This is a genomic window from Olsenella uli, from assembly GCF_016900775.1.
In the GTDB taxonomy this organism is placed as follows: Bacteria; Actinomycetota; Coriobacteriia; order Coriobacteriales; family Atopobiaceae; genus Thermophilibacter; species Thermophilibacter uli_A.
Window position 1 is genome coordinate 1 of record NZ_JACJKN010000005.1, and the last position, 56,134, is coordinate 56,134.

The window sequence follows — 56,134 nt, forward strand, 5'->3', positions numbered from 1 at the left end:
CCTTGATGCCCCCGCCCGCCCGAGACGACTCTTTCCGCTCAGATTAAAGCAAGGCTTGTTCTTCTCGCCAGATATGGGCACCAGTTGGGTGGCATGCTTGATAAAGACGAAGGTTGATATCAGACATGCCACCCAATCGCGGGGAGGCCCGGGCGGGAGGGGACTCTCGGCGGCGCGAGAGGGGCGCGGCACCCAATCGCCCCGGGTTCGTGGCGCGACGCGCACGGCCGCCCCGCGCGCCCAAAACCCACCGGGCAGCTAGGAATATAAGCCCAGCTCAGGGCCGTCCGAGCGTCATTTTGGGCTATACGCGGGTAACGGTTGCGCGAGCGGCGCGAAACGTGTAAAAACAGAATGAACCTGGGCGAGGGGCCCAGGCCCAGGCTAGAGAGAGGAAACAACATGAAGGCTACGGTCAACGAGGATTGCATCGGCTGCGGGCTCTGCGAGGGCACCTGCCCCGACGTCTTCTCCATCTCTGACGACGGCGTCGCCGTCGCCATCGAGGAGGACGTCCCCGAGGACGCCGAGGACGCCGCCCAGGAGGCCGCTGACAACTGCCCCGTCTCCGCCATCGTCGTGGAGTAGGCGTCAGGACATCCCGAGTCGTGCGGGGGCCGCGTGCGGCCCCCGTTTTTTTGTTTGCCGCCCCCGCGTCTGCCCGTGCGAGCGCAGGGGCGATCCTACAATGGGACGCGCAACGTGACACGGACAGGAGGCCGCGCGTGATACTCGCCTCGCAATCCCCCCGCCGCCGCGAGCTGCTGGCGGACGCGGGCTTTGGGCTCACCATCATCCCCGCCCAGATCGACGAGTCCCGACTGCCGGGAGAGACCCCCGTCGAGCTGGTGAACCGGCTCGCCGCCGAGAAGGCGGAGGCGGTCCGGGCGAGCCTGGGCGCGGGGGTCCGCGATGACCTGCTCGTCGCGGCGGACACCATCGTGTGGATGGGCGACGAGGCCCTGGGGAAGCCCTCGGACGCCTCCGACGCGACGGCGATGCTGCGCGAGCTCTCAGGCCGCACGCACCACGTCTCCACGGGCGTTTGCGCGATGAGGCTCTCCCCGGACGGAGGGCGCATGGCCGAGACGCGCTTCGTCGAGACCACGGACGTCACGTTCTGGGAGCTCACCGAGGCAGAGGTCGCGGCCTACGTCGCCACCGGCGAGCCGCTCGACAAGGCGGGCGCCTACGGCATCCAGGGGGCGGGGCGCATGCTCGTGAGAAAGATCGACGGCGACTACCCCAATGTCGTCGGCCTGCCCGTCGCCCGCCTGGTGCGCGAGCTCGGCCGGCTCATGGACGGCGGGACAGACCCCGTCGCGGAATCCATCAGGATGGGAGGGCCCCATGCCTAGCGAGAAGAACATCCAGAGCGTCACGCAGATCCCGGGCGTCTTTGCCGCCCACGCAACCAACGAGGCGGCGGGAACCGGGTGCACCGTCATCGTCTGCCCGGGGGGCGCCACGGGGGGCGTCGACGTTCGGGGCGGCGCCCCCGCCACGCGCGAGACGGACCTCCTCCGCCCCGAGGAGACCGTCGAGGCGCTTCACGCCGTCGTGCTCTCCGGGGGAAGCGCGTTCGGGCTCGCGGCGGCATGCGGCGTGGCCGAGGAGCTCGAGCGCCGCGGCGTCGGCCTCGACGTGGGCGTGGCGCGTGTGCCCATCGTGTCCGGGGCATGCCTGTTCGACCTCGCCTGCGGGGACCCGGGCGTGCGGCCCACGGCCGATGACGGGCGTGTCGCATGCGCCCGCGCCCTCGACGACCCCGGCGCCCCGCTCACGCGCGGCAACGTCGGGGCGGGGACGGGATGCACCGTCGGAAAGCTCGCCGGGCCCGAGCGCGCCATGAAGGGCGGCCTCGGCGAGGACGTCGAGCGCGCCGGCGAGCTCGTCTGCGGCGCGGTCTCCGCCGTTAACGCATGCGGCGACGTGCGAGACCCCGACACGGGGGAGCCGATCGCCGGGATGCGCGGGGAGACGGGCGGGCTCGCGTGCACCCTCGACGTCCTTCTCGGCGGCTCGGCGAGCATGCCGCTCGGGCGGACCAACACCACGATCTCCTGCGTCGTCACCAACGCCCGGCTCACCAAGGCGCAGGCAACCAAGGTAGCCCAGATGGCGGCCGACGCCTACGCCCACGCCATCTCCCCCACCCACACCACCAACGACGGCGACACCGTCTTCGTCATGGCCACGGGCGCGGTGGAGGCGCCCGTCGACGTGGTGGGCTCGCTCGCCACGCGCGCGCTCGGGCGCGCCATCGCCGACGGCGCGCGCCAGGCCGAGACGGCCTACGGCTATCCCGCCGCGCGCGACCTCTAGGCGCATCCTCGCATCTCGCCTGCGCGGCCCGGCACTCAGTTCCGCATCTGAGTGCCGGGCCGCGCTCATTTCCGGATTTGAGTACGGTCTCGCGCTCAGTACGGCATCTGAGCGCCGAGCCAGCAGCACGGCCACACTCATTTCCGGATTTGAGCATCAGCCCACGCTCAGTTCAGGATTTGAGTACGAGCCCGTGCGCAATTCCGCATCTGAGTGCCGCAGAGGGGCCGCAGTGCGCTCGGCTTCGCATCGGGACGCGGGGTCAGAGCCGCCATCGTGCTCAGTTCCGCATCTGCGTGCGGACGAGACACCGTCGACGCGCTCACTTCCGGATTTGAGCATCGGCCCGCACTCAGTTCCGCATCTGAGTGCCACCCCGCGGGGCAGCGCATTCGCGGCTGACCCACCGGCATGCCGCGGCGGTGTGAGGCGGCATCGGCCGACGGCCAAGCGCCCGCCCTTCTCGCCCGGCGACTCCTGCGAAGCAGTGGGCTGGGGAGAAGGGCGGGCGCTTGGCCGAAAAGCGGCGGAGAGGCTAGTTGAACTTCACGAGCTTCTGCGCGGCCTTGTAGCCGGCGAGCGTGAGCGAGCGGCCCACCGTGCCGGGGAGGTTGGTGGCCATGCCCACGATGCCGTGGCGCGCGCGGCGGTACATGCGCTTGTCGTACGCCCTGAGCTCGTCCCAGAGGGCCTGGAGCTCGTCCATGGCGTCCGGGCGGTCGCTCTTCTTGGAGAAGACCGAGCAGATGGCCATGATGATCGTGAAGTAGTTCATCATGTAGCTGCGCAGCTTCGCCGAGGAGATGTCGTCGTAGACGTGGTAGGCGTGCATCATGATGCGGGCGACGCGCCAGTAGTGGTCCACGCGGCTCGTGAGCACCTTGTCGTTCACGGACTGGTCCTCGCGGCCGATGAAGTAGCGGTAGACGTCCGCATCGAGGTAGTAGATGCTGCGGCACTTGGGGAACGGCACGTAGGCGTAGATGTTGTCCACGTAGAAGGTGTGGGGCGGCATCTGGAGGTTGGCCTCGCGCAGGGTGTCCACGCGGTAGGTGAGCGCGTGCATGAGTAGGTACTGCCACATCATGAAGTGGCCCATGTCGTTCCAGGTGAAGACCTTGCCCCGCGGCAGCACGTGGTGGTAGTCCACGACGTTTTGCGTGTCGTCCTCGACGTGCTCGTAGACGTAGTTGGTGATCACGAGGTCGACGTGGTCGCCCAGGCTGATGAAGCGGCGCAGCTGAGCGAGCAGGGCCATCACGGCCTCGCCGTCCACCCAGTCGTCCGAGTCGATGTTCTTGAAGTAGACGCCGTCGGCGTTGGCGACGGCCGTCATGACGGCCTTTCCGTGGCCGCCGTTCTCCTGGTGGACCGCCTTGATGAGCGAGGGGTGGCGCGCGGCCCACTCGTCCGACTTCGCGGGGGTCTCGTCCTTGGTGGAGCCGTCGTCCACGATGACGATCTGGACGTCCTCGGCATACCCCGTGCCCTCGAGGATAGACTCGATGCAGTGGTCCATGTACGCGGCCGAGTTGTAGCAGGGGATGCCAAAGGTGATGGTCTTGTTCATCGGGGCCCTTCGGGTCAAGGGAGGCGGGCCCTCGCGGCCCGCCCCGGAAAACATCACGTGAGCGGGCCCCGAGGGGCCCGCCGTCCGCGCTAGCTGTGCTGGGACACCAGCTCGTCTGAGAGCTCGAGCGCCGAGGCCACGACCCCGTCCATGTCGTAGTAGCGGTACTCGGCGAGCCTGCCCACGCAGTGGAAGTTCACCACGCCCGCGACGCGCTCGCGGTAGCGGCGGTAGAGCTCGCGGTTGGCGTCCTCGAGGATGGCGTAGTAGGGCGTCTCCCCGGAGCCGGGGGTGTAGGCCTTGGAGTACTCCTTCATGATGGTGGTCTTGCCGGGAACCACCTGGCCGGTCATGTTCTTGAACTCGGTGATGCGGGTGAAGTCCTCGCTCGTGGTGTAGTTGACGGTGCCCACGGGCTGGAACTGGTCCTGGTCGAGCGTCTCGAAGACCATGTCGAGCGTGCGGTACGGCAGCGCCCCCAGGTCGAGGTCGAAGAGCTCGTCGAGCGGGCCGGTGTAGATGACCTCGCCGCCGTAGGGCCTGCCGCACACCGAGACGCTCATGTCGGACACCTTGAGGATGTCGCGCGCGTCCACGTCGAGGAAGACCGAGATGAGGTCGTGTTCGAGCATGTGCTCGAAGAGCGCGGTGTAGCCCTCGGCCGGCATGCCCTGGAAGGGGGCGCCAGGGAAGTAGCGGTCGTCGTCGCCCACGAAGACGGGGACGCGCCCGGTGATGGAGGGGTCTATCTGGTCGGGCGTCTGGCCCCATTGCTTCATCGTGTAGTGCAGGAAGACGTTCTCGAAGACGTAGTCGGCGACCTCCACGAGCTCCGGGTCGTTCTTCTCGCGAAGCTCCATGATGGGGACCTTCTTGTTCTCGCCGAAGGTGGCCACGAGCTTCTGGTAGAGGCGCTCGCCCTTCTCCTCGCCGAAGGCGAGCTTGAGGGAGCGGTGGTTGAAGGGCACCGGCATGAGCGTGCCGTGGATGTTGGCGAGCACCTTGTGCTGGTAGTCGGTCCACTCCGTGAAGCGCGAGAGGAACTGGTTCACGCGCTCGCTCATGGTGTGGTAGATGTGCGGGCCGTACTTGTGCACGAGGATGCCCGCCTCGTCGTAGTAGTCGTACGCGTTGCCCGCGATGTGGTCGCGCCGCTCGAGGATGGCGACCTTGAACCCGCAGGACTCCGCAAGGCGGCGTGCGCACACGGCGCCGGCATACCCCGCGCCGACGACGATGGCGTCATAGCTGTCCGGATTGAACCCGGCGGGCAGACCGTTTTCGATACCCATACACGTCCTCTCAGCCGTCAGTTACTCGCGTGCCGCCGCTGCGGCGGGACGAGCAGGGTCCGCTCGCCCAATCGTGCGATAGATTCTAGCACCTCGTCCCTATAATGGTCTCGTGCCCGCCCCTCCCTGCCGATTCGCACACAATCCGGGAAGGCGGGCGCGCGAGGACGTGAGCGTATCGAGACAATTGGAAGGAAGAGCATGAGCGACTTTCTCACGCGCATGAAGACCGCCGCCAAGGCGGACAAGAAGACCATCGTCCTGCCCGAGGGCGAGGACCCGCGCACCCTCGAGGCGGCCCGCAAGATCGTCGAGGAGGGCCTCGCCAACCTCGTCATCCTGGGCGACCCGGCCACGATCGACGTCGAGGGCGTGACCGTCATCGACCCGAAGAGCCCCACCGCCCCCAAGCACGAGGCCTATGCCCAGAAGTTCGCCGAGCTGCGCGCCAAGAAGGGCGTGACCATCGAGCAGGCCCGCGCCCAGATGATGGACGCCACCTACTACGGCACCATGATGGTCAAGATGGGCGACGCCGACGGCCTGGTCTCCGGCGCGTGCCACTCCACGGCCAACACGCTGCGCCCGGCCCTGCAGATCCTCAAGACCGCCCCGGGCACCAAGCTCGTCTCCGCCTTCATGGTCATGTGTACCAAGACCCCCGAGTTCGGCGCCGACGGCACGCTCGTCTTCGCCGACTGCGGCCTCAACATCGATCCCACGTCCGACGAGCTCTCCGAGATCGCCATCGCCTCGGCCAACTCCTTCAGGACCTTCATGGGCGACGTCGAGCCCAAGGTTGCCATGCTCTCCTACTCCACGATGGGATCGGCCGGCGGCGACACCGCCAAGAAGGTCCAGGAGGCCACCAAGTTCGCCAAGGAGAAGGCCCCCGAGCTCGCCGTTGACGGCGACCTGCAGCTCGACGCCGCCATCGTGCCCTCCGTGGCCCAGCTCAAGGCGCCCGAGAGCACCGTGGCCGGCCACGCCAACGTGCTCGTCTTCCCCAACCTCGAGACCGGCAACATCGGCTACAAGCTCGTGCAGCGCTTCGGCCAGGCGGACGCCTACGGCCCCATCCTGCAGGGCATCGCCAAGCCGGTGAACGACCTGTCCCGCGGCTGCTCCGCAGACGACATCGTGGGCGTCGTCGCCATCACCGCCGTCCAGGCGCAGATGGCCGAGTAGCGCTCGGGGCGCGCGGCGAGAAGAACCGGCGAGAAGAACGTGGGGCCCGGCGGCAGCCGCCGGGCCCCTTTCCATGCCGGCGCCCGCCTCGGCCCTGCCCCAGCAGCTCCTCGCGCACTATGCATCAGCCACACGAAAAATGGCGCCGCCCACCCCGGACGGGACGGGCGGCGCCATCTCGGTCCCAGGCGGGACCGTCGCGCATCGGAAGAGGGCTACTTCCCCATGATGGGCTTGGGGCCGGCGGCGCGGACCTCGGGCGCCATCGTGGTGAGGCGCTTCTCGGCGTTGTCGACGAACATCTGAGCGAGCTTCTCGGCCATCTCGTCGTAGGCCGCGCGGTCCTCCCAGGTGTTGCGGGCGTTGAGCAGCTCCGAGGGCACGCCCGGGCAGGTGGTGGGAACGTCGAGGTTGAAGCGCTCGTCGTGGACGAACTCGCAGTCGTCGATGATGCCGGACTGGGCGGCCTCGACCATCTTGCGGGTATAGGCGAGCTTCATGCGCTTGCCGGTGCCGTAGGGGCCGCCGGTCCAGCCGGTGTTGATGAGGTAGACGCGCACGCCGCCGTGATCGATCTTCTCGCCGAGCATCTGGGCGTAGACGTTGGGGTCGAGCGGCATGAACGGCTCGCCAAAGAGCGAGGAGAAGGTGGGCTGGGGCTCCTTGATGCCACGCTCGGTGCCGGCGACCTTGGAGGTGAAGCCGGTCATGAAGTGATACATGGCAGCATTGCGGTCGAGCTTGGCGATCGGCGGCAGCACGCCGAAGGCGTCGGCCGTGAGGAAGATCACGACGTCGGGGGTGCGCTTGGCGCGGCCCTTGCGCACGGCGCCGGGGACGAACTCCACCGGGTAGGCCACGCGGCCGTTCTCGGTGAGCGAGGTGTCGAAGTAGTCCGCCTCGCGGGTGTCGGGGTCGATGACCACGTTCTCGCACATGGAGCCGAAGCGGATGGCGTTCCAGATCTGCGGCTCGGTCTCCGGGGTGATGTCGATGGTCTTGGCGTAGCAGCCGCCCTCGATGTTGAAGACCTTGTCCTCAGCCCAGCCGTGCTCGTCGTCGCCGATGAGCAGACGGTCCTCGGCGGCCGAGAGGGTGGTCTTGCCGGTGCCGGAGAGGCCGAAGAAGACCGTGGTGCCGTGGGAGCGCGGGTTCATGTTGCAGGAGCAGTGCATGGTGAGCACGTTGTCCTCGACGGGCAGCAGGTAGTTCATCACCGAGAAGACGGACTTCTTGATCTCGCCGGAGTACTGGGTGCCCACCACGAGAATCATGCGCTCCTGGAAGTTGATGAGGACGGCGGCCTCGGAGTGGGTGCCGTGGACCGCCGGGTCGAGCTTGAGGGTGGGCGCGGCCATCACGACGAAGTCAGCCTCGCCAAAGTCGCGCAGCTCGCTCTGCGTGGGGCGCACGAGCATCTGGTGCACGAAGAGCGCCTGGCTCGCGAGCTCGCAGACGGCGCAGATCTTGCGGGAGTAGCGGCGGTCGGCGCCGGCGAGGCCGTGGACCACGAAGAGGCGCCGCTCGGAGAGGTGCCCAATGACCTCGGCCTTGATCTTGTTGTAGTTCTCGACGGAGAACGGCACGTTGACGCTGCCCCACGCGATCTTGTCGTGCACGTCGGGGGTGTCCACGATGAAGCGGTCCTTGGGCGAGCGGCCCGTGTACTGCCCGGTGATGACGGAGAGCGAGCCGGTGTCGGTGAGCTCTCCCTCTCCGCGCTCGACGGCGGTCTCGATGAGGACGGCCGGAGACGCGTCGATGACGGTCTTCTCCTCAGTGTGAGCGATGCCGTAGCGCAGAAGCTCCTCGATAATCATGCGTACCTCCTTGGAAAAAAGCGGTCCCCGACCGCCCCTTTTGACGCGACGATTGAGGCGACGACGCAGCCGTCCGCCCCGGAGGCGGACGTGTTTTGCACGTGCTATTATGCCACATCGGCCCGCTAGCGGCGCCAACGCCTCCATTCGGCAAGATTCACGCAACAATGCGTCCTGAGATAGATAAAGTTTTGAGAGATAGGGAACGAAGGGAGAAGAACATGGGCGCCATCACCACCATCTCCGACGGCAGGGTCCAGGCGAGCGTCGACGCGACCGGGGCGCAGCTCATGAGCCTGCGCACGGACGCGGGCGAGTACCTCTGGCAGGGCGACAAGCGGTTCTGGCCGCGCCGCGCCCCCGTGCTCTTCCCCATCGTCGGGTGCCTGCGCAACGACCGCGCGACGAGCGCCCAGGGCGAGGTCCGCCTCAAGCGCCACGGCATCGCGCGCCTCTACGACCACGCCGTCGTGTCCCAGACCCCGTCGAGCGTGACCTACGAGCTCTCCTCCACGGACGAGACGCGCGCGGCCTACCCCTTCGACTTCCGCCTCAACATGACCTACGCCGTCGAGGGCGGCGCGCTCTCCCAGACCTTCGCGGTCACCAACACCGGCGGGGTGCCCCTGCCCTTCACGCTGGGCGGCCACCCCGCCTTTAACGTCCCCGCCCCCGGCGGCGAGGGCGAGTCCTTCTCGGACTACGAGCTCGTCTTCCCCGAGCCCTGGACCGCCGAGGTCCCCACGATCGATGCCGCTGGCCTGCACGACTTCTCCAAGACGCACGAGCTCTTCCGCGGCTCCGACCGCCTGCGGCTCTCCCACGAGCTCATCTCGGAGCTCCTCACGCTGGTCTTCGTCGACGTGCCCGGACGCGCCGTAAGGCTCGTCGGCCCCTCCGGCCACGGCGTCGAGGTCTCCTTCGAGGGCTTCGACTACCTCGGGGTGTGGACCGCGTCGCCCGAGGCGCCGTTCGTCGCCATCGAGCCCTGGGTCGGCTGCGCGACGGCCTACGACGAGTCCGACGTCTTCGAGGAGAAGCGCGGCACCATCACGCTCATGCCCGGCGAGTCCTGCGAGAAGACCTTCTCCATGAGGCCGCTCTAGTGGCGGGCGTCATCCGGCGGGCGACCGAGGCCGACCTCGACGCGGTCATGGCCGCCTACGACGCCGCCCGCGCCTTCATGCGCGCGACGGGCAACCTCACGCAGTGGGTGGGCGGCTACCCCTCCCGCGCGGGCGCCGAGCGCGACCTCGCGGGAGGCTGGCTCTGGGTGCTCGACGAGGGCGCGGGGCCCGTGGCCTGCATGAGCGTCATGCCCGGGCCCGACCGCACCTACGCCGCCATCGAGGGCGAGCCCTGGCTGAACGACCGGCCGTACTGGGTCATGCACCGGCTCGCCTGCGCCGAGCAGGGCCGCGGCCTCGGCTCCCAGATGCTCTCCTGGCTCTGCGCGCGCCACGACAACGTGCGGGCGGACACCCACGAGGACAACGCCCCCATGCGCCGCGCCCTCGAGCGCGCGGGGTTCGTCAGGCGCGGCACCATCATCTGTGACGACGGAACCCCGAGGATCGCCTACCACTTCGTCCGGTAGCGCCGACGCGCGTCCGAGCAACCGACTCTGCCGCCCGGCGATCCGTGCGCAACGGCATCCCGGGCGGCACGTTCTTCTCGTCCCGGGCCCCGCGGGGACGCCGCGGGCATGCGCATGCGCACGGTGCCGCCGAGCATGCCCCGGCGCACGAAACAAGCCCCCTCCGGCGGAAAACCGTGCATGGGGGCATGCTCGACGAATCCGTGCATGGGAGCATGCTCGATGCGGCGAGCGAGAAGGGCTAGCGGCAGGCGTCCACGAACGAGCGCCAGAGCGCGCGGTCCGTCGGCAGGGTCCGCCAGGTGTACTCGGGGTGCCACTGCACGCCCACGCAGAAGCGCCGGCCGGGCACCTCGATGGCCTCGGGCACGCCGTCGGTGGCGCGCGCGACGAGGCGCACGCCCTCGCCCAGGCGGTCGACGCAGCAGTGGTGCGCGGAGTTGACCTGTGCGGACGTCACGCCGCCGAGGGCCCGCGAGAGGAGCGACTCGGGCTCCACCTCGACCGGGTGCGCGGGGTCGTTCAGGATGCCCTCGTGCCTCCACTGCGCCATGCCCTCGGGCGCGCCGAGGCTCGGCACGTCCATGCAGAGCGTGCCGCCGAGCGCCACGTTCAGGAGCTGCGTCCCGCGGCAGGTGGTGAGCAGCGGCAGGTCCGCCGCGAGGGCGCGCACCACGAGCGGGAACTCGAAGGCGTCGCGCTGCTCGCAGAGGAGCGCGGGGTCGTAGTCCATGTCGCTCCCCCACCGGCGCGGGTTGACGTCGGGCCCGCCGGGGACGGCGATGCCGTCCGCAAGCTCGAGGTAGGAGTCGATGACGCCCTCGTCCTCAGTGAGCGACATGACGAGCGGCAGGCCGCCCGCCGCGAGGATGGCGTCCACGAAGCAGTCCGCGATGGCCTCCTGCGGGGCCATCCGCTCCAAGCCCGCGCGGGACTCCGGCACCCAGCGGGGCGCCATGAGCACGACCGGTCTTCTCGCCATGCTAGTGCCCCCTGATGGAGTCGAGGAAGTCGCGCGCCCGCTGGCTCTGGGGGCGCTCGAAGAACTCGTCGGGGGCGCCCTCCTCCACGATCTGTCCGTCGGCCATGAAGACCACGCGGTCGGCCACGCGCCGGGCGAAGCCCATCTCGTGCGTGACCACGACCATCGTCATGCCCCTGCGCGCAAGCTCCACCATGACGTCGAGGACCTCGTTGATCATCTCGGGGTCGAGCGCGCTCGTGGGCTCGTCGAACATCATGGCCTTGGGGCGCATCGCGAGCGAGCGCGCGATGGCGGCGCGCTGCTGCTGGCCGCCGGAGAGCTGGGCGGGCACCTTGTGCGCCTGCTCGCCCACGCCGACGCGCTCGAGGAGCTCCATCGCGCGCGCCTCGGCCTCCTCCCTGCCCATGCCGAGGACCTCGCGCGGCCCGAGTGTGACGTTGTCGAGGATCGTCATGTGCGCGAAGAGGTTGAACTGCTGGAAGACCATACCGAGCTCCGCGCGCATGCGGGCGAGGTCGCGCCCCTCCTGCGGGAGCGGCTCGCCCTCGATGAGGATCTCGCCGGAGTCGATGGTCTCGAGCCGGTTGATGGTGCGGCACATCGTGGACTTCCCGGAGCCGGAGGGGCCGATCACCACGACGACCTCGCCGCGCCCCACGCTGAGGCTGACGTCGCGCAGGACGTGGAGGTCCCCGTAGCGCTTGTCCACGTGGCGCAGCTCGATCACCGGCACGTTCTTCTCGGTTGCGCTGTCTTGGCTCATGGCACTCCCGTTCCTAGCGAATGATCTTGACGCCCGTGCGGCGGGCGACGTAGACCGAGGCCTTGTTGATGGCAAAGTTGATCAGGATGTAGATGACGGCGACGACGAGGTACATGGAGAGCAGCGCGTCGTAGTTGGTGATGAGCACGCGCGCGTTCTGCATGAGGTCCGGGTAGCTCACCACGTAGGCGACCGTCGTGTCCTTGACCACGACGACGAGCTGGGCGATGAGCGAGGGGATGACGTAGCGCACCGCCTGGGGCAGCACGATCTTTCGCATGGTCTGCGCCGGGCTGAGGCCGATAGAGAGCGCGGCCTCCACCTGTCCCTTGGGCACGGCGTTCACGCCCGCGCGGAAGACCTCGGCGAGCACGCCCGAGGCCGCGAGCGCCACCGGCAGGGTGAGCATCCAGAAGGCGGGCATCTGGATGCCGTACTGCGGGATAACGAGGAAGAAGAAGTAGATGAGCAGCAGGCTCGGCACGCCGCGGAAGAAGTCCGTGACCGCGCGGCACGCAGCCGCGAGCGGGGCGATGCCGCTCGTGCGCCCCAGCATGAGCGCGAGGCCGAGCACGAGCGCGATGGCGCCCGCCGTGAGGGCCACCTCGACGGTGCCGACGAAGCCCTGCAGCAGGAAGCGCCACGTGGGCCACTCGAGCAGGAACGACCAGTAGCGCGGCGCGAGCTGGCCCGTCACGGAGAACTGGCGGACGACGAGCGCCGCAAGCAGGGCGAGAAGGACGGCGGAGATCGCGGTGCCCACCGCGATGCGGCGCCGGGCGCGCGGGCCGGGGGCCTCGTAGAGGGCGTCGCGCACGCTCGGCGCGGTGTTGGCGTGTGCGCTCATCGGAGAATCCTCACCCTCCTGTCAATCCTGTTGCCGATAAACGAGATGACAAACGCCGTGGCCACGTAGCCGAGCGCCGAAATCAGGAAGGCGAGGATGCCGCCCGTGGCGCGCGTGTTGACGTAGGAGACCACGCCCGTAAGCTCCTGGGGCGAGAGCGGCACCTGGGAGCCGAGCGCCGTCGTGAGCATGACGGCGATGAGCAGGTTGGTCATGGGCAGGACCGTCGTGCGCAGCGCCTGCGGGATCACGACGTGGCGCAGGATCTGCGTGAACGTGAGCCCCACGGAGCGCGCCGCCTCGATCTGCCCGACGCCGATCGTGTTGATGCCGCTCATGAAGTTCTCCGAGCCGAAGGCCGAGCCGAGCAGCACCACGGTCACGATGACGCAGGTGCGCCAGTCGAGGACCACGCGCAGCTGCGGCAGGGCGTAGGCGATGATGATGAGCAGCGCCACGCCGGGGATATTGCGGAAGACCTGGACGTAGAGCTCGCCGAGGCCGCGCAGGGGCGCGACCGGGCTCACCCGCGCGACCGTCACGAGCACGGCGAGCACCATGACGAAGACGAACGACACCGCCGTCATCGACCACGTGGCGAGAAGTCCGTCCAGGTAGTTCTGTCCGTAAGTTGAGAGAAGCTCCGAGAGCCCCATGGAACCTCCCGTTGACGCAGGGGGACGCAAGATCATGAGGGGCGCCCGACGGAAGGCCCGCCGGGCGCCCGACGGAAGGCCCGCCGGGCGCCCGACGGCGGCTAGGCGCCGATCGCGGGAGGCTCCGGCGCCTCCTCGATGCCGGCGCGGTCACCGATGCAGAGCTGCCAGAGCTGCTCCCAGATGCCCTCGTCCTCGATCTGCTGGAGCCAGGCGTTGACGAACGCGACGCCGTCGGAGTCGTGCGGCAGGCCGATGCCGTAGGGGTCGACGGGGCCGAAGGGGTCGCCCGCGAGGCGGTAGCGGCCGGGGTTGCGCGTCATCGAGCCCATCTGCATCGCCGTGTCAATCACGTAGGCGTCGACGCGACCCTGGGAGAGCGCCGTGCGGGCCTCCTCGTCGGTCTTGAACTCCTGGACATTGGCCTCCGGTGCGTACTCCTCGAGGATAGAGGGGCCGGTGGAGCCGGACTGCGCGGCGACGTTCCTGCCGGCGAGGTCCTCGACGGAGTTGATGTCGGAGTTGTCGGCCATCACGAGGATGGACTGCTGGGTGCTGTAGTAGGGGCCGGCGAAGGAGATGATCTCCTTGCGGGCGTCCGTGATCGAGTAGGTGGCAAAGACGACGTCGACCTGGTCGTTCTGGAGCACGGACTCGCGGGTGTCGGAGGTGACCTGGGTGATCTCCTGCTTGGTCTCGTCCCCCAGGATGTAGCGCGTGAGCAGCTGGGAGAGGCCGGCGTCAAAGCCGCGGGTCACGCCGTCCTGCTCGTTGAGCGACGAGAAGAGCAGCGACGTCTGGACGCCGCCGACGCGCAGGGTGCCCGCCTCCTTGACCGCGCTCGCCCACGCCGAGGCGGCGACGACGTCGTCGGCGGCGACGGCGCCCGCGGCGATGAGCTCGTCGTAGGCGGCGGCGTCGAGCTGGGTCTCCTCGGTCGCCTCCTCATTGGCCGAGGGGGCGGGGGCCTCCGCGTCGCCGCAGGCGGCGAGTCCGAGGCTGGCAAGGGCGGCGGCGCCGAGGCCGAGGGCCTGTCGGCGGCTGAGCATGAGGTCGTTGAGGGCCATGATGGAATCCTTTCGGGACGTTGGCCGTTGACACTCACAAATTGTACCCAACTCACTAGGATTTCAGACAGCGCACCCGGCCGCGCGAAATCCTGCGCTAACGTAGACGCGCCTTGCCGCAGGGCGAGAGCCGCACCCCGCGGCATGCTCGACGGGCGGCGACCGTCGCCTCACGAGCTCGCGTGCGGCGCCCGAGCATGCGCTCGCGCACGGTTTGGCCGAGCATGCCCCCGCGCACGGAAACGCGCCTCAGTGCCGTCGGACTGTGCGCGGGGGCATGCTCGGCCGGCGGGCCTCAGCCTGGCCGTCCACGCAAAGCGGGGCCCGCCCCCAGAGGCAGGCCCCGCGCGCAGGCTCACGATGTCGCCGACGGCGCTACCCCAGCAGCTCCGCGACGTCGAGGGCGATCATGTACTCCTCGTTGGTGGGGACCACCATGACGGTGATCGAGGAGTCCGGCGTGGAGATCACGCGCGGCTCGTCGGAGCGGACGGCGTTCTTCTCGTCGTCGATCTTGACGCCCATCCAGGCGAGGCGGTTGGCCACGCCGGCGCGCATCTCGGGCGAGTTCTCGCCGATGCCGGCGGTGAAGGCCATCGTGTCGAAGCCCTCCATCGAGGCCGCCATCTCGGCGATGAGCTGGGAGGTGCGGTAGTAGAACATGTCGAGGGCCATCTGGCACTTCTCGTCGCCGTTGGCGGCGCCGGCCTCGATGTCGCGGGAGTCCGAGGACACCTCGGAGACGGCGAGCAGGCCGGACTTCTTGTTCATCATCGTGTCGATGTCATCGATGGAGTAGCCGCCCACGCGGTTGAGGTAGAAGACCGTGGCCGGGTCGAGCGTGCCGCAGCGGGTGCCCATGATGAGGCCGTCGAGCGGGGTGAGGCCCATCGTGGTGTCCATGCACGTGCCGTCCTCGATGGCGCACAGGGACGCGCCGGAGCCGAGGTGGCAGCTCACGAGCTTGTGGGTCTTATCGCCCATCACCTCGTGCACGGTGCGCCAGATGAAGCGGTGGCTCGTGCCGTGGGCGCCGTACTTGCGGACGTGATACTTGTCAACGACGTCGCGCGGGAGGGCGTAGCGCCAGGCGCGCTCGGGCATGTGGTAGTGGAACGCCGTGTCCGGCACGATGACGTTGCCGAGCTCGGGGAACATGTCGCGGCAGATCTCGATGACGTCGGCCTCGGCGTAGTTGTGCAGCGGCGCAAGCGGGGCGACCTCGCGGACCTGGGCGAGCGTCTCGTCGGTCACGACGGCGGACTCGGGGAAGTACCAGCCGCCCTGGACCACGCGGTGGCCGATGCCGCCGATGGGCTTGTCCACGGTCTTGAGGATGTCGAAGACGTACTTGATGGCCGTCTTGTGGTCGGGGAGCGCGACCTCGAGCTTCTGCTTCTCGCCGCCCATCTCCTCGTGGCCGACGAACGAGCCGTCGATGCCGATGCGCTCGCAGTTGCCCTTCGCGTAGACCTCGCGCGTGTCGACGTCAAGAAGCTGGTACTTGAGCGACGAGCTGCCGGCGTTGATGACAAGGACGTTCATGACTCTCCTCTCGCGGGGTCTCCCCCACCCTCCGTGTTTGGGACATCCACCCTATGATACGCCCCGTCGCGGGCTTCCGGAGGGGCGCTACGACAAAATCAGGCGGGGATCAGCCCCTCGCCGAGGGGCCGGCCGCCGAGGACGTGCATGTGCAGGTGCATGACGGTCTGGCCGGCCGCCGCGCCCGTGTTCATGATGCAGCGAAAGCCCGACTCGGCGATCCCGGTCTTCTCGGCCACGGCCGCCACGGCGCGCTCCATGGAGGCGAGCGTCTCGGCGGGGACGTCGTCGACGAAGTTCTCGTGGTGTGCCTTGGGGACCACGAGCACGTGGACGGGCGCCTGCGGGTTGAGGTCGTTGAAGGCGACGACGTTCTCGTCCTCGTAGAGGAACTCGGAGGGGATCTCCCCGTTGGCGATCTTGCAGAAGATGCAGTCTGACATGGTGCCTCCCATCGGTTTGCGCGGGCTACTCGTTAATATACGCCGTGCTCGGGGCCGAGGACGTGTCGGTCACCGGGGCGTTCTCGTCGGTGGCGTCGAGAAGGACGCGCACCTTCTGCTCCGCGCCGGAGAGGCGCTCGCGCAGGCTCTTCAGGAGCTCGACGCCGCGGGCGTAGCGCTCGAGCGACTCCTCGAGCTCGAGCTCCCCGGACTCGAGCGCGCGCACGATCTGCTCAAGCTCGACGGAGGCCTCCTTGAACGTCATCTCGTCGATGGGGCGGTAGGTTGCATCAGCCATGGTCTCACACCTTTCCGGGCGCATGCCCAGCTAGTCGTTGACGGACGTGACGGTGGCATCGATCGAGCCCGTGCCCAGAAGGACGCGCACGGCGTCCCCGCGGGAGAGCGCGGAGGCCTCCTTCACCACGTGGCCCTCGGCGTCGCGCGCGATGGCGTAGCCGCGCGCGAGCACGGAGAGCGGCGAGAGCGCGTCGAGCGAGGCGGCGAGGCGCGCGAGCGTGGACTCGGCGGGGCGCAGCAGGCGCGCGGCCAGCTCGCCGAGGCGCTCGGCGGAGCGCTCGGTCGCCTCGCGGTCGCGCGCGAGGGCGCGCGGAATCGCGTCATGCAGGCGCTGCTCGGTCTGCATGAGGTCCGCCTCGCGGTCGCGCACCGGGGAGAGCGGGTCCGTGAGGCAGCGCCTAGCGCCGAGCGCCTCGACTGCCACCCGGCGCCTGGAGAGCGCGGCGGACATGGACGTCGCCATGAGGCGCGCGAGCGAGCCCGCCCGCTGGGAGCGGACCTCGAGCGCGGCGGACATGGCCCGCCCCAGGCGCACCTGGCGCTGGAGCATCTGCCGCTCGACGTCGTCGATCGCCGGCGCCACGGACTCCGCCGCCGCGGTGGGCGTGGAGGCGCGCCGGTCGGCCACCATGTCGGCGATCGTGGTGTCGGGCTCGTGCCCGATGCCCGTCACCACCGGGACGGGGCAGGCCGCCACGGCGCGCGCGACCGACTCGTCGTTGAAGCACATGAGGTCCTCGAAGGAGCCGCCGCCGCGCACGAGCAGGATCGCGTCCGGGCGGGCGGCCGCGGCCGTGGCGAGCGCGCGGACGATGGTGGCGGGGGCGGAGGCGCCCTGCACCGAGCAGCCCACGACATCGATCTCGACGAGAGGGTTGCGCCGCGCGAGCGTGCGCTTGACGTCCTCGATGACGCTTCCGGAAAGCGAGGTCACCACGCAGACGCGCGAGCAGAACACGGGGACGTGCCGCTTGCGCTCCTGCGCCATGAGGCCCTCGCGCTCGAGCCGGCGCGCGAGCTCGGCCACCTGCTGGCGGAGCAGCCCCTCGCCCGCCGCCTCAACCCTGCTCGCGACGAAGGAGAGCTTGCCCGAGGCCTGGTAGACGTCGAACTTGCCCGTGAGCTGCACGGTGAGGCCGTCGCGCAGCTGGAAGCCCATCTTGGCCGCTGTGCCGCGCCAGACGATGACGCTCATGGCGGCGCCCTCGTCCTTCACCTCGAAGTAGCAGTGGCCCGAGCGGGCGTTGGGCCCGCGGAAGCCCGAGACCTCGCCCGAGACGACGAGCGTCGGCCAGGCGGAGACGGCGCCCTTGGCGAGCGCCACGGCGTCGGATACCGAGATGGGCGCCGAGGACGCGCGGGACTCGCCCGACATCACTCCTCCCCCCTGCCGCCGTAGCGGCCGAGGAGGTAGAGGAGCTGCATGATGGAAGTGAGCGCGGCCGCCACGTACGTGAGCGCCGCGGCGGTGAGGACCTTGCGGGCGCCCTGCTCGTCGAGCCCGGCGCCGTTCTGGGAGAGGTAGGCGACGGCGCGGCGCGAGGCGTCGATCTCCACGGGCAGCGTGACGAGCTGGAACACCACGGAGAGGGCGAAGAGCAGGATGGCGAGCTGGACAAGGTTGAGGGCGTTGAGCATCACGCCGAGCACGAGCACGAGCACCCAGCCCTGCTGCGCGATGTTGACCGCCGGGACGAGCGCCGAGCGCAGGCGGTAGAGCCCGAAGCCCTGGGCGGCCTGGATGGCGTGGCCCGCCTCGTGGCACGCGACGGCGACCGAGGCCACCGACGCCCCGCGGTAGTTGTCGTCTGAGAGGTGCAGGCGGTTGTCGCGCGGGTCGTAGTGGTCGGTCAGCGAGCCCGCGACGCGCGTGATGCCCACCTCGCCGGCGCCGCCCTCGGCGAGCATGCGCCGCGCGACGTCCGCGCCCGTGCCGCCGACGTTGGCGGGCACCTTGGACCACTTGCGGTAGGTGCTCCTGATGTAGGCCTGCGCCACGCCGCCGATGGCGAGGGCCACGAGCGCGATGAGGTAGTAGCCCATGTCAATGCCGTAGAAGCCGTAGTAGAGGGGCATGTCCTGTCTCCAATCGGTTGACTGAGGACCATTCTACCCGCGCGCCGGACAATAATTCCCCGGGCGCGCGCCCTTCTCGCCCCGCGGCTAGAGCAGCTCGATGCGCCCCTCCTTGACGGTGAGGCCGACCTCCCCCGCGAGCAGCCGCTCGAGCGTGCGCCCGGCGAGCTCCCAGCGCCAGGAGCGCGAGAGGCGCGAGCCCTCGCGGTCCGAGACGAAGTCGAGCAGGTCGTCTCTCGTGGCGATGAGCTGCGTGGCCACGCCGCTGCGCTCGGAGACGAGCCGCAGGACCGCGTACATGAGGTCTATCACGCTCTCCGTCTCGGCGGAGGGCCGGGCGTGGCGCGTGACCTTGGGGCACTCCTCGGCCGGGCACGCGAGGCCCCGCGCGACGGCCGCGACGAGCCGCGCCCCCTCGCGCTCGCCGAGCTGGTCGGTCCCGCGGATGCGCCTCAGTCGCTCGAGGGTGGTCGGCGCGCGCTTGCAGACCTCGACGGCCACCTCGTCGGAGACGACCCACTTGCGCGGGACGTCGCGCCGGGCGGCCACCTCCTCGCGCCAGGCGCACACCTCGCGCGCGACGGCAAGCTGCCGGCGCGTCAGCGAGCCCGAGCGCCGGAGCCTGAGGTAGGCCTCCCGGGGGTCGCGCCGCACGCGCGCCGGGTCGGCGAGCTCGGCCATCTCGGGCTCGACCCACGAGAGCCGGTCGAGCTCGACCAGGCGCGCCATCATCGTCTCGTAGATCCCCGGCAGGTAGCGGACGTCGTCCTCGGCGTAGGCGAGCTGCTCGGGGTCGAGGGGGCGCCTCGACCAGTCAGTGAGCGACTCGGCCTTGGGCAGGTGGACGCCGCAGTAGGCGTCCACGAGCGCGCCGTAGCTCGCCTGCTGGCGCATGCCGAGGAAGGCCGCGGCGACCTGCGTGTCGAACACGGGCGCGCACGCGCAGCCGAGCCCGTCGAGCAGGACCTCGATGTCCTGGCTGCAGGCGTGCAGGACCTTCGTGACCGTGGGGTCCTCGAGAAGCGCCCGGAGGGGCGCGAGGTCATCTATGAGGATGGGGTCGATGGCGGCAATCTCGTCTCCCGCGGCGACCTGGACGAGGCAGAGCCGGGGATAGTAGGTCTTCTCGCGCAGGAACTCGGTGTCCACGGCGAGGACCTTGGCAGATGCGGCGCGCTCGCAGAAGTCGGCAAGCTCGGAGGGGGTCGATACGTACACGGCGCTCGATTCTGTGTCATGCGAGGTTTGGGTACCATAAGGGGGTGCCGCGCCCCTCGCGGGCGGCGGCGCGTTCCATGATACCCAATAGCCCCCGCGTCCCGGGGAGGAGACCCATGCGCACCCTCATCATCCACAACCCGAGGTCCGGATTCGGCTCGGACGCCGTGTTCCAGTTCGAGCGCTCGCTCGCGCGTGAGGGCGACGAGTGCGTGCTCAGGGTCCTCGACGAGGACTTCGACGCGCGCGAGGCCTGCGCGGGGGCCGAGGGCTTCGACCTCGTGGTGGCCTCGGGCGGCGACGGCACCGTGGCCGCGCTCCTGCACGCCCTCGCCGGGACGGGCATCCCGGTCTGCGTCTTTCCCTCCGGCACCGCCAACCTGCTCGCCGCCAACATCGGCAACGCGCCCGAGCCCTCCGCGCTCGCGCGCGCCTGCCGCAAGGGCAAGACGGCCCTCGTCGACCTCGGCGAGATCTCCTGGTCGGACGCGCGCGGGGCGGGCGGCTCGCGCGGCTTTGCCCTCATGTCGGGGACGGGCTTCGACGCCCAGCTCATGCAGGCGGCGCTGCCCAACAAGGCCATCATGGGCCAGGCGGCCTACTTCGCCGCGGCGCTCTCCAACCCCCGCCCCGCGGTCGTGCGCTTCCGCATCACCGTGGACGGGGCCACCCACGAGCGCGAGGGGATCACCTGCCTCGTCGCCAACAACGCGATGATACAGGGGGACATCGAGCTCATCCCCGACTGCCGGATGGACGACGGCATGCTCGACGTCATCGTGGCCGAGACCTCCGACGCCGCCCAGCTCCTGAAGCCCCTCGCCTTCGGGCTCATGGACCGCAGCGGCAAGGTGATGGGCAGGCCCCACCTGGAGAGCTTCCGCGGCCGCGAGATACACGTCGAGATCGACGAGCCCGCGGCGCTCGAGGTGGACGGCGACGTGATCCCCGGCCTCGTGACCTCCTACGAGGCGCGCGTGCTCCCCGCCGCCGCGCGCATCGTCGTCGACTCGATGGGCCCCTACGCGAGCGGCGACGACGGCCCGAGCCGCTTTGGCGGCTCCGACGTCATCGCCTACCCCGACGCATAGCGACGCCCTCGCCGGAGGTCAAGCGTCGAGACGGAACGCGCCGCCCCGGCCGGTGCGTACGGCGGGCCATGGGCTTAGCCACCTTCGGCGCCGCCGCTTTGGGGGTTGCGGCAATCCCGCGCCCGTGGCGTTGCCGAATGCGGGGCTATGGCGGCAGTCGCCCCGCCACAACCCCGCAATCCGCAACGTGCCGAGAAGAACGTCCAGTTGACGCCCGCATCCGGCTGCCATAATCCCCAAAGCGACAACGCCTGCGGCCCGGGAGTTGCCACGAGCCCGAATCCCGCAACGCGCGCATGCCCCCGGCCCTCGCACCCAATTCCTGGCGGCGGGAGCGCCATGAGAAGCGAGCTCCCGAGGCCGCCCCTACCCCAGACCGAGGGCGGCGAGCGCCGCGTAGGAGGCCATCCCCGTGACGGCGCACCAGATGAGCGAGCCCGTCCTTCTCGCCACGAGGGCCACGAGGGCGGCCGCGACGAGCGGCGCCGGCCGGAGCGGGGCGGCGGGGTCGAAGAGGTCGTTTGCCACGAGGGCGGCGAAGGCGGCGGGAGGGATGAGCGCGAGCGCCTCGCCCGTGCGCGGCGAGAGCGGCCGGCCCTTGAGGGCGAGCAGCGGCAGGCAGCGGCAGGCGAGCATCACGACGAGCACGCACGCGTAGAAGACGAGGAAGTCAGAGCCGCTCACCGCGCACGCCTCCCCCGCGCGAGGGCGTCGGCGGCGAGCCCGGCCGCGACGCCCGCGATCGCCCCGAAGAAGACCGCGAGCGAGCCCGCCCCGCAGAGCCTAAGCGCCACGACCGTGCAGGCGGCGGCGAGCGCCGCCGCGGCCGTGCGCGCGACCCATCGCTGCCCCACGAGCAGGCAGACGAAGATCGACGTCATGGCGAACGACATGACGGCGGTGGGGATGGCGAGCGCGGGGCCCACCGCGGCGCCGAGCGCGTTGGCGGCGGCCCAGGAGAGCATGCTCATGAGGTTGACGAGCGTCGCGCGCAGGGGCGTCCAGGCGCCGTCGGAGACGAAGCGGTCGAGGTTGACGCCGAAGCTCTCGTCAGTCACCGTGGCGGCGAAGAGGACCGCGAGCGGCCGCGGCGCGGACGAGACGTGCGGCGCGAGCGCGGCGGCGTAGAGGGTCTGCCGCGCGCTCAGCAGCGAGACGCTCGCCACCATGGCGGCGACGGGTGTGCCAGCGAGGGCGAGCGAGGACATCATGAACTGTCCCGCGCCCGAGTAGAAGGTCGCAGAGACCACGAAGGCCCAGAGCGGCGAGAGGCCGGCCTCGGCCTCCATGACCCCGCAGGGGATGCCGATGGTGAGGTACCCCAGCATGACGGGCAGCGCCGCCGCGGCCGCGGCGCGCAGGTCGGACCGGCCCATCCGCGCGCTCAGAGGAGGTCCGCCGGGAAGCGCACGCCCGCCTGGCGGCGCACCTCGTCCATCACGGCCAGGGAGTCGAGCGTCACGCGCTCGAAGCGCTCCCGCGCCGCGAGAGCCGCCGCGTCGCCGCGCGCCGCGGCCACGAAGTCGGCGAGCTCGCAGACCATGTCGTTCTCGGGCACCTCCACCTCGAGGGGCCGCATCTCGGCCCGCTCGACGCGGAAGACCTGGCCCGCGACCGCGCACTCGTGGAGCCACAGGCGCTCGGGGCCCGAGGTGGGCTCCCAGACGAGCGTGCCGCGCTCGCCCTCGACCTGCGAGCCGAGCATCCCGTCGCTCGCCTTGCCGTAGGAGAGGCTCACGACCTTGTCGGCGTAGCCGAGGATGACCTCGCCGGCGAGGTCGATCGTCGAGCAGGGGTCCCCCTCGGCGCATCCCGGCACCGGCGCCGTGACGGAGAGCGCGCGCACCTCGTCCGGGCGGCCGAAGAGCGCGACCGCGGGCTCCACGCAGTAGACGCCGATGTCCATGAGGGCGCCGGCCGCGAGGGCGGGGTCGAAGATGTTGACGCGCTCCCCCGCGAGCAGGCGCGGCATGCGCGAGGAGACCTTGGAGAAGCGGATCGTGGCGAGGCGCACCGGGCCCAGCTCCCCCGAGACGACGCGCTCGATGGCGCGGAAGCTGGGGGTGTGCAGGCTGCGCGTCGCCTCGAGCGCGACCACGCCCGCGGCGCGCGCCGCGTCGAAGACCTCGCGGGCCTCGCGCTCGTTGGAGGCGAGCGCCTTCTCGACGAGCACGTGCTTGCCGCCGGCGATCATCCTGAGCGTCTGGGAGGCGTGCAGCGCGTTGGGGCTCGCCACGTAGACGGCGTCGACCTCGGGGCTCCCCGCGAGCGCGTCGAGATCGTCGAAGAACAGGCGCGCGCCGCGCGGGCCGCCAAAGGAGCGGGCGCGGTCCAGGTCGCGCGAGTAGGTGCCGACGAGCTCGACGCCCTCGCACTCCGCGAGCGCGTCGCAAAAGCGCGCGCAGATGCCGCTCGTCCCGATCGTCGCGATGCGCAGGCCCTCCACGTGGTTCCCCTTTCCGCCGCTCGGTCGCGTGCACCGGCCGTGCCGGCGCCTCGATTGTACACTGCGCCCCGCGCCCCGACCTTCTCGCGCGCCGGGCGCGCCGAGGACTGCTAAGGTCATGTCTTGGAAACTACGCAAGGAGGACGAAGATGTACTCGTTCGGTGGCCGCGTCCGCTACAGCGAGTGCGACGACACGGGACGCCTCTCGCTCGTCTCGCTCATGAACTACTTCCAGGACTGCTCGACCTTCCAGTCGGAGAGCCTGGGCCTGGGCATCTCCCGGCTCACCGAGGAGCGCCTCGCCTGGGTGCTCGCGCTCTGGAGGATAGAGATAGACGAGCTGCCGCCCTTCGGCGCGCCCGTCGAGGTCCGCACGTGGTGCTACGAGATGACGCGCGCCCACGCGCGGCGCAACTTCGAGCTTCGCGGCGAGGGCGGCCGCTCGCTCGCCCGGGCGGACTCGCAGTGGATCGTGTACGACGTCGAGCGCGGCCGCGCGACCCGCGTGCCCGAGCACCAGCTCGTCTACGCCTCGGCCGAGCCGCCGCTCGAGATGGGGCCGCTCGACCGACGCATGCGCGCCGAGGGCGAGGGCGTGAGCTGCCCGAGCGTCGTCGTGGGGGCGCGCAGCATAGACACCAACCACCACGTCAACAACGCCCAGTACGTGCTCTTCGCCGAGGACGCGCTTGACGGGCTCGGGGTGCGCCCCCGGCCGGCGACGCTCTCGGTGCGCTACTGCGCGCAGGCGCGCCTCGGGGACGTGGTCACGCCCGTCGCCCACGCGCGCGCCGACGGCTGGGACGTGAGCCTCAACGACGCGGCGGGGGCGAGCTTCGCCCTCGTCAGGTTTCAGGAACGCTAGGAGGGACCATGGAAGACAGAAGGACCGTGCGCGTTGCCGCGGGCATCATCCACCGCGACGGGCGCATCCTCGCCGCGCACCGCACAGACGGGGCGCTGCCCGGGGGCTGGGAGCTTCCCGGCGGCAAGATCGAGCCCGGAGAGACGGCCGTCGAGGCGCTGCGCCGCGAGGTGCGCGAGGAGCTCGGCTGCCCCGTGCGCTCGGCCTGGCCCTACGACACCGTCGAGTACGACTACCCCGACTTCCACCTCTCGATGGACTGCCTCGTCTGCACGCTCGACGACGCCGCGGAGCCGACCGTGGCCGACGCGTCTCACGACGAGCTGCGCTGGCTCGCGCGCGGCGAGCTCGCCGACGTCGAGTGGCTGCCCGCCGACGTGGCGCTCGTGGGCGCGCTCTCGTACTACTGGGACGAGGCGCTCTCGGACCAGATGCTCTGACGCGCGGCCGGGGCGGCCGCCGGGGCTGCTATGATGGGGCAAGCCAACGAGAGGAGCATCGTGAACGAACAGCCCGACGAGAGGAGCCTCACACCCGAGGCCCCCGTCATCGAGAGCGCGAGCGGCACCACCGACCCGCGCAACTCGGAGTCCGGCCCGACCGCCTACGTCGTGTTCGGCGTGGTCGCGGCCCTGCTCGTCCTTCTCGCCATGAGCTTCTCCAGCTGCAGCTCCGCGCTCGGCTCGATCGCGAGCAGCTCGCGCCTGTGGGATGACGCGTGGACGGACGACGACTGGGACGGCGACTGGGACGAGGGGTACGGGACAGGCCTGCCCTGGGCCGAGGACGGGCACGCGGCCCCCTTCGAGAGCCCGTATGACGCCTAGGGCGACGGGACGGCGAGGAGGGACGCGATGAGCAAGGCAGACGACATCTTCATCTCCATGTGCTCGGACATCATCGAGCACGGCACCACCACCGAGGGCCAGAGGGTCCGCCCGCGCTGGGAGGACGGCACGCCCGCCTACACGATCAAGCGCTTTGGCGTGTGCAACCGCTACGACCTGCGCGAGGAGTTTCCCGCGCTGACGCTTCGCCGCACGGCGCTCAAGTCCGCGATGGACGAGGTGCTGTGGATCTACCAGCGCAAGTCCAACAACATCCACGACCTCAACTCCCACATCTGGGACGAGTGGGCGGACGAGACGGGCTCGATCGGCAAGGCGTACGGCTACCAGGTGGGCCAGGTCTCGCACTACCCCGACGGCGACTTCGACCAGATGGACCGCGTCCTCAAGGACCTGCGCGAGAACCCCTACTCGCGCCGCATCATGACGAACCTCTACACCTTCGCCGACCTCTCCGAGATGAACCTCTACCCCTGCGCCTACAACGCGATCTACAACGTGACGCAGGAGCCGGGCGAGGGGCGCCCCACGCTCAACATGGTGCTCGTCCAGCGCAGCCAGGACGTGCTGGCGGCCAACAACTGGAACGTCTGCCAGTACGCGATCCTGCTCATGATGGTGGCGCAGGTCTCGGGCATGAACGCCGGCGAGCTCGTCCACATGATCGCTGACGCCCACATCTACGACCGGCACGTGGACGTCATCCGCGAGCTCATAGCGCGCCCGACCTTCCCCGCACCCACGGTGCGCCTCAACCCCGACGTCACGAACTTCTACGACTTCACGACCGACGACCTAATCGTCGAAAACTACGAGCACGGCCCGCAGGTGAGGAACATCCCGATCGCGGTGTGAGCGTCCGGCGAGGGGATGGGCGGCATTGCTCCGGTGCTCAAACAGCTTGCCGAGAAGAGCGCTCGGCAAGAACTCGCGGCGGGACAAAGCCGCCCATCCCCTCGCCTGCGTTTCTCGAGCTCGTGGCCCGGCATGTCGTCCCGCGCGCAGTTCTGCAGCCGGGCGTCCTTTGCCCGGCGAAGCTGTCTGAGCACGGGGCGACATGCCGGACCACCACCTTACAGAAAGGTATGAGAGATGAGCTGCAAGCTGAAGGCGATCGTGGCGGTATGCGACGACTGGGGCATTGGGCTCGATGGTGGGATGGTCGTGGAGAATCGCGAGGACATGCGGCACTTCGTGGCCTGCACGACGGGACACCCCGTCATCATGGGCCGGCGCACGCTCGAGAGCTTCCCCGGGGGGCGTCCGCTCAAGAACCGACGCAACGTGGTGCTCACGCGCGACGCGTCCTTCTCGCCCGATGGCGTTGAGGTCGTGCACTCAGTCGATGAGGCACTTGATGCCGTCGCCGACGAGGGCGAGGCGTGGGTCATCGGCGGCGGGCAGGTGTACGAGCTGCTCCTCCCCCATTGCTCCGAGGCCGTCGTGACGCGAAATCACTGCGTCCGGCCCAGCGACACGTTCTTCCCCGACCTCGACGCGCGCCCCGACTGGGAGCTCGCCGAGGTGCGCGACGGAGGCGTCACGCCCGACGGCGTCCCGTTCGACTTCGCTACCTACCGCAGGCTCTGATTGTCGGTGGTTTTTGCCCGACCGGCTCCGTAGCGCTCGTTTCGGGGGTTAAGGAGCCCCAGCTAGAGAGCGGGGCGCTTGTGCGGCTACTCGCCCGCCTCTTCAAAAATCACCGACAATCGTCAGGACTGCTGCGCTGCGAGCCCGGAGAGGACGTCCGAGCCGCCGTAGAGGGCGGAGAAAAAGGCGGCGTCGCCGGCGACCTGCGGGGTCCATGCGCCCTCTTCGTCTCTCGAGCAGCTCACCTGCACCGTGGTCGTGACGGGGCTCTCGTTGGCGTCGAGGTGCGCGTAGACGCTGTCAACGAGGTGCGAGAAGAGCGCCGCGCGGCCGCCCTGCGCATATGCCGACTCGGCGTCGGCGGTCTGCGAGAAGGCTGAGAAGTCCGAGCCCGCCGCCTGGACGGCGGACGAGAGGCTCGCGTTGGTGAGCGTCACGCCGACCGTCGCCGTACCGGCAGCGGAATCCGCCTGGGCCTCCCCCACCTCATACGTCAGGTTCCCCAGGCAGTGGCGGCGCCACTCATCCGCGTCGACGCCAAAGCGGCCGAGGGCCTCCATCGTGGCCGCGTCGCCATAGTCGTCCGCCGGCCAGGCGGCGTCCTCGGGCTCCTCGCCCTCCTCGTTCGGGGCCGGCACGACATAGGACGCCATGAGCTCGGCGACCGCGTCCCGGGCGCGCTCCTCGTCCGACTTGAAGGCGCCCAGCGACGCGGCGACGCAGACCCCGGCCACCACGAGGGCGGCGAGGGCGACGCCTGCCAGGACGAGCCGCTTGTTCCGCATGGGACTCCTTTCGCGCTGCATTCCGCATCTCAGCTTAGCCCAAGCCGGCGGGGCGCGTCGATGCGGACCGCCCGATTTGTGACGGTCCCGGAAGCGGCGGGCGTCGCACGGCGCCCGACCCGGAGAGGGCCGGGCAGTCTTGTGGCCGCCTTCGCCACCATCGGGGGGTTGCCACAGAGAAGGGCCCGCCAGCCTGAGCTGACGGGCCCGAAGCGGTGCGTGGGACGGGCCGCTAGTCGATGTCGAGCGCGGCGTCGACCTGGCTGCGGAGGAACTCCTCGGCGTCCTTGCGGCCGCGGGAGAGCTCGGCGGCGGCCATGACGGGCACCCAGTAGTGCACCTTCTGCTTGGCGACGTCGGCCTTCTTGGAGTAGACGTCGAGGTACTTCTCGGCGTGGCCGGCGTGATACATCTTGAAGAGGATGTAGGTCATCGCCGCGTCGGCCTCGGGCAGGCCGCGGGTGACGTGCGTCCAGTCGCAGGCGTAGAGCGTGCCGTCCTCGGTCACGATGACGTTCGAGGGGTTGAAGTCGCAGTGGCAGATGGCGCGGCCGGGGGCCATGCGGTCGGCGCGCATCTGGAGGTCGTAGCGCACGGACGGGTCGAGGCCGGGGGCCTTGCCCACCATGCCGGCGATCTTGGTCTTCTGGTCCTTCATGAGCTCGGGCGCGGGCGTGCTCTGGATCTCGATCTGGAAGTCCACGAACTGCTCGAGGAGCTTGTCGTACTCGTCGGTGCCCTCGGCCGCGTCCATGAGCGAGCGCATGGTCACGCCCTCGACGTACTCGGTGGCCAGGGCCCAGGCGCCGTCGGCGACCTGGGAGACCTCGAGGATCTTGGGAACGCGCACGCCGGCCTCGATGGCGCGGGCGATGTTCAGCGCCTCGTTGAAGATGTCGGAGGCCGGCTTCTCGGCCTTGAACACCTTGACGATGCGGTCGCCATCAAGGTAGACGGCCTTGTTGTGGCGCTCGACGATGACCTGCTTGCTGTCAGAAAGTTCCATTGCTGCCTCCTTAGGCAACGAGTGAACAACCGATGCGGACTAGTCCTCGTAGGAGCTGGGCTCGCGGCCGTAGAAGGCGTCGAGGTAGAGCTCCTTGATCTCAGACACGAGCGGGTAGCGCGGGTTGGCGCCGGTGCACTGGTCGTTGAAGGCGTTCTCGGACATCTCGTCGATCGTGGCGAGGAAGTCCTCCTCGGTGACGCCGAAGCCGGCGATGGTCGTCGGGACGCCCACGTGGGCCTTGAGCTCCTCGATGCGGGCGATGAAGTTCTCGAAGACCTCCTTGTCGTCCTTGCCCTGGATGCCGCAGAAGCGACCGGCCTCGGCGTAGCGCGCGAGGGTCTTGGGGTGGTCGTACTGCGGGAAGGTGCCCATCTTCACCGGGCGCTCGGCGGCGTTGTAGCGCATGACGCGGGTCAGGATGACCGCGTTGGCCAGGCCGTGGGCGATGTGGTGGTAGGCGCCGAGCTTGTGGGCCATGGAGTGGTTGACGCCGAGGAAGGCGTTGGCGAAGGCCATGCCGGCGAGGCAGGACGCGTTGGCCATGTGGTCGCGGGCCTCGACGTCGGTGCCGTCGTCATAGGCGCGCTCGAGGTAGTTGAGCACGAGCTTCATCGCGCGCAGCGCGAGGCCGTCGGTGTAGTCGGACGCCATGATGGAGACGTAGGCCTCGAGGGCGTGCGTGAGCACGTCGACGCCGGAGGCGGCGGTGAGGCCCTTGGGCTGGGTCATCATGTTGTCGGTGTCGACGATGGCCATGTTGGGCAGGAGCTGGTAGTCGGCGATCGGCCACTTGGTGCCGGTGGTGGCGTCGGTGATGATCGAGAACGGCGTCACCTCGGAGCCCGTGCCCGAGGAGGTGGGGATGGCCACGAAGAAGGCCTTCTGACCCATCTCGGGGAAGGTGTAGATGCGCTTGCGGATGTCCATGAAGTCCATGGCCATGTCCTCGAACTTGGCCTCGGGGTGCTCGTACATCATCCACATGATCTTGCCGGCGTCCATGGCCGAGCCGCCGCCGATGGCGATGATGCAGTCGGGCTCGAAGGCCTTGACCTGCTCGAGGCCGCGCTCGCAGTCCTGGAGCTTCGGGTCGGGCGAGATGGACCAGAAGCTGGAGTAGACGATGCCCTGCTCGTCCAGGGACTCCTCGATCTTCTTGGTGAAGCCGCTCTTGTAGAGGAAGGAGTCGGTGACGATGAAGGCGCGCTTCTTGCCGTAGACCTCGGAGAGCTCGCGCAGGGCCACGGGCATGCAGCCCTTCTTGAAGAAGACCTTCTCGGGGACACGGAACCACAGCATGTTCTCACGCCTCTCTGCGACGGACTTGATGTTCAGCAGGTGCTGGGGGCCAACGTTGCCGGAGACGGAGTTGCCGCCCCAGGAGCCGCAGCCGAGCGTCAGAGACGGGGCCATCTTGAAGTTGTAGATGTCGCCGATGCCGCCCTGGGCAGCCGGGGTGTTGATGAGGATGCGGCAGGTCTTCATGCGCTTGGCGTGCTCGGCCATCTTCTCGGTCTCGCGCGTGTCGATGAACAGCGAGCTCGTGTGGCCGTAGCCGCCGTCGGCGATGAGGCGCTCGGCCTTGGAGAGCGCGTCCTCCCAGTCGGAGGCGCGGTACATGCCGAGGATGGTGGTCAGCTTCTCGTGGGCCCAGGGCTCGGAGGGCTCGACGGACTCGACCTCGCCGATGAGGACCTTGGTGCTCTCGGGGACGGTCACGCCCGCGGCCGCGGCGATCTTCGGGGCGGGCTGGCCGACCATCTTGGCGTTGACGCCGCCGTTGACGATGACGGTGTTGCCGACCTTGGCGATCTCGTCGCCCTGCAGGAAGTAGCAGCCGCGCTTCTGGAACTCGGCCTTCACGGCGTCGTAGATGCCGTCGAGGACGATCACGTTCTGCTCGGTGGCGCAGATCATGCCGTTGTCGAAGGTCTTGGAGTGGATGATCGAGTTCACGGAGAGCTCGACGTCGGCGGAGTCGTCGATGATGGCGGGGTTGTTGCCGGGGCCGACGCCGAGGGCGGGCTTGCCGGAGGAGTACGCGGCGTTGACCATGCCCGGGCCGCCGGTGGCCAGGATGATGTCGGCGGAGCGCATGAGCTCGCTCGTCATGTCGAGGGACGGCACGTCGATCCAGTCGATGATGCCCTTGGGGCAGCCGGCGGCCTCGGCGGCGTCGCGCACGATGCGGGCGGCCTCGGCGGTGCAGGCCTTGGCGCGCGGGTGCGGCGAGATGAGGATGGCGTTGCGCGTCTTCAGGCAGATGAGCGTCTTGAAGATGGCGGTGGAGGTGGGGTTGGTCGTCGGGATGACGGCGGCCACCAGGCCGATGGGCTCGGCGATCTGCTTGTAGCCGAAGGCCTTGTCGTCGGAGATGACGTCGCAGGTCTTCATGTCCTTGTACTTGTTGTAGATGTACTCGGAGGCGTAGTGGTTCTTGATGACCTTGTCCTCCATGATGCCGTAGCCGGTCTCCTCGACGGCCATCTTGGCCAGCGGGATGCGGGCCTTGTTCGCGGCCATGGCGGCGGCGTAGAAGATCTTGTCCACCTGCTCCTGGGTGAACTTCGCGAACTCGGCCTGCGCGGCGCGCATCTCCTTGATGCGGGCTTGCAGCGCCTCGACGCTGTCAATCGTGGTCGTAACGTTGTCTGCCATGCGTTCCTCCTATTCCATCGGACCGCACGGGCTTCCAGTAACCCGCGCGATCGTACAGAAGACAAAGAATACCGCTGCTCGAAACTCGTGGTCACTCAGAATGTTCCAAACGAGTATATCACGGGCGCGGCGAGACCCTGCGTCACGTGCCGGCCCCGCCGCGCCCCTCCCCCGTGCGCGGGCCCCTACCTGCGGCCGGAGAGCACGTCCACGACCCAGTCGACGTCGTCTGTGGTCTTCATCCTCTCCAGGACGGACTCGTCCTCGAGGATGCGGCAGATGTTGGCGAGCACCTCGAGGTGCTCCTCGCCCTTGCCGGCGATGCCAAAGACCAGATACGCCTTCTCCCCGTCGAAGTCCACGCCCTCCGGGTACTGCTGCAGCACCACGCCGGTCCTTCTGACGGACTCCTTGGCCTCGTTGGTCCCGTGCGGGATGGCGATGCCCATGCCAATGTAGACGCTCGTGAGGCGGTCGCGCTCGACCATGGCGTCCACGTAGGGCTCGCTCACGCAGCCGCGCTGGACGAGCAGGGCGCCGGAGTCGCGGATGCACTGCTCGCGACCAACCGCGGGCACGCCCAGGCGCACGTCGGCCCGCTCGATGGCGAGGCTCGGGCGCTCCTCCTCGGCGGGCGCCGGGGCCGGGGCGGGCGCGGGCTCGATGAGCTCGGCGGCGTGGCCGATCTGGGTGAGCGCCTTGTAGAGCGCGTCGAGCGCCGGGTCGTCGAGGAAGTTGTCGATGGTCACGATCTGCGCCTGCGGGGCGCTCTTGCGGGCGCGCTCGGAAAGGACGCGCTGGCAGACCACGATGCTCGCGTCCGCGGGCACGCTGTCCACGCTCGAGTGCTCGACCGTGAGGTCGGGGCGCTCGGCCTTGACGCGGTTGCGGAAGCGCGTCGCGCCCATGGCGGAGGAGCCCATGCCGGCGTCGCAGGCGAAGACGATCTTGCCTCCCTGCGTGTCGGAGATGACGGCGGCCTCCGCGGAGCCCTTCATGTCGCGCATCTGCTGGCTCGCCTGGTCGAGGTCGGCCACGGCCATGGAGCGCACGAGCGGCGTCGCGATGGCGAAGGAGACGCCGGCCGCGATGATCACGCCGATGATGTTGGTGAGCATGAGGTCCGAGGGGGTCATCGAGAGGAACGCGATGATCGACCCCGGGGAGGCCGCCGAGGTGAGGCCCGCGCCGGTGAAGCTGAACCACGCGATGGCGCACATGTTGCCCACGATGGGGGCGATGATGACCTTGGGGTTCATGAGCACGTACGGGAAGTAGATCTCGTGGATGCCGCCGAAGAAGTGGATGATCACCGCGCCCGGGGCGGACTGGCGGGTCTTTGCGTCCCTGCAGAAGAGGCAGTACGCGAGAAGGACTCCCAGGCCGGGGCCGGGGTTGGCCTCGAGCATGTACATGATCGAGCGGCCGGTCGCCTCGGCCTGCGCGATGCCGATGGGCGTGAAGATGCCGTGGTTGATCGCGTTGTTGAGGAAGAGCACCTTGGCGGGCTCGATGAAGATGGCCAGAAGCGGCATGAGGCCGTACTGCATGAGGATCTGCACGCCGCCCATGAGGACCGCCAGAATCGCGGTCATGATCGGGCCGATGGCGATGTAGCCGAGCATGGAGAGGAACATGCCGATCAGGCCCACGGAGAAGTTGTCGACGAGCATCTCGAAGCCCGCCGGCGTCCGCCCCTCCATGAACGTGTCGAACATCTTGATGACCCAGCCGGCGAACGGGCCCATGACCATGGCGCCCATGAGCATCGTGGTGTCCGGCGCGCCCGTGATGCAGCCGATGACCGCGATGGCGCCCGCGATGCGGCCGCGGTCGCCGCCGGTGAGATACCCGCCCTGGGCGGCGATAAGCACGGGGATGAGGTAGCTGAGCATGGGGCCGGCGATGCTGGCGAACCCCTCGTTGGGCAGCCAGCCGGTCTCGATGAACAGTGCCGTCAGAAAGCCCCAGGCGATGAACGCACCGATGTTGGGCATGACCATGCCGCTGAGGAACTTGCCGAACCGAGAGAGACCCTCGCGTACTGACATCGGTCCCTCCTTCCTTGAGGCCCGTCGCAACGGGCCGACGCGTTGAACAGGGTGGGCGTGCGCCCGTGACTTTTGTTTCAACGACTCAAATTCTAGACTTTCATTTCGATAGTATGCCGAGATTGGCCTTAGAGCCGCTTAATGGTAGGAATCTGCCGATAAACGGCTGTTATTTCAAAATTTCTGCTTTTGTATTGACAACAATGTCGCCCGTCCTATGCTAGCTAATGACTTTTGTTTCGACAGTTCTAACAATCAATACAACAAAACAGGAGAGGAGAGGCGCATGATCTACACCGTCACGCTCAACCCGGCGCTCGACAAGACCGCCACGGTCCCGAGATTCTCCGTGGACGCGGTGAACCGCATCACGGGGCTGCGGGAGGACCCGGGCGGAAAGGGCATCAACGTCTCCAAGGTCATCGCCAAGCTCGGCGGGAGGAGCCGCGCGCTCGCGCTTCTCGGCGGCTCGGTCGGAGACAAGATCGCGTCCGCGCTCGAGGGCGAGGGCATCGACGTCTGGGCCTTCGAGGCCGCGGGAGAGACCCGCACCAACCTCAAGGTCGTGGACCCCGAGCTCGACACCCACACCGACATCAACGAGCCCGGCCCCGAGGCGACGGTCGCCCAGCTCGACGCGATGCTTGGGGAGCTCGCGCAGGCCGTCGAGAAGGACGACGTCGTGGTGCTCTCGGGGAGCCTGCCCAAGGGCGCCCCGGTGGGGACCTACGGCGCCTGGGCGCGGGCATGCTCCGGGGCCGGCGCGAAGGTCTTCCTCGACGCCGACGGCGCCGCCCTCTCCAAGGGGCTCGAGGCGCGCCCCTACCTCGCCAAGCCCAACGACGCCGAGCTCTCCCGGATCTGCGGGCGCGCGCTCGGGGAGGTGGCGGAGATAGCCGCCGAGGCCCGCGCGCTCGTCGAGGCCGGCGTGGGGCGCGTCGTGGTCTCGATGGGCGGGGCCGGCGCCGTCGTCGCCGACGGCGAGCGCGTCCTTCTCGCCCGCTCGCCCCGGGTCCCGGTGGGCTCGACCGTGGGCGCCGGGGACTCCGTGGTCGCGGCGCTCGCCTACGCGGAGGAGCGCGGCATGGGCCCCGAGGACGCCGCCCGCCTGGCGATGGCCACGGGCGCGGCCAACGTCATGCAGTCCGGCACCCAGGCGGCCGAGCGCGAGCTCGTCGACTCGCTCCTGGGCAAGGTCTCCATCGAGGCGCTCTAGGGCGCCGAGAACCTGACGGACGACCCCGTCACCAAAACCTGACAGATGACCCTGACACCAATGTCACGAGAGAAAGGTTGCATCATGAAGGCTAAGGCAGTGCGTCTCCACGCGGCGAACGACCTGCGCGTGGACGAGTTCGAGCTCCCCCGGATCAAGGACGACGAGGTGCTCGTCAAGGTGGTCTCCGACAGCATCTGCATGTCCACCTACAAGTGCGCCACCCTGGGCGTCGAGCACAAGCGCGTCCACGAGGACGTGGCCGAGCATCCCGCGATCATGGGCCACGAGTTCGCGGGCGACATCGTGGAGGTGGGCGCCAGGTGGGCCGACCGCTTCAGGCCCGGCATGAAGTTCACGATCCAGCCCGCCCTCAACTACAAGGGCACCATGTGGAGCCCCGGCTACTCCTACGAGTTCTGCGGCGGCGACGCCACCTACTGCATCCTGCCCGCCGAGGTCATGGAGTGCGACTGCCTCCTCGAGTACACGGGCGAGGCCTACTACCAGGCATCCCTTGCCGAGCCGATGAGCTGCTCCATCGGCGCGTTCCATGCCGCGTACCACACGCAGATGGGCGTCTACACGCACGAGATGGGCATCCGCGAGGGCGGCAAGCTCGCCATCGTGGCGGGCGCGGGCCCCATGGGCCTCGGCGCGCTCACCTATGCCCTCCACTGCGACCGTCGCCCCGCGCTCGTGTGCGTGGCCGACATCAACCAGGACCGCCTCGACCGCGCGACGGAGCTCTTCGACCCCGCGGAGGTCAAGGCGGAGTGCGGCGTCGACCTCGTCTTCATCAACAACGGGGCCTGCGAGGACCAGGTGGCGGCGCTGCGCGAGGTCTCGGGCGGCACGGGCTTCGACGACGTGCTCTGCTACGCGCCCGTGGCGCCGGTGGTGACGCTGTCCTCCGCCATCATGGGCCGCGACGGCTGCCTCAACTTCTTCGCCGGCCCCACCGACAAGGAGTTCAGCGCGCCCATCAACTTCTACGAGGTCCACTACGGAAGCCACCACGTGATGGGCACCACCGGCGGCAACACCGCGGACATGGTGGAGTCCCTCGAGCTCACCGCCGCGGGGCGCGTGGACCCCTCCGTCATGGTGACCCACGTGGGCGGCCTTGACTCCGCCGCCGAGACCACGCTCGGCCTGCCCAAGATCCCGGGCGGCAAGAAGCTCATCTACACGCACGTGAGCATGCCCCTGACGGCGCTCGAGGACCTGCGCGCCGCGGCCGAGAAGGACGGGCGCTTCGAGGGCCTCGCCGACATCGTGGAGGCCAACCGCGGCCTCTGGTGCCCCGCGGCCGAGCGCTACCTGCTCGAGCACTGGGCCGAGAACTAGCCGCCGCGCCCGCGCCGCCCCAGGCCGCACGTTCCGGGGCGGCGCGCACCATCCAATCGCCGCGAGCCGCCCCATTCGCGCTACCATCTCTGTAAGGCAAGTCCACGCGGCGAAAGCGAGTCCAGCCATGAGCTCATCGATGAGGGAGCGGCGCGACGGGATCGTGCTCTTTGTCAACTCCGAGGGCAGCGTGACCTTCGGGCAGCTCAAGAAGGCGTTTCCCGACGTCTCCGAGATGACGCTGCGCACCGACCTCAAGGCGCTCGACGAGGCGCGCCTCATCGTGCGCACCCACGGCGGCGCGCGCTCGGTGGAGTACGTGGTGGGGACCGACGACCTCCTGCTCAACCGCACCACGAGAAACGTCGAGGAGAAGGCCGTCATCGCGCGCAAGGCCAAGGGGCTAGTCCGGCCGGACAGCACGATCTTTCTCGACTCCGGCTCCACCACGACGGCGCTCGCCCGCGAGCTCGACGACGTGCGCACGCTCGCGTTCACCAACAGCCTCACCTGCGCGGCCGAGCTCGCGCGCTACGAGCGCGTCCGCACCATCATGATCGGCGGGAGCCTCAACCGCTACAGCATGAGCCTCAACGGCTCCAAGAGCATCGAGGAGATCGGATCGCTCAACTTCGACCTGCTGTTCCTCGGGGTGACGTCCTTCCAGTCCGCGACGGGCTTCGCCTGCGGCTCGGACGACGAGGCGGCGCTCAAGCGCGCGCTCATCGCCCACGCCGAGCGCACGGCCGTGCTCATGGACTCCTCCAAGCTCGGGCAGCGGAGCACGTTCAAGATCTGCGACCTCGCGGACGTGGACTACGTCGTCTCCGACGGCAACCTCACCGAGCACTTCAGGAAGTACTGCGAGGAGGCCGAGGTCACGGTCCTGTAGGCACAGTGACGGCAAAGGTGGCAGGGTCGGCTGTCATAAAAGTTTTATGACAGCCGACCCTGCCACCTTTGCCGTCAACTCTCCTCAACCACGCGGTCTGACGGGGCATCAAAAGAATGCTCCGTCAGAGAACACTTTCCGTGTTATTCTCGTACCTCAAACCATCGGCGAACTCTCCAGGCGATGTAATACATCGCAGCGCAAACGGACAGGGAGAGAATAAGCCCCTCGGAGATTTCTAACGCCGTTACAAACGCTGGGTTATTGCCGAACGATAGGCACTGATCGAGGATGAGCTTCGGCACGCCCACTGATGCAACAACAAGCATCCCCGCCGCGATCTCACCGAAGAGCTGCTTTGCCATAGCTACCCCCCTCATAGGTAAGCTGCATCGTTAAACGAAGTCATGTGTCCTCACGAAGGAATAACCGACCGCCTTCTTCGCGGTACCTGTGCTCAAATAATACTGAGACATATAAACGTCGTAGGAGTAATTGTCGTAGAGGGGGTAAGCGATAAGGTGGCCCTGGCGGACTGTCCTCCCGTTTACAGTGGATGGAATCGCATAGGAACCCGAAATGCTAATAGATTCCGATCCTGTAACATTAAACCCGACACATGCATTAATTGTACCGGTATCGACTCCTGAAGCACAGGAATAGCTATTTGAGACACCCACGGTCTTCTGTATTGTCACTGTTACGCCAGGCTGACCGGTAGCCTCAGCAAGCTTGTTTGCCCCTCTAGTCTGACCTGTTTTGCGAAGATTCTTGAGAGTATAGGGAGAGCGTGGAGAAATGATAGGTTCGGCTTCAGTCCCTGTCTGGTTCGCAGAATCAATCAGCCACTGATTAATGACCGATACTTCGGTGACAGACGGATCGGAAAAGGCTTCGAGAACGTCGTTTGTCATATCGTCGTTTTTGTCAGTCCTATACAGCGTCACGGTCCTCCCCGGCATTCCGAGTTCCTCGGCAAGAATGCGCGAGGGAGAGATAACTAAAATCGCTACGACAAGCAAGGCGAGGACAGCAAAAAGGGAGCGCAGGCTCTTTTTCATCTTCATAATGGGCTCCGAATCTATGCACTAGCGCCACTTTTCAAAAATGCATCTATTTCCGATAGCTCGGCCTTACTGGTTGCCCCCTCTCCATAGAGTCCTATATTAAAAGATTGCAATCTTTTACCAATTAAACTCACCAGCTGTACATTGCAATATCCGAGCTAGTTACTCTGACGCCATCAAGTGGTTTTGACATGACAAAGTAGTAGACGCCAGATCCAACACCCTCCCAAGTTGCCTTGGTGAAGCCATTGCGCATAAAAGTTGCTGTGCCAAGAGAAGCGCTGGAGGACCCCTCAACCCGCATCAAAGTAACACCGAACGTGCCGGAGCTGCTCGAGACGCAAGTCATCTCTATACCTACGCTGCTTCCGTCATAATGATGTGATGCGGTTTCAAATGTTGTGTATAGAACCATGGTAGATCCGTACCATGATCTTGGCATAGCATGAGCTGTTTGCTCGTAGGAAAGGATGATGTTCACATCATCACTTATTCCCTCAGCTTGAGCGGGCAACGCCCATACGGTCTCCAAGCCAACCGCCAAGGCTAACGCAAGCAGGGAATTAATCCTCGGTCTTGTCATTGCCACCCTCCTTACCCGACGTGCAACAGCGTAGTCAGAGAGACGGCAATCGTCGTGTCAGCAGCCTATATGAGAAATGTCTGACCCCTTCAACCTGCATGTTTTTCCAAAAGAGCCTTAAGCTCGCTTGCGCTATGTATATTGAGCTTGCGATAGGCGGTTGCTTTTGCGCCATTAACGGTACCCGGCGCAATATAGAGTTGGTTTGCTATCTGACTCCTGCTCATGCCCAGAGACGCGAGGGTCAAAACGCGCGCCTCCGTCTCGGTTAGACCAAGATCACTAAGAACCTCAACGGTCTTTCTATTCCTTTCAACTGGAGTCTCTCTAGCATCAAGCTGTCTCTCGCGACTTATTCGGACGGCATCAACAATAGAAAGACCTATCGTGAGCACAATCCCAATAAAGAAAACCTCTTGAAGACTTGTGTTAAGCAGGGCAGCTCGACGAAACGAGAGACCAGATCCGACCAGCAGCAGAAACGCATGACGATGAGAGCATATCGTACGCATTCCTTGACTCAAACTAGCTACCAGCCGAGACCAATACGCCTTCAAAACGAAGGAGAACTTGGGCTCCAGAACAAGACCCTCACGCAAGGCGGAAACACCTAAGCCAAGCTCGGAGAGTGCAACATTGATGATTCCCAAAGGAAAACCGCCGTAGTTCACGGATGTGTAGCATCCAAGAAGCTGAGCGCATATACAGGTCAACGCGCAACCTCTGTCACCTGTCCGTACGGCCACGGATCCCCACAAACCAGTACCTACCATTGTCATCTGTGTCAGTGCGACAACGATGAGGAGGGCACCCGCAACGAGCAAGGCGCTCTCTTGGTACGGCGTTGGAACTCCCACGGTAAGCGGAAGCAAAATCAACAACCCAGAAAAAATCTTCTCCAGCAACGAATTAAGTCTCATCCTCCCACGAGATGGCCGACCAGAAGAGTCGTTCACTTCACGCGCCGCCTCCAGCCGGGAGGACAGTTGATCGAGGCTCTCAAAGCCCAGGGCATCTAATGCGCGCCTCTGAAACGTACTTACCGTTCCCCTTGCAATGCCAAGCCTATCGGCAATCTCAGCACCCTTCATGCCCTTGAGTCGCAAAGCAATCACATCACGCTGACGCGCACTCAGCGAGTCAGCGCCAGGAAGATGGCTCAAAAAAACCGAGGGACGATCATCGCGCGGAACAGCATCGGAAGTAAACGACTCCATACCGTCTTGCGCAACCCAATACGCATAGGCGGCAATGAGGGCAAGCACTAAGGCTACAAACACCAGAAAGACGGCAACAATAAGGACAGAGGTTTGAGTATTCACGTCTGAAAAATTGGCCGGATGAAACGTCAATATCTCAGAGAAGACTCTTCCGGATGCGGAGGAGGCAAACAGACCACCAATTATAACGAGCTCGCAAGTTACGAGCTCGGTTGATGTAAACCTCCCGTCAGTGATACGTCGCAGAACGCACCATGACATCACTCCTGACATCACGCAAAGCAGAGGACCAGACCATGCTGGGAGGAGTAAAGAAACGACGCCGATTACTAGGGGGAAACACACACTCAAAATGAGCAGCGTCAACATGAGCCCCCTCTTGCCCGAGGCGTCAGGCAACTCCCCTCCTGTTCGCAAAAGAGAACCGTTTAATGCCCAGAAGACCAAAGACAGCACAAGAGCCACGCCGCCAAGAGCCTCGAAAAGAGGCTGGCGTTCAAGAAGGGAGTAGTCCCCTAGCCGCATGGGCAGCCACCCAGCCTCGCATAATGCAATAACCGGAATGCACGTAAACGCAATTACAGGTGATGCCATGCGAACAATTAGAACAAACCGGTCGAGACGACGACTGCCAAGGATCGTCCAAACCAAGACGAGAAGCGACAGGGCAATCGCGAGGAATTCTACTTGGTATTGAAGGGGGGCCACCAATGACGCAGCATTGAAGAGAAAGGTGGCCGATGATCTTAACGTGCAGGGCATGGCACACATGAGCGTGCCCCAGAGACACCATAGGTTCCTGGCCCTCTGCTCACGCTCCTCGGTCACGAGAGCAGCACCTCCAGCTCCATCACCTGGTCGCGGGCGTCGCGATCGTCGGCCTCCCAGAGGCGCCACTCCCCCGCCGCGCGGTACGCCACGCGCGGCCCGAAGCCGCCCACGAGCGTGTTCGCGGCGCGGCCGAAGTCCGGGTCGGACTTGAGCCCGGGGTAGCGCACGGCCTCCACGCGCGGGTGGCAGACAAGGTAGTTGGCCACCACCTGGGCCGCGTCCGAAAGCGCCCTCCAGCGCTCCCGCCCCATCTGGGACGAGAGCTCCTGGAGGGCCGCAAGATCGAGGTTCTTCTCGCCCACCGCGCTCGTGCCGGGGCCTAGCGGCGCTCGGCGATCTCTGCGGTGACGTCGGCGATGAAGTCGTCCAGCGAGCGGGAGACGGTCTCGTTGGAGCGGTCGCGGACGGAGATGGTCCCGGCCTCGACCTCCTTCTCGCCGAGGATGAGCATGTAGGGCGGGCGGTCCACGGAGCGGGCCTCGCGGATCTTGTAGCCGATCTTCTCGTCACGCTCGTCGAGGACGGCGCGGATGCCGGCGGCCTCCAGGCGCTCGGTGACGGCGCGCGCGTAGTCGCGGCTCTTCTCGGAGACGGGCAGGACCTTCACCTGGCACGGCGCGAGCCACGTGGGGAACTTGCCCGCGAAGTGCTCGATCAGGATGCCGATGAAGCGCTCGATGGAGCCGAAGCACACGCGGTGCAGCATGATTGGGCGCTGCTTGGAGCCGTCGGCGTCCGTGTACTCGAGGTCGAAGTTAAGCGGCATCTGGAAGTCCAGCTGCACCGTGCCGCACTGCCAGGTGCGGCCGAGCGAGTCCTCCAGGTGGAAGTCGATCTTGGGGCCGTAGAAGGCGCCGTCGCCCTCGTTGACCACGTAGTCCTTGCCGAGCTTCTCAAGGGCGACGCGCAGGGCGGACTCGGCGCGCTCCCAGTCCTCGTCGGAGCCCATGGAGTCCTCGGGGCGCGTGGAGAGCTCGAGGTGGTAGGTGAAGCCGAACTTCTCGTACACCGAGTCGATGAGGTTCACCACGCCCACGATCTCGTCCGTGAGCTGGTCCGGACGCACGAAGAGGTGGGCGTCGTCCTGGTTGAAGCAGCGCACGCGGAAGAGGCCGTGCAGGGCGCCGCGCATCTCGTGGCGGTGCACCAGGCCGATCTCGCCAGCGCGGATGGGGAGCTCCCGGTAGCTGTGCGGACGGGACGCGTAGACGAGCACGCCGCCCGGGCAGTTCATGGGCTTCACGCAGTACTCCTCGTCATCGATGATCGTGGAGTACATGTTGTCCTTGTAGTGGTCCCAGTGGCCGGAGGTCTTCCAGAGCTCCTTGCTCATGATCATGGGCGTGGAGATCTCCACGTAGCCGGCGGCGCGGTGGATCTCGCGCCAGTACTGGAGCAGCTCGTTCTTGAGCGTCATGCCGTTGGGCAGGAAGAACGGGAAGCCGGGGGCCTCGTCGCGCATCATGAAGATGTCCATCTCGCGGCCGATCTTGCGGTGGTCGCGCTTCTTGGCCTCCTCGAGCAGGCGCAGGTGCTCGTCGAGCTCGTCCTTGGTGGCAAAGGCGGTGCCGTTCACGCGGGTGAGCATCTTGTTGTTCTTGTCGCCCTTCCAGTAGGCGCCCGAGACGCCCGTGAGCTTGAAGGCCTTGAGCGCCTTGGTGTAGGTGAGGTGCGGGCCCACGCACATGTCGATGTACTCGCCCTGCTGGTAGAAGGTGATGCGCGCGTCCTCGGGCAGGTCGCCGATGTGCTCGACCTTGTACTTCTCGCCCCGCTCCTCCATGAGGGCCACGGCCTCGGCGCGCGGGAGCTCGAAGACGGTGAACTTGAGGTTCTCCTTCACGATCTTCTTCATCTCTGCCTCGATCGCGGGGAAGTCCTCCTCGGAGATCTTCTGGCCCTCGGGCAGGTCGATGTCGTAGTAGAAGCCGTTGTCCGTGGCGGGGCCGTAGGCGAAGTCGGCCTCGGGGTAGAGGCGCTTCACGGCCTGCGCCATGATGTGGGCGGCGCTGTGGCGGACGACGTGGGTGACCTCGTCGGCGGGGCACTCGTCGATGTGGCCGTCGTTGTACAGGACCTTCATGGGAATACCTCTCTGTCGGGTGTCGGAATCCTCAGAACATGAAAAACGCCCGCACGCCGCCTCCTGGCAGCGTCGAGCGATATGCGGCGCCTGTCCGGGGCCCGCCGGGCCCGGGGAAGGGACAGACGCCTAGATAGTCTGCGTTCGAGCGCTATGTGCGAAGATGCGCTGCATCGAGGACACGCCTTTCGTCATTGCCTGCCCATAGGTTTACCACAAGTGGGCCGCGTCTATGCACGGGGAAACAGATTCGCAGCATCTGCGCGTACGCACCGGGCGCCAGGCCGGGGGCGGGGGCTGGGGCCGAGCATGCCCCCATGCACGGATTGAGCCGGATTCCGCACGATTCCGTGCGCCGAGGCATGCCCGAGCGGAATGTGCGCCGGGGCATGCTCGGTGGGCCCGGAGGGCGGGTTCTTCTCGCCAGCGCGTCCTTTGGGAATGCCTCTGCGCACGGTTCTGCCGAGCATGCCTCCATGCACGAAACCGGCGATAAAACCAGTGAAACCGTGCGCTGGGGCATGCTCGGGGCAGGCTGGCGGAAGGCCACGCCAGACGAGGGCTACCTCCTCGCCCTGGAGCGAATCACAAGCGCGACGGCCGCAAGGCACGCCAGGACGGCGACGCCCGCGGCAGCAGGGGGCACCGCGGAATCGTCGCTGACGAGGGATGCCGACTCCCCCGCCCCTCCGGACGGCCGTGCCGTCAGGTCACGCGCCAGCGAGAAGCCAAGCGACTCCGCAGGACCAAGCTCGACGGTCTCGACGGCCAAGAAATAGGACGGGATCACCCCCTCGGAGAGGTCCGCCCGGCCGTCGACGGTCTCGACGGCCTCGAAGGCCGTGGCAAGCGACGTGCCGTCCCACACTCGGCACGCGCCGCGATCGAACACGAGGGCGGCACGATCGGGCCCCAGCGAGCCGACGCCTCGGGCGAGCACGGTATCCAGCTGGAATGCGCCGCCCTCGACGCGCAGGGCAAACGCCACGAGCTCGCCGTCGCAGAAGAGTGGGAAGTAGTCGAGCCCCGCGCGCTTGGGGCCTGCGGGAAGCGCCTCGTAGGCCGGCAGGGACTCACCCACGTCAAGCGCCTCGAAGTCTGCGTCGCCAAGCCCGAACGAGTCACGGTCAAGATAGACGGACGCGAGGGCTTCGACTATCCCCTCCCGGTCATCGTCAGAGAGCTGGGCGGCGACAGACCGCGCGGGGATAGCGGCGCAGGCAAGGGCCGCAAGCGCCAAGAGCAGTGCAGCCAGACGACGTGATGCGCCCATGCGAGCCCCTCTCCCCGAGCTCATGATGCTCTTAGTGTATCGCTCCGCCCATGCCCGCCGGACAAAAAAGCCCCGCCGAGGCGGGGCCGTGCGTGCCGAGAAGAACCTGCGGGCCGCTACTGGATGCGGGTGCGGCAGTACGGGCACACCTTCCAGTCCGCGTTGAGCGGGCGGTGGCAGGTGGGGCAGACGTTGCGCACCTGCGTGTTGCAGATCGGGCAGACCACGAAGTCGCGGTCGATGGGGGCGCCGCACTTGGGGCAGATGCCGTAGTGGGAGAGCTGGTGCTCGCGCAGGGCGATGTCGAGGTCCTGCTCCTCGCGGTCGATGAGGTAGGAGCTCGGGCGCAGGATGACGTAGGCGAGCAGGCCCACGATGGGGATCACGGAGATGATCGCCCACATCCACCAGGGCTCCGCGCCGCGGCGCTGGGCGTCGCGGATCACGTAGACGATCGAGAGGATGTAGAGCATGACGACGCACACGACCATGAGGTAGAGGACCATGCGGACCTCGGGCGTGATGAGCTGGTCGAAAAGTTCTTGCATGACGGGGACTCCTTCTGCCATCTCTGCCATCGGAAAACGTCACGGTGCGACGCCACAGACAGCTGAATTGTAACAAAAGCTATCCGAGGAGGGCCGCAAGCTCGCCCGCAAGCGTGATGGAACCGCATCCGACGTAGGATTCTCCACACAATGCCGACGTTGCGGCCTCAACCGTGGGATACACTCCCACGACCTCAGACCCCATCCCCTCGAAGGCGCGGGCGAGCTCGTCGGCCGCAAGCGCACGCGGGCTCGCGGTCTGCGTGACCGCCACGCGGGGGAACGCGCGGGCGAGGAGGGCCACGATCCCCTCCACGTCCTTGTCGGCAAGGACCGCGGCGAGAAGGACGGGCCGCTCCTCAGGGACGGGCGCCACGGCGTCGATGGCGGTCAGGAACGCCTCGACCGACTGCGGGTTGTGGCAGGCGTCGATGAGGACGGGCGGCTCGGGGCGCAGGAGCTGGAAGCGCCCGGGCGTGGGGCACCGGACGACGGAGGCGAAGAGGGCCTCGGCGTCGAGGGCGCGGCCGAGGTAGCCCTCGCAGAGCGCGACGGCGCAGGCGATGTTCTGCGCCTGGTAGGCGGGCTTCAGGGCCGCGAGCTCGGCGTAGGTCGCGCGGGGCGTCGTCACGTCGAGCTCGAGCGGGGCGCCGATGCGCTGCGGCTGCCTGGTGACGTGGAACTCCGCCACGGGAAGCCCCGCCGGGGTGCCGGCGGGCGCCGGCTCGCTCCGGACGAGCACGGGCGTCACGCCGGCGGCGCGGGCCTGGTCGAGGAAGACCCGCTCGACCGAGGCGGGGCTCGCCGTCCCCGCGCCCAGCACGCAGGCGCGCCCGGGCTTGATGATGGCGGCCTTCTCGCCGGCGATCTTCTCGAGCGTGTCCCCGAGGACGCGCATGTGGTCGAGCCCGATGCCGGTCACCGCCACGGCGCGGATGGACTTGGCGGCGGAGGTGGCGTCCCAGCGGCCGCCCATGCCGCACTCGAGCACGGCGACGTCGACCCCCGCCTCGGCGAAGACGACCATCGCGGCCACGGTGAGCGTGTCGAACTCCGTCACGTCATAGGGGCGCAGGCCCGCCGCCGCGCGGCGCTCGTTCACGCGGCGGCCCGCCTCGTGCGCGGCGGAGACGCCGTGCGCGAAGGCCCCCTCGGAGACGGGGGCGCCGCCGACCTCCATGCGCTCGGTGTAGCTCACGAGCTCGGGCGAGGTGTAGAGCGCCGTGGAGAGGCCCTCGCCGGCCAGGACGGCCGCCGCGTAGCGGCTCGTGGACGTCTTGCCGTTGGTGCCGGCTATCTGTACGCACTCGAATGCGAGGTCGGGGTCCCCGAGCTCGGCGAGCATGTCCTCCACGGTCTCCAGGAGGGGCTCGATTCCAAAGCGCAGCGCCCCGTGCAGGATGCCAAGCGCCTCCTCGTACGTGATCTCCGGAACCTTGAACGGCAGCTGGTACACAGTGTCTCCCTTGTCACTCGTTCCCTCGCCTATTTGGGGACAGGCCCCTTTTAGGCAAGTTTTCAAGCATGCAAACTTGCCTAAAAGGGGCCTGTCCCCAAATAGGCGAGCTACAGCCCGAGGAGGCGCAGGGCCTCCTGGCGGGTCTTGAGGTCGCGCAGGCACCCGCGCACCGCCGAGGTGGTGGTGAGGGCGCCGGCCGCGCGGACGCCGCGCATGGTCATGCACGTGTGCTCGGCCTCCAGTACCACGAGGACGCCCAGCGGGTCGAGCTCGCGCACCATGGCGTCGGCGATCTGCCCGGTGAGCCGCTCCTGCACCTGGAGGCGCCGCGCGTAGCCGGAGACGCAGCGGGCGATCTTGGAGAGGCCCGTTATGCGGCCGTCCCGCGGGATGTAGCAGACGTGCGCCCGCCCGGTGAAGGGCAGGATGTGGTGCTCGCAGAGCGAGGAGAACGGGATGTCCTTGACGATCACCATCTCCTGGTTGCCCGGCTCGTGGAACTGCCGGCGCAGGTGCGCGCCCGGGTCCTCCTGCATCCCGCCGAGGATCTCCTCGCAGGCGCGCGCCACGCGGTCGGGCGTGCCGAGCAGGCCCTCGCGGTCCGGGTCCTCGCCGATGGCGAGCAGGAGCTCGCGGACCGCCGCCTCCACGCGCGGCTTGTCGATGGGGCCGAAGCCCTCCCGGTTCTTCTCGCTCACGCGCGGTCCCTCCCTCGCCCGTACACGAACCAGTAGGACGCCCCCACCAGCACGACGCCGCCCACGAGGTTGCCGAGCGTGGCCGCGCTCAGGTTGTGCAGGACGCCCGCAAGGTCGACCGAGCCCGAGGCGACGCCCGTCGCCTGCAGCATCATCGCATAGGGCAGGAAGAACATGTTGGCCACGCAGTGCTCGAAGCCCGCCGCCATGAACCCCATGACCGGCAGCAGGGCCGAGAAGAACTTGTCGGTGACCGAGTTGGCGGAGTGGCCGACCCAGACGGCGAGGCACACGAGCATGTTGCAGAGGACGCCGCGCGCGAAGGCGACGCCCCAGCCAAGCGCGACCTTGCCCTCCGCGACGGCGACGGCGGCCTCGCCGAGGGCGCCCCCGTTGGCCGAGGCCACGCCCGCGGCGAGCATGACGGCGGACGCCAGCAGGGCGCCCGCGAGGTTGCCCGCGAGCACCACGAGCCAGCTCGAGAGGAGCCTCCCCCACGAGAACCGCCCGGAGAGCGGGCCCATGACCATGAGGCAGTTGCCGGTGAAGAGCTCGGCGCCCGCCGCCAGGACGAGGAAGAGCCCGAGCGTGAACGAGAAGCCGCCGAGCAGCTGCGTCGCGGCGAAGGGCAGCGTGGCGTCCGACTTCACGACGAGCATGAACGTGGCGCCGAGCGAGATGAAGGCGCCGGCCATGACGGCGAGCACGAGGGCGCTCGCGAGGTCGGTGCCGGCCTTGGTCTCGGCCACGCGCTCGTTCTTGAGCTCCATCGACGCGGGGGTCATCGCCCCGCTGTAGGACGAGGAGGGCTTCTCGGTAACTCTCATCGGCAGGTCCTCTCTGCGGCCTCGACCACGTGGCGGGCCAGGATCGCGGTGGTTACGGCGCCCACGCCGCCGGGCACGGGCGTGATGGCGGAGACGATCGGCTCGACGGCGGCGAAGTCGGCGTCGCCCACGAGGCGGCCCGCCGCGGCGTCCCAGTTGGTGCCCACGTCGACGACCACCTGGCCCGGCCGGACGCAGCCGGCCCCGAGGGCGCCGGGCGAGCCCGCCGCGACCACGACCACGTCCGCCGCGCGGCAGGCAGCCGCGAGGTCGCGCGTGTGGGTGTGGCAGGTGGTCACCGTGGCGTTTCTCGCCAGCAGGAGCGCGGAGGCGGGCCGCCCGATCACGAGCGAGCGGCCCACGACGGTCACGTTGGCCCCGTCGAGCGGCACGCCGTAGTGGTCCAGGATCGCCAGGGCGGACTCGGCGGTGCAGGGGGCGAAGCCCCCGCCGCGCCCGGAGAGCGTGGCGAGAAGGGCCGCGGGGCCGGCGCAGTCCACGTCCTTGCCGGCGGGGATGCGGGCCACGGCGGCCGCATCGTCGAGGGGCGCGGGCAGGGGGCGCAGGAGCAGGATGCCGTGCACCTCGTCCCGGGCGCCGAGCGCGTCGAGCTCTCCCTCGAGCCGGGCCTGGTCGAGGGAGGCGGGCTCGAGGGAGAGCCTCCTCACCGCGATGCCGGCCGCGAGGCAGCGCTTCTCGGCCGCCCGCTCGTAGGCGAGGTCGTCCTCGCGCGCGCCCACGCGCACTATAGCGAGGCAGGGGGTGACGCCCCGCTCCCGCAGGGCCGCGACGCGCGGGGCGAGCCCCTCCATGACGGCACGCGCGACGGGGGCACCCCTGAGCAGCTCCGCCATCAGCGCGACCCCCCGCGGATGCCCGCAAGGACGCGCTCGGCGAGCCGCTCGGCGCGCGGCACGTACTCCTCGACGAGCTCGTCGCAGGCCGACTCGATGGCGGCCGCCTGCGCGCGGTCCGCGAGCGCGGAGGTGTTCACGTAGACGTTGACGCTCGCCGCGCCGAGCGCCGCGCGCACGAGCAGGGCGCCGCAGGCCACGTCGGAGGCGAGCAGGCGCGAGCAGCGCTCGCCCATGCGCTCGAGGAGGGTCACCGCCCGGCAGCACTCCCCCACCATCGCGAGCGGCGCCATCGCGGCGGCCTCCGTCGCGCGCTCGAGGGCCTCGGCGCGGCCGGGGTCGTCGCGCGGGATGGCGTAGGAGGCGGCGAGCGGCGCGAAGCCCTCGGCGTCCTCCTCCACGAGCTCGACGAGGCGGTAGCGCACGTCCTCGGCCTCGTCCATGAGGGCGCGGACCTCGTCCTCCACGTCTGCGTAGCGGGGCTTTCCCACGGTGAAGGAGCCCGCCATCGAGCAGAGCGCCACCCCGAGCGCGCCGACGAGCGCCGCCGCGCCGCCCCCGCCCGGGACGCCCTCGCGCGCGGCGAGCCGGTCGGCGAACTCCTCGCAGCTCAGCTCCGTGTACCTCTCGTCCACGACACCCCTTCCCCAGGACCTGACAAACGACCCTGTCACCTTTGTCATGACCGGCGTCAGAACAGGCCGACGATCTTGCCGTCGGGCGTGACGTCAATCTTCTCGGCCGCCGGGACCTTGGGCAGGCCGGGCATCGTCATGATGTCGCCGGTGAGGGCCACGATGAAGCCGGCGCCCGCGGAGACGCGGAGGTTCCTCACCGTGATGCGGAAGCCCTCGGGCGCGCCGAGCTTGGTCTGGTCGTCCGTGAACGAGTACTGGGTCTTGGCCATGCAGATGGGAAGGCCGCCGTAGCCGAGCTCCTCCAGCTGCTTGAGCTGGCGGCGCGCCGGGGCGGTGAAGTCCACGCCGTCAGCGTGGTAGACGCGCGTGGCGATGGCCTCGATCTTCTCGGCGATTCCGCCCTCGAGCTCGTAGGCGTAGCGGAAGTCGGAGGGTTCGTCGCAGAGGCGCACGACCTCGCGGGCGAGCGCCTCGCCGCCCTCGCCGCCCTTGGCCCAGACCTCGGAGAGCGCCACGTTGACGCCGAGCTCGTTGCAGCGGCGCTCGACGAGCTCGAGCTCGGCCGCGGTGTCCGTGGGGAACGCGTTGATGGCCACCACCACGGGCAGGCCCCAGACGTCCTTGATGTTGGACACGTGGCGCAGCAGGTTGGGCAGGCCGGCCTCGAGCGCCTCGAGGTTCTCCTCGGTGAGCGACGCCTTGGGGACGCCGCCGTTGTACTTGAGCGCGCGCACGGTGGCCACGAGCACCACCGCGGAGGGTGCGAGCCCGGTGGCGCGGCACTTGATGTCGAGGAACTTCTCGGCGCCGAGGTCCGCGCCGAAGCCGGCCTCGGTCACCACGTAGTCGGCGAGCTTGAGGGCGGTCGTCGTGGCCTCCACCGAGTTGCAGCCGTGCGCGATGTTGGCGAAGGGGCCGCCGTGGACGAACGCGGGGTTGCCCTCGAGCGTCTGCACGAGGTTGGGCTTGATGGCGTCCTTGAGCAGGGCCGTCATGGCGCCCTCGGCGTGGATGTCGGAGACGGTGACGGGCCTGCGGTCGTAGGTGTAGGCGATCACCATGCGCCCGAGGCGCGCCTTGAGGTCGGCGAGGTCCGTGGCGAGGCAGAAGACGGCCATGACCTCGGAGGCCACGGTGATGTCGAAGCCGTCCTGGCGGGGGCATCCGTCCGCGATGCCGCCGAGGCCGTCCACGACGTTTCTGAGCTGGCGGTCGTTCATGTCGACGCAGCGCTTCCAGACGATGCGGCGCGGGTCGATGCCGAGGGCGTTGCCCTGCTTGATGTGGTTGTCCAGCATGGCGGCGCAGAGGTTGTTGGCCGCGCCGATGGCGTGGAAGTCCCCGGTGAAGTGCAGGTTGATGTCCTCCATGGGGACGACCTGCGCGTAGCCGCCGCCCGCCGCGCCGCCCTTGATGCCGAAGACCGGGCCGAGCGAGGGCTCGCGCAGGCAGAGCATGGTCTGGTGGCCGAGGCGGTTCATCGCGTCGGCCAGGCCCACGGACGTGGTGGTCTTGCCCTCGCCCGCAGGCGTGGGGTTGATGGCGGTGACCAGGACGAGCTTGCCCTTCATGGGCCGGTCGGCAAGCGAGTGGATGTCCACCTTCGCCTTGGTGCGCCCGTAGGGCTCGAGCATGTCCTCCGTGAGGCCCGCCTTGGCCGCGACCTCCGCGATGGGCAGCATCTCTGCCTCCTGGGCGATCTGGATGTCCGACTTGTACTCCGCCATATCCGCTCCCCTCGTACGCGCCATAGGAACGTCTACTATAGCGCAGCCCGGCCGGGCGGTCCGCGCCCGCGCCCCTGGGGCCCGAGTGACAGGTTTCGGCCGGACGGGGCGCCCCAGGGGCCTGGTTCGGCCGAAACCCGTCACTCATGCCGCGGGCGCCAGGGCCGCTTGCACTAGACTAGGCTCAACCACGGATGCGGAGGTGCGCCATGATCGAGAGAGAGCCCTTTGGGACCGCCCCGGACGGAACGGAGGCCAGCCGGTACGTCCTCTCGTCGGGCAAGGTCAGGGTGGCGGTGTCCGACTTTGGGGCCACGCTCCTCTCCCTCGAGGCGCCCGACCGCGACGGCCGCGCGGCTGACGTCGTCCTGGGCTTCGACGGCCTCGACGGCTACGCCGGGGAGAACCCCGCCTTCTTCGGCGGAACGGTGGGCCCCGTGGCCAACCGCACGGACCGCGCCGAGGTCCCCCTGCGCGGCACCACCTACCACCTGGAGGGAAACGACGGCCCGGGCGGGCGCAACAACAACCACACCAGCTCCTCGCGCGGGCTCCACAAGCGGCGCTGGGAGGCGGAGGCCGACGAGGCCGCGAACGCCGTGACCCTCACGTGCCGTCTCGCGGACGGCGAGCTCGGCCTTCCAGGCAACCGCACCTTCCGCGCCACCTACGCGCTGGGCGAGAAGAACGGCGCGGCGGAGCTCCGCGTCTCCTACCGCTGCGAGTCCGACGCCCCCACGTACGTGAACGTGACCAACCACACCTACTTCAACCTCGCGGGGAACGGCGCGGGCGACGTCCTGGGCCACATCGTCCAGGTGGACGCCGACCAGTTCCTCTCCGTGCGCGAGGACTCCGTCCCCACCGGGGAGGTCCTGGGCGTGGCGGGGACCCCGTTCGACTTCCACCGCCCCAAGGCGCTCGGGGCCGACATCGCGGCCGACGACGAGCAGCTCCGTCGCGGGCGCGGCTACGACCACTGCCTCGTCGTGCGCGGCTACGTTCCGGGCGGCCTCCCGCGGCGCGCTCTGCTCGCACGCGACCCCGCAAGCGGACGCGAGCTCGAGGTTCTTCTCACCACGCCCGCCGCGCACCTCTACACGGGCAACTGGCTGGGCGACGCGGGCGCCAAGGGCGGCGTCGACTACGCGCCGCGCTCGGGGTTTGCCTTTGAGCCGGAATTCTACCCCGACGCCATCCATCACCCCGACTGGCCGCAGCCCGTCTGCGAGCCCGGCCACCCTTGGGAGTCCACGATCGTCTACCGCATCTCGACGACCTGACAAAGGTGTCAGGGTCGTTTGTCAGGTCGTCCGGGCGCCGGACGGCTACTCGTAGCGCTCGTCGAAGACGCGCCTCGTCTTCTTCTCGCTCCTGGGCAGCACGCCCAGCTCCACGACCTTCACGAGCGGCGTGAAGCCGATGCGATGCTTGACCTCGTGCGCGACCTCGTCGGCCAGCTCGAGGAAGTCCTGCGTGCCGTCGGTCTCCACGTAGATGCGCATGGTGTCGCGGCCCTCGAGGTGCGAGATGCGGATCTGGTACTCGCTCGAGAGCTGCGGGAACTCCTGGAGGACCTCCTCGATCTGGCGCGGGAAGACGTTCACGCCCTTGATCTTGACCATGTCGTCCGAGCGACCGTGCAGGGCGTCGATCCGCGGGAACGCGCAGCCGCAGGGGCACGGCCCGGGGATGATCCGGGAGAGGTCGTGGGTGCGGAAGCGGATGAGCGGCGCGCCCTCCTTGACGAGCGTGGTGATGACGATCTCGCCCCAGGTGCCGTCGGGCACGGGCTCGCCCGTCGCGGGGTCGACGATCTCCAGGTAGAGGTAGTCGTCCCAGTAGTGCATGCCGTTCTCGGCGTCGCAGGAGATGCCGATGCCCGGTCCGTAGACCTCGGTGAGGCCGTAGATGTCGTAGATCTGGATGCCCAGGCCCGCCTTCACGCGGTCGCGCATGACCCTGCCCCAGCGCTCGGAGCCGATGACCCCCTTGCGCAGGGCAATCTCGTCGCGCATGCCGCGCGCCTCGACCTCCTCGGCGAGCAGGAGGGCGTAGCTCGACGTGGCGCCGATGACCGTGGTCTGCAGATCGACCATGAACTGCAGCTGCTTCTCGGTGTTGCCGGGGCCCATGGGGACGACCATCGCGCCGAGCTTCTCGGCCCCCGCCTGAAACCCGATGCCCGCGGTCCAGAGGCCGTAGCCGGGCGTTATCTGGATGCGGTCCTCGGCCGTGATGCCGGCGAGCTCGTAGCAGCGGCGGAACTGCTCGGCCCAGTCGTCGATGTCCTTGGTGGTGTAGGGGATGATCACGGGCGTGCCCGTGGTGCCCGAGCTGGAGTGGATGCGCACGATCTGGCGCTCGTCCACCGCGGAGACCCCGAGCGGGTAGCAGTTGCGCAGGTCCTCCTTCTCGGAGAAGGGGAGCGCCAGGAAGTCGGACTCGGTGCGGACCTCCGTGACGCCCGCCTCCCGGAGGCGCCTGCCAAAGTAGTTGCCCGACGCCACGAGGCGCTGGACCTGCTCGTTCACGAGCTTGAGCTGGGACTCGCTGATCTTCATCGAGCGCTCCAATCGTCAATGCGGGCAGATGCCCGGCGGATGGTCCGACAAACGCGTCAATCAGCGGCGAGCTGCCAAAAAGTGCGCAAAGTGCACGGTCGAGAGCGTGCCTGGAGGCCCGTCTGTCCAGAGGACGTGACAAATCCGCAGGTGGCGCTGAGGGAGGTCGCCCATCGGAACGGGCGTTGCCCGTTTTGCGATGCACTTCGTGCGTTTTATGGCAGGTGCCATCTCGTAACCACGCTCCAGGGCCGGAGGGCTATGTCCCGAGCTGCAGGGCGCGCAGGTCGAGGTCGACGAAGCGCAGGCTCACAATGGCGCGGACGGTGGCGGCGAGGTCATCCACGGTGACGGGGCCGAGCGCGCCGGCGCGCGCGGCGGCGCCGAGAAGGACGACATTCAGCGCCTTGGCGGTGCCGAGCTCGGCCGCGGCCGCGGCGGCGTCCACGACGACGAGGTCCTTCTCGCCCACGCGCTCGCGCAGGTGGGACATGATGGCCGGCAGGTCGTAGGCCGGGCCGCCCGTGGCGGCCGAGACCGGGACCACCGGCGCGTCGCTCGTCACGACCATGCCCCCCGGGCGCAGGAACGGCAGCTGGCGCGCCGCCTCGGCCGGCTCGAAGGCGACGATCGCGTCCGCGCGCCCGCGGCCGACGAGCGGGGATGCGGCGCCCTCGCCCAGCCTCACGTGGCTGAAGACCGATCCCCCGCGCTGCGCCATGCCGATGGTCTCGGCTGTCTTGACGCTGAGGCCGCGGCCCATCGCGGCGCGGGCGAGGAGCTTTGATGCGAGGACGGCACCCTGGCCGCCCACGCCCGCGAGGATGACGTTGGTGCTCACAGGCGCTCACCTCCCGAGATGGCGTGCGTGGGGCAGACCTGCTCGCAGAGGGTGCAGCCGGTGCACTGCGCCCCGTCGATCGAGACCTTGCCCGTGGCGGCGTCGGGCACGAGCGCCGGGCACCCGAGCTCGCGCACGCAGCGCTGGCAGCCGACGCACCTCTCGGCGTCGACCGCGCTCCTTGCCTGCGGACGGGCGAGCACCACGCACGGGCTCCGGAAGACGATGGCCTTGACGTCCGGCTCGTCCGCGACGCGGCGCACCGTTGCGACCGCGGCCTCGAGGTCGAGCGGGTCCACGGTCTCCACGGTGCTGAGCCCGATGGCGCGAAGGACGCGCTCGATGCTCACCTTCTCCACGACCTGGCCCATCATCGTGCGGCCCGTGCCGGGGTGCGGCTGGTGGCCGGTCATGGCCGTGGTGGAGTTGTCCAGCACGACGAGCGTCATGTCCGCCTGGTTGTAGAAGGCGTTGACCACGCCCGTGATGCCGGAGGCGAAAAACGTCGAGTCGCCCACGAACGCGAAGGCCTTGGTGTCCGGCTCCACGCGACAGACGCCCTGCGCGATGTTGATGCCCGCGCCCATGCACAGGCACGTGTCAACCATGTCGAGCGGGGCGGCGTTTCCGAGCGTGTAGCAGCCGATGTCGCCGCAGAAGAGGGTCTTGCGGCCGCGCATGGCACGCTTCACGGCGTAGAAGCTCGCGCGATGCGGGCACCCGGCGCACAGCACCGGCGGGCGAACGGGCAGCTGCGGGGCCGCGGGCGCGGGGGCGGCGGCCGTCGGGCGGCCGAGAAAGGCGTCGAGCGCGCGGCCGACGCCCTCGACGGTGTTCTCGCCGGAGGGCTGGACGTCGCCGGTGAGCTTGCCGCGAATCCTGACGCTCAGGCCGCGGCGGCCGCAGGCGGCGACGAGCGCGCGCTCGATCACGGGGTCGAGCTCCTCCACGCAGAGGACCTCGTCGAGCCCCTCCAGGAAGCGCGCCGCCAGGTCCTCGGGGAAGGGGTACGGCGTCGCCACGCGGAGCACGCGCACGCCGTCCCTCTCGCCCAGGTTCTCCGCCACGTAGGTGGCGCTGATGCCGTGCGTGGCCACGCCGAGGCGCGGCGAGGCGACGGGCGGCTCGGAGATGACGTTGCGAGCGTAGCCGGAGAGCCGGCGCGAGAGCTCGGCGTCACGCGCCTCTATGGCGGCGTGGGCGCGCACCGAGAGCGCCGGGAAGATGACCCAGCGCGACGGGTCGCGCACGAAGCCCTCGGGCTCGTGGCGCTCCCACTCCCCCGGGTCCGCCACCTCGACGTCCTCGTACCCGTGGTCCACGCGCGTGGTGGGGCGAACGATCACCGGGCAGCCCAGCTCCTCGGAGAGCGCGAAGGCATCCCCCATCATCTCGTAGGCCTCCTGCGGCGAGCTGGGATCGAGGACCGGCAGCTTGGCATAGGCGGCGAAGGTCCTCGTGTCCTGCTCGGTCTGGGAGGATATGGGGCCCGGGTCGTCGGCCACGAGCACCACCATGCCGCCCTTGACGCCGATGTAGGAGAGGCTCATGAGCGGGTCGGACGCCACGTTGAGGCCCACCTGCTTCATGGTCACGAGCGCCCGCGCCCCGGCGTAGGCCGCCCCGGCGGCCACCTCGAGCGCCGCCTTCTCGTTGACGGACCACTCCACGTACACGCCCTCCGGCCGGCGGCGGGCCACGGCCTCCAGGACCTCCGTGGACGGGGTGCCCGGGTACCCCGCCACCACGTTCACGCCGGCGGCGAGCGCGCCCACGGCCATCGCCTCGTTGCCCATCAGGAACTCTCTGTGCATGGCACCTCCTTCGTCTCGCAGCACTCTATCAAAGTAAAGCGCCTCCCGGCGGAGCCGTCGCAAACCGGAAACCTGCACCTTGGGGACGAGTTATTTCTCACAGAGATTTTGGGACAGGTCTGTTGCGGCGAGGGCCAGACCTGTCCCAAAATCTCTGGGAGAAATAACGCGTCCCCAAGGTGCAGGAGGCAACGTGGTGGAGACGGCGACGGACAGGCTGAGGCTCATCCTCGGAGACGAGGGGCTCGCGCGGCTCGCGGAGGCGCGCGTGGCCGTGATCGGCCTCGGCGGCGTGGGGTCCTCCTGCGCGGAGGCGCTCGCGCGCGGCGGCGTGGGGCGCCTCGTGCTCCTGGACCGCGACGTGGTGGCCCCGAGCAACATCAACCGCCAGGCGCTCGCCTTCCAGAGCACGATAGGCCGCCCCAAGGCCGAGGTCATGGGCCAGATGGTGCTCGACATCAACCCCGCAGCCACCGTTGAGGCGCACGTGGCCTTCCTGGACAAGGACGCGCTCCCCGAGCAGATGGACGCCCTCGGACGCCTCGACTACGTGGTCGACGCCATCGACACCGTGGCGCAGAAGCTCCGCCTGGCGCAGTGGTGCCAGGAGCGC

The 56,134-nt window shown here is 68.4% G+C and carries 55 protein-coding genes (1 of these 55 cut by a window edge); 17 read left to right on the plus strand and 38 right to left on the minus strand.

Annotated elements, in window-relative coordinates; translation table 11 throughout:
- Positions 1-402 precede the first annotated feature (402 nt).
- From H6A23_RS04325 to H6A23_RS04335, 3 genes are all read left to right on the plus strand, one after another.
- Positions 403-588 (plus strand): ferredoxin, encoded by a 186-nt coding sequence (locus tag H6A23_RS04325; RefSeq protein WP_075280240.1) that lies wholly within the window; start codon positions 403-405, stop codon positions 586-588.
- 137 nt (positions 589-725) lie between these two features.
- Positions 726-1,358 carry a Maf family protein gene (locus H6A23_RS04330; protein ID WP_204830974.1) on the plus strand — a complete coding sequence of 211 codons (633 nt, stop codon included), beginning with the start codon at positions 726-728 and terminating at the stop codon, positions 1,356-1,358.
- Entirely contained in the window at positions 1,351-2,325 is a 975-nt protein-coding gene (locus H6A23_RS04335) for a P1 family peptidase (RefSeq protein WP_204830975.1), read from the plus strand. Before H6A23_RS04330 ends, H6A23_RS04335 begins: the two co-directional genes overlap by 8 nt.
- A 535-nt stretch (positions 2,326-2,860) precedes the next feature.
- Here the strand turns inward: H6A23_RS04335 and H6A23_RS04340 are convergent.
- Entirely contained in the window at positions 2,861-3,895 is a 1,035-nt protein-coding gene (locus tag H6A23_RS04340; RefSeq protein ID WP_204830976.1) for a glycosyltransferase family 2 protein, read from the minus strand.
- Positions 3,896-3,984: 89 nt separating this feature from the next.
- A complete protein-coding gene (gene glf / locus H6A23_RS04345; protein WP_204830977.1) occupies positions 3,985-5,187 on the minus strand; it encodes a UDP-galactopyranose mutase in 1,203 nt (400 codons plus the stop codon).
- A 201-nt stretch (positions 5,188-5,388) separates the two neighbouring features.
- Between glf and pta the strand changes: the two genes are divergently transcribed.
- On the plus strand, positions 5,389-6,375 hold the full coding sequence (pta, locus tag H6A23_RS04350) for a phosphate acetyltransferase (protein ID WP_204830978.1): 987 nt from the start codon (positions 5,389-5,391) through the stop codon (positions 6,373-6,375).
- Between the two features lie 215 nt (positions 6,376-6,590).
- On the opposite strand, the gene pckA is transcribed toward pta, so the two are convergent.
- Positions 6,591-8,195, minus strand: a complete 1,605-nt coding sequence (gene pckA / locus H6A23_RS04355; protein ID WP_204830979.1) for a phosphoenolpyruvate carboxykinase (ATP) — start codon at positions 8,193-8,195, stop codon at positions 6,591-6,593.
- Between the two features lie 221 nt (positions 8,196-8,416).
- Between pckA and H6A23_RS04360 the strand changes: the two genes are divergently transcribed.
- Positions 8,417-9,301, plus strand: coding sequence for an aldose 1-epimerase family protein (locus H6A23_RS04360; protein ID WP_204830980.1), 885 nt, complete (start codon positions 8,417-8,419; stop codon positions 9,299-9,301).
- Entirely contained in the window at positions 9,301-9,792 is a 492-nt protein-coding gene (locus tag H6A23_RS04365) for a GNAT family N-acetyltransferase (protein WP_204830981.1), read from the plus strand. Before H6A23_RS04360 ends, H6A23_RS04365 begins: the two co-directional genes overlap by 1 nt.
- A gap of 241 nt (positions 9,793-10,033) precedes the next feature.
- Here H6A23_RS04365 and H6A23_RS04370 read toward each other — a convergent pair whose 3' ends face one another.
- From H6A23_RS04370 to rnd, 11 genes are all read right to left on the minus strand, one after another.
- Entirely contained in the window at positions 10,034-10,774 is a 741-nt protein-coding gene (locus tag H6A23_RS04370; RefSeq protein WP_204830982.1) for a gamma-glutamyl-gamma-aminobutyrate hydrolase family protein, read from the minus strand.
- A 1-nt stretch (position 10,775) separates the two neighbouring features.
- Positions 10,776-11,540 (minus strand): amino acid ABC transporter ATP-binding protein, encoded by a 765-nt coding sequence (locus H6A23_RS04375; protein ID WP_286165804.1) that lies wholly within the window; start codon positions 11,538-11,540, stop codon positions 10,776-10,778.
- A gap of 13 nt (positions 11,541-11,553) precedes the next feature.
- A complete protein-coding gene (locus H6A23_RS04380; protein ID WP_204830983.1) occupies positions 11,554-12,387 on the minus strand; it encodes an amino acid ABC transporter permease in 834 nt (277 codons plus the stop codon).
- Positions 12,384-13,043: an amino acid ABC transporter permease gene (locus tag H6A23_RS04385; protein ID WP_204830984.1), complete on the minus strand. Its 660-nt coding sequence runs from the start codon at positions 13,041-13,043 to the stop codon at positions 12,384-12,386. The genes H6A23_RS04380 and H6A23_RS04385 overlap by 4 nt, the downstream gene beginning before the upstream one ends.
- A 101-nt stretch (positions 13,044-13,144) precedes the next feature.
- Positions 13,145-14,110, minus strand: a complete 966-nt coding sequence (locus H6A23_RS04390) for a glutamate ABC transporter substrate-binding protein (protein WP_204830985.1) — start codon at positions 14,108-14,110, stop codon at positions 13,145-13,147.
- 375 nt (positions 14,111-14,485) lie between these two features.
- Entirely contained in the window at positions 14,486-15,655 is a 1,170-nt protein-coding gene (locus H6A23_RS04395) for an acetate/propionate family kinase (protein ID WP_204830986.1), read from the minus strand.
- 98 nt (positions 15,656-15,753) lie between these two features.
- The gene (locus tag H6A23_RS04400; RefSeq protein WP_204830987.1) at positions 15,754-16,098 is read right to left on the minus strand and encodes a histidine triad nucleotide-binding protein; all 345 of its coding nucleotides are present in this window, start codon (positions 16,096-16,098) and stop codon (positions 15,754-15,756) included.
- A 25-nt stretch (positions 16,099-16,123) separates the two neighbouring features.
- Positions 16,124-16,396: an exodeoxyribonuclease VII small subunit gene (gene xseB / locus H6A23_RS04405; RefSeq protein ID WP_204830988.1), complete on the minus strand. Its 273-nt coding sequence runs from the start codon at positions 16,394-16,396 to the stop codon at positions 16,124-16,126.
- 30 nt (positions 16,397-16,426) lie between these two features.
- Complete coding sequence (gene xseA / locus H6A23_RS04410; RefSeq protein WP_204830989.1) at positions 16,427-17,773, minus strand: exodeoxyribonuclease VII large subunit; 1,347 nt, start codon at positions 17,771-17,773, stop codon at positions 16,427-16,429.
- Positions 17,773-18,474 carry a zinc metallopeptidase gene (locus H6A23_RS04415; RefSeq protein WP_204830990.1) on the minus strand — a complete coding sequence of 234 codons (702 nt, stop codon included), beginning with the start codon at positions 18,472-18,474 and terminating at the stop codon, positions 17,773-17,775. Before H6A23_RS04415 ends, xseA begins: the two co-directional genes overlap by 1 nt.
- Positions 18,475-18,561: 87 nt before the next feature.
- Entirely contained in the window at positions 18,562-19,692 is a 1,131-nt protein-coding gene (gene rnd / locus H6A23_RS04420; protein ID WP_204830991.1) for a ribonuclease D, read from the minus strand.
- 116 nt (positions 19,693-19,808) lie between these two features.
- Here rnd and H6A23_RS04425 point away from each other — a divergent pair, with 116 nt between their 5' ends.
- Positions 19,809-20,783, plus strand: a complete 975-nt coding sequence (locus H6A23_RS04425; protein ID WP_204830992.1) for a diacylglycerol/lipid kinase family protein — start codon at positions 19,809-19,811, stop codon at positions 20,781-20,783.
- Positions 20,784-21,149: 366 nt separating this feature from the next.
- Here H6A23_RS04425 and H6A23_RS04430 read toward each other — a convergent pair whose 3' ends face one another.
- From H6A23_RS04430 to H6A23_RS04440, 3 genes are read right to left on the minus strand one after another with little or no spacing between them, the layout of a single operon-like run.
- The gene (locus H6A23_RS04430; protein ID WP_353653010.1) at positions 21,150-21,467 is read right to left on the minus strand and encodes an AzlD domain-containing protein; all 318 of its coding nucleotides are present in this window, start codon (positions 21,465-21,467) and stop codon (positions 21,150-21,152) included.
- Positions 21,464-22,159 (minus strand): AzlC family ABC transporter permease, encoded by a 696-nt coding sequence (locus tag H6A23_RS04435; RefSeq protein ID WP_204830993.1) that lies wholly within the window; start codon positions 22,157-22,159, stop codon positions 21,464-21,466. The genes H6A23_RS04430 and H6A23_RS04435 overlap by 4 nt, the downstream gene beginning before the upstream one ends.
- A gap of 8 nt (positions 22,160-22,167) precedes the next feature.
- A complete protein-coding gene (locus tag H6A23_RS04440; protein WP_353653011.1) occupies positions 22,168-23,229 on the minus strand; it encodes a Gfo/Idh/MocA family protein in 1,062 nt (353 codons plus the stop codon).
- A gap of 149 nt (positions 23,230-23,378) precedes the next feature.
- Between H6A23_RS04440 and H6A23_RS04445 the strand changes: the two genes are divergently transcribed.
- From H6A23_RS04445 to H6A23_RS04465, 5 genes are all read left to right on the plus strand, one after another.
- Entirely contained in the window at positions 23,379-24,095 is a 717-nt protein-coding gene (locus H6A23_RS04445; RefSeq protein WP_204830995.1) for an acyl-[acyl-carrier-protein] thioesterase, read from the plus strand.
- A gap of 8 nt (positions 24,096-24,103) precedes the next feature.
- Entirely contained in the window at positions 24,104-24,535 is a 432-nt protein-coding gene (locus H6A23_RS04450; protein ID WP_204830996.1) for a (deoxy)nucleoside triphosphate pyrophosphohydrolase, read from the plus strand.
- Positions 24,536-24,595: 60 nt separating this feature from the next.
- Positions 24,596-24,922, plus strand: a complete 327-nt coding sequence (locus H6A23_RS04455) for a hypothetical protein (RefSeq protein WP_204830997.1) — start codon at positions 24,596-24,598, stop codon at positions 24,920-24,922.
- Between the two features lie 27 nt (positions 24,923-24,949).
- The gene (gene thyA, locus H6A23_RS04460; protein ID WP_204830998.1) at positions 24,950-25,798 is read left to right on the plus strand and encodes a thymidylate synthase; all 849 of its coding nucleotides are present in this window, start codon (positions 24,950-24,952) and stop codon (positions 25,796-25,798) included.
- A gap of 237 nt (positions 25,799-26,035) precedes the next feature.
- Positions 26,036-26,533: a dihydrofolate reductase gene (locus H6A23_RS04465; RefSeq protein WP_204830999.1), complete on the plus strand. Its 498-nt coding sequence runs from the start codon at positions 26,036-26,038 to the stop codon at positions 26,531-26,533.
- 122 nt (positions 26,534-26,655) lie between these two features.
- Here H6A23_RS04465 and H6A23_RS04470 read toward each other — a convergent pair whose 3' ends face one another.
- The 4 genes from H6A23_RS04470 to H6A23_RS04485 all read right to left on the minus strand — a co-directional run bounded on the left by H6A23_RS04470 (position 26,656) and on the right by H6A23_RS04485 (position 33,036).
- Complete coding sequence (locus H6A23_RS04470; RefSeq protein WP_204831000.1) at positions 26,656-27,318, minus strand: hypothetical protein; 663 nt, start codon at positions 27,316-27,318, stop codon at positions 26,656-26,658.
- A gap of 232 nt (positions 27,319-27,550) precedes the next feature.
- A complete protein-coding gene (locus H6A23_RS04475) occupies positions 27,551-28,324 on the minus strand; it encodes a phosphotransferase family protein (protein ID WP_204831001.1) in 774 nt (257 codons plus the stop codon).
- 39 nt (positions 28,325-28,363) lie between these two features.
- The gene (gene adhE, locus H6A23_RS04480; RefSeq protein WP_204831002.1) at positions 28,364-30,985 is read right to left on the minus strand and encodes a bifunctional acetaldehyde-CoA/alcohol dehydrogenase; all 2,622 of its coding nucleotides are present in this window, start codon (positions 30,983-30,985) and stop codon (positions 28,364-28,366) included.
- A 185-nt stretch (positions 30,986-31,170) separates the two neighbouring features.
- Entirely contained in the window at positions 31,171-33,036 is a 1,866-nt protein-coding gene (locus tag H6A23_RS04485; RefSeq protein WP_204831003.1) for a PTS mannitol transporter subunit IICBA, read from the minus strand.
- 286 nt (positions 33,037-33,322) lie between these two features.
- On the opposite strand from H6A23_RS04485, the gene pfkB reads away from it, so the two are divergent.
- The 3 genes from pfkB (at position 33,323) to H6A23_RS04500 (ending at position 36,494) form a co-directional block, all read left to right on the plus strand.
- A complete protein-coding gene (pfkB, locus tag H6A23_RS04490) occupies positions 33,323-34,252 on the plus strand; it encodes a 1-phosphofructokinase (RefSeq protein ID WP_204831004.1) in 930 nt (309 codons plus the stop codon).
- An 84-nt stretch (positions 34,253-34,336) separates the two neighbouring features.
- Positions 34,337-35,602, plus strand: coding sequence for a zinc-binding dehydrogenase (locus tag H6A23_RS04495; protein WP_204831005.1), 1,266 nt, complete (start codon positions 34,337-34,339; stop codon positions 35,600-35,602).
- Positions 35,603-35,729: 127 nt separating this feature from the next.
- Entirely contained in the window at positions 35,730-36,494 is a 765-nt protein-coding gene (locus H6A23_RS04500) for a DeoR/GlpR family DNA-binding transcription regulator (protein ID WP_204831006.1), read from the plus strand.
- 143 nt (positions 36,495-36,637) lie between these two features.
- Here the strand turns inward: H6A23_RS04500 and H6A23_RS04505 are convergent, their stop codons facing one another.
- The 14 genes from H6A23_RS04505 to H6A23_RS04570 all read right to left on the minus strand — a co-directional run bounded on the left by H6A23_RS04505 (position 36,638) and on the right by H6A23_RS04570 (position 50,302).
- Positions 36,638-36,859 carry a hypothetical protein gene (locus H6A23_RS04505; protein WP_204831007.1) on the minus strand — a complete coding sequence of 74 codons (222 nt, stop codon included), beginning with the start codon at positions 36,857-36,859 and terminating at the stop codon, positions 36,638-36,640.
- Positions 36,860-36,889: 30 nt separating this feature from the next.
- The gene (locus tag H6A23_RS04510; RefSeq protein ID WP_204831008.1) at positions 36,890-37,561 is read right to left on the minus strand and encodes a hypothetical protein; all 672 of its coding nucleotides are present in this window, start codon (positions 37,559-37,561) and stop codon (positions 36,890-36,892) included.
- 130 nt (positions 37,562-37,691) lie between these two features.
- Entirely contained in the window at positions 37,692-38,144 is a 453-nt protein-coding gene (locus H6A23_RS04515; protein WP_204831009.1) for a hypothetical protein, read from the minus strand.
- Between the two features lie 89 nt (positions 38,145-38,233).
- Positions 38,234-40,135 (minus strand): helix-turn-helix domain-containing protein, encoded by a 1,902-nt coding sequence (locus H6A23_RS04520; RefSeq protein ID WP_204831010.1) that lies wholly within the window; start codon positions 40,133-40,135, stop codon positions 38,234-38,236.
- A 53-nt stretch (positions 40,136-40,188) separates the two neighbouring features.
- Positions 40,189-40,497: a PLP-dependent transferase gene (locus H6A23_RS04525; RefSeq protein WP_204831011.1), complete on the minus strand. Its 309-nt coding sequence runs from the start codon at positions 40,495-40,497 to the stop codon at positions 40,189-40,191.
- A gap of 17 nt (positions 40,498-40,514) precedes the next feature.
- On the minus strand, positions 40,515-42,278 hold the full coding sequence (gene thrS / locus H6A23_RS04530) for a threonine--tRNA ligase (RefSeq protein ID WP_204831012.1): 1,764 nt from the start codon (positions 42,276-42,278) through the stop codon (positions 40,515-40,517).
- Positions 42,279-42,840: 562 nt separating this feature from the next.
- Positions 42,841-43,551 carry a hypothetical protein gene (locus H6A23_RS04535; RefSeq protein ID WP_204831013.1) on the minus strand — a complete coding sequence of 237 codons (711 nt, stop codon included), beginning with the start codon at positions 43,549-43,551 and terminating at the stop codon, positions 42,841-42,843.
- Positions 43,552-43,667: 116 nt separating this feature from the next.
- Complete coding sequence (locus H6A23_RS04540; protein ID WP_075280274.1) at positions 43,668-44,099, minus strand: zinc ribbon domain-containing protein; 432 nt, start codon at positions 44,097-44,099, stop codon at positions 43,668-43,670.
- 79 nt (positions 44,100-44,178) lie between these two features.
- Positions 44,179-45,555 (minus strand): bifunctional folylpolyglutamate synthase/dihydrofolate synthase, encoded by a 1,377-nt coding sequence (locus tag H6A23_RS04545; protein ID WP_204831014.1) that lies wholly within the window; start codon positions 45,553-45,555, stop codon positions 44,179-44,181.
- 110 nt (positions 45,556-45,665) lie between these two features.
- Positions 45,666-46,256: a GTP cyclohydrolase I FolE gene (folE, locus tag H6A23_RS04550; protein WP_204831015.1), complete on the minus strand. Its 591-nt coding sequence runs from the start codon at positions 46,254-46,256 to the stop codon at positions 45,666-45,668.
- Complete coding sequence (locus tag H6A23_RS04555; RefSeq protein ID WP_204831016.1) at positions 46,253-47,083, minus strand: formate/nitrite transporter family protein; 831 nt, start codon at positions 47,081-47,083, stop codon at positions 46,253-46,255. The genes folE and H6A23_RS04555 overlap by 4 nt, the downstream gene beginning before the upstream one ends.
- A complete protein-coding gene (locus H6A23_RS04560; RefSeq protein ID WP_204831017.1) occupies positions 47,080-47,937 on the minus strand; it encodes a bifunctional 5,10-methylenetetrahydrofolate dehydrogenase/5,10-methenyltetrahydrofolate cyclohydrolase in 858 nt (285 codons plus the stop codon). Before H6A23_RS04560 ends, H6A23_RS04555 begins: the two co-directional genes overlap by 4 nt.
- Entirely contained in the window at positions 47,937-48,572 is a 636-nt protein-coding gene (locus tag H6A23_RS04565; protein ID WP_353653012.1) for a cyclodeaminase/cyclohydrolase family protein, read from the minus strand. Before H6A23_RS04565 ends, H6A23_RS04560 begins: the two co-directional genes overlap by 1 nt.
- A gap of 56 nt (positions 48,573-48,628) precedes the next feature.
- Entirely contained in the window at positions 48,629-50,302 is a 1,674-nt protein-coding gene (locus H6A23_RS04570; RefSeq protein WP_204831019.1) for a formate--tetrahydrofolate ligase, read from the minus strand.
- 209 nt (positions 50,303-50,511) lie between these two features.
- Here H6A23_RS04570 and H6A23_RS04575 point away from each other — a divergent pair, with 209 nt between their 5' ends.
- Positions 50,512-51,585: an aldose epimerase family protein gene (locus H6A23_RS04575; protein WP_204831020.1), complete on the plus strand. Its 1,074-nt coding sequence runs from the start codon at positions 50,512-50,514 to the stop codon at positions 51,583-51,585.
- Between the two features lie 45 nt (positions 51,586-51,630).
- On the opposite strand, the gene H6A23_RS04580 is transcribed toward H6A23_RS04575, so the two are convergent.
- The 3 genes from H6A23_RS04580 to iorA form a co-directional block, all read right to left on the minus strand.
- Positions 51,631-52,866, minus strand: a complete 1,236-nt coding sequence (locus tag H6A23_RS04580) for a phenylacetate--CoA ligase family protein (RefSeq protein WP_204831021.1) — start codon at positions 52,864-52,866, stop codon at positions 51,631-51,633.
- Positions 52,867-53,125: 259 nt separating this feature from the next.
- Positions 53,126-53,707 carry an indolepyruvate oxidoreductase subunit beta gene (locus H6A23_RS04585; protein ID WP_204831022.1) on the minus strand — a complete coding sequence of 194 codons (582 nt, stop codon included), beginning with the start codon at positions 53,705-53,707 and terminating at the stop codon, positions 53,126-53,128.
- Entirely contained in the window at positions 53,704-55,521 is a 1,818-nt protein-coding gene (gene iorA / locus H6A23_RS04590) for an indolepyruvate ferredoxin oxidoreductase subunit alpha (protein ID WP_204831023.1), read from the minus strand. The genes H6A23_RS04585 and iorA overlap by 4 nt, the downstream gene beginning before the upstream one ends.
- Before the next feature lie 193 nt (positions 55,522-55,714).
- On the opposite strand from iorA, the gene H6A23_RS04595 reads away from it, so the two are divergent.
- On the plus strand, positions 55,715-56,134 hold the 5' portion of the coding sequence (locus H6A23_RS04595; RefSeq protein ID WP_075280284.1) for a tRNA threonylcarbamoyladenosine dehydratase. The gene runs 306 nt beyond the window's last position; the window shows 420 of its 726 coding nt (coding positions 1-420); its start codon is at positions 55,715-55,717; its stop codon lies beyond the right edge, outside the window.

Excerpts from the sequence above, each read along its gene's own strand:
- H6A23_RS04425 (WP_204830992.1), top strand. The coding sequence starts at position 19,809 with ATGCGCACCCTCATCATCCACAACCCGAGGTCCGGATTCGGCTCGGAC.
- H6A23_RS04500 (WP_204831006.1), top strand. The coding sequence starts at position 35,730 with ATGAGCTCATCGATGAGGGAGCGGCGCGACGGGATCGTGCTCTTTGTC.
- H6A23_RS04340 (WP_204830976.1), bottom strand. The coding sequence starts at position 3,895 with ATGAACAAGACCATCACCTTTGGCATCCCCTGCTACAACTCGGCCGCG.
- H6A23_RS04465 (WP_204830999.1), top strand. The coding sequence starts at position 26,036 with ATGAGCTGCAAGCTGAAGGCGATCGTGGCGGTATGCGACGACTGGGGC.
- pfkB (WP_204831004.1), top strand. The coding sequence starts at position 33,323 with ATGATCTACACCGTCACGCTCAACCCGGCGCTCGACAAGACCGCCACG.
- H6A23_RS04495 (WP_204831005.1), top strand. The coding sequence starts at position 34,337 with ATGAAGGCTAAGGCAGTGCGTCTCCACGCGGCGAACGACCTGCGCGTG.
- iorA (WP_204831023.1), bottom strand. The coding sequence starts at position 55,521 with ATGCACAGAGAGTTCCTGATGGGCAACGAGGCGATGGCCGTGGGCGCG.
- H6A23_RS04375 (WP_286165804.1), bottom strand. The coding sequence starts at position 11,540 with ATGAGCCAAGACAGCGCAACCGAGAAGAACGTGCCGGTGATCGAGCTG.
- H6A23_RS04535 (WP_204831013.1), bottom strand. The coding sequence starts at position 43,551 with ATGGGCGCATCACGTCGTCTGGCTGCACTGCTCTTGGCGCTTGCGGCC.
- H6A23_RS04580 (WP_204831021.1), bottom strand. The coding sequence starts at position 52,866 with ATGAAGATCAGCGAGTCCCAGCTCAAGCTCGTGAACGAGCAGGTCCAG.
- H6A23_RS04435 (WP_204830993.1), bottom strand. The coding sequence starts at position 22,159 with ATGGGCCGGTCCGACCTGCGCGCCGCGGCCGCGGCGGCGCTGCCCGTC.
- H6A23_RS04560 (WP_204831017.1), bottom strand. The coding sequence starts at position 47,937 with ATGGCGGAGCTGCTCAGGGGTGCCCCCGTCGCGCGTGCCGTCATGGAG.
- H6A23_RS04380 (WP_204830983.1), bottom strand. The coding sequence starts at position 12,387 with ATGAGCGCACACGCCAACACCGCGCCGAGCGTGCGCGACGCCCTCTAC.
- H6A23_RS04470 (WP_204831000.1), bottom strand. The coding sequence starts at position 27,318 with ATGCGGAACAAGCGGCTCGTCCTGGCAGGCGTCGCCCTCGCCGCCCTC.
- H6A23_RS04520 (WP_204831010.1), bottom strand. The coding sequence starts at position 40,135 with ATGTGTGCCATGCCCTGCACGTTAAGATCATCGGCCACCTTTCTCTTC.
- H6A23_RS04395 (WP_204830986.1), bottom strand. The coding sequence starts at position 15,655 with ATGAACGTCCTTGTCATCAACGCCGGCAGCTCGTCGCTCAAGTACCAG.
- H6A23_RS04570 (WP_204831019.1), bottom strand. The coding sequence starts at position 50,302 with ATGGCGGAGTACAAGTCGGACATCCAGATCGCCCAGGAGGCAGAGATG.
- H6A23_RS04575 (WP_204831020.1), top strand. The coding sequence starts at position 50,512 with ATGATCGAGAGAGAGCCCTTTGGGACCGCCCCGGACGGAACGGAGGCC.
- thrS (WP_204831012.1), bottom strand. The coding sequence starts at position 42,278 with ATGAAGGTCCTGTACAACGACGGCCACATCGACGAGTGCCCCGCCGAC.
- H6A23_RS04445 (WP_204830995.1), top strand. The coding sequence starts at position 23,379 with ATGTACTCGTTCGGTGGCCGCGTCCGCTACAGCGAGTGCGACGACACG.
- pta (WP_204830978.1), top strand. The coding sequence starts at position 5,389 with ATGAGCGACTTTCTCACGCGCATGAAGACCGCCGCCAAGGCGGACAAG.
- H6A23_RS04555 (WP_204831016.1), bottom strand. The coding sequence starts at position 47,083 with ATGAGAGTTACCGAGAAGCCCTCCTCGTCCTACAGCGGGGCGATGACC.
- H6A23_RS04400 (WP_204830987.1), bottom strand. The coding sequence starts at position 16,098 with ATGTCAGACTGCATCTTCTGCAAGATCGCCAACGGGGAGATCCCCTCC.
- xseB (WP_204830988.1), bottom strand. The coding sequence starts at position 16,396 with ATGGCTGATGCAACCTACCGCCCCATCGACGAGATGACGTTCAAGGAG.
- H6A23_RS04335 (WP_204830975.1), top strand. The coding sequence starts at position 1,351 with ATGCCTAGCGAGAAGAACATCCAGAGCGTCACGCAGATCCCGGGCGTC.
- pckA (WP_204830979.1), bottom strand. The coding sequence starts at position 8,195 with ATGATTATCGAGGAGCTTCTGCGCTACGGCATCGCTCACACTGAGGAG.
- H6A23_RS04515 (WP_204831009.1), bottom strand. The coding sequence starts at position 38,144 with ATGACAAGACCGAGGATTAATTCCCTGCTTGCGTTAGCCTTGGCGGTT.
- H6A23_RS04510 (WP_204831008.1), bottom strand. The coding sequence starts at position 37,561 with ATGAAGATGAAAAAGAGCCTGCGCTCCCTTTTTGCTGTCCTCGCCTTG.
- xseA (WP_204830989.1), bottom strand. The coding sequence starts at position 17,773 with ATGTCGGGCGAGTCCCGCGCGTCCTCGGCGCCCATCTCGGTATCCGAC.
- H6A23_RS04370 (WP_204830982.1), bottom strand. The coding sequence starts at position 10,774 with ATGGCGAGAAGACCGGTCGTGCTCATGGCGCCCCGCTGGGTGCCGGAG.
- H6A23_RS04540 (WP_075280274.1), bottom strand. The coding sequence starts at position 44,099 with ATGCAAGAACTTTTCGACCAGCTCATCACGCCCGAGGTCCGCATGGTC.
- H6A23_RS04505 (WP_204831007.1), bottom strand. The coding sequence starts at position 36,859 with ATGGCAAAGCAGCTCTTCGGTGAGATCGCGGCGGGGATGCTTGTTGTT.
- H6A23_RS04385 (WP_204830984.1), bottom strand. The coding sequence starts at position 13,043 with ATGGGGCTCTCGGAGCTTCTCTCAACTTACGGACAGAACTACCTGGAC.
- H6A23_RS04415 (WP_204830990.1), bottom strand. The coding sequence starts at position 18,474 with ATGCCCCTCTACTACGGCTTCTACGGCATTGACATGGGCTACTACCTC.
- H6A23_RS04360 (WP_204830980.1), top strand. The coding sequence starts at position 8,417 with ATGGGCGCCATCACCACCATCTCCGACGGCAGGGTCCAGGCGAGCGTC.
- H6A23_RS04485 (WP_204831003.1), bottom strand. The coding sequence starts at position 33,036 with ATGTCAGTACGCGAGGGTCTCTCTCGGTTCGGCAAGTTCCTCAGCGGC.
- H6A23_RS04475 (WP_204831001.1), bottom strand. The coding sequence starts at position 28,324 with ATGGAACTTTCTGACAGCAAGCAGGTCATCGTCGAGCGCCACAACAAG.
- glf (WP_204830977.1), bottom strand. The coding sequence starts at position 5,187 with ATGGGTATCGAAAACGGTCTGCCCGCCGGGTTCAATCCGGACAGCTAT.
- adhE (WP_204831002.1), bottom strand. The coding sequence starts at position 30,985 with ATGGCAGACAACGTTACGACCACGATTGACAGCGTCGAGGCGCTGCAA.
- thyA (WP_204830998.1), top strand. The coding sequence starts at position 24,950 with ATGAGCAAGGCAGACGACATCTTCATCTCCATGTGCTCGGACATCATC.
- H6A23_RS04325 (WP_075280240.1), top strand. The coding sequence starts at position 403 with ATGAAGGCTACGGTCAACGAGGATTGCATCGGCTGCGGGCTCTGCGAG.
- H6A23_RS04450 (WP_204830996.1), top strand. The coding sequence starts at position 24,104 with ATGGAAGACAGAAGGACCGTGCGCGTTGCCGCGGGCATCATCCACCGC.
- H6A23_RS04390 (WP_204830985.1), bottom strand. The coding sequence starts at position 14,110 with ATGGCCCTCAACGACCTCATGCTCAGCCGCCGACAGGCCCTCGGCCTC.